The following is a 57,671-nucleotide window of genomic DNA, read 5'->3' on the forward strand; positions in this document are numbered from 1 at the left end:
GATCACCTCATGTGAAGCCTTGTCGGCAGCAGTTAAAGGCGACTGGTCGTCTTTCATTTCGACTTCGATTTCACCATCGTAAACGGACAAAATGGCCTTGCCAGCTTCTTTGGCGATTCTGCATACTTTTTTTATGTCGATTTTCATTTACATAACTCAGTTGTCAGTTGTCAGTTGTCAGTTGTCAGTTGTCAGTTGTCAGTTGTCAGTTGTCAGTTGTCAGTTGTCAGTTGTCAGTTGTCAGTTGTCAGGTGTCAGTTGTCAGTTGTCAGTTGTCAGTTGTCAGGTGTCAGGTGTCAGGTGTCAGGTGTCAGGTGTCAGGTGTCAGGTGTCAGGTGTCAGTATGATTTAAACTGAAGACTGAAAGCTGACAACTGATAGCTAACGCTTTCTCAGTTTCTAACTGAGAATAGCGTTAACAATTTCTTCTGCAATGTCATCAGCCGACCGTGTTCCGGCTTCGACCTCGATTTCCGGATTTTCCGGTGGCTCATAGTCGGAATCAATGCCGGTAAAGTTCGGCAACTCCCCTGCTCTGGCTTTTTTGTACAAGCCTTTAGGGTCGCGGACTTCGCAGATTTCAAGCGGGGTATTGACAAAAATTTCTACAAACTCACCTTCTTCCAGCAGTTCGCGGGCCAACCTACGTTCACTCTTGAAGGGAGAAATGAAAGACGTCAAAACAATCATCCCGGCGTCCACGAACAACCTGGCGGTTTCAGCGATACGCCGGATATTTTCAACACGATCAGCATCGGTGAAACCGAGGTCGCGATTGAGACCGTGACGGACATTGTCACCATCGAGGAGATAGGTACGCTTGCCGAGACTGTGCAATTTTTTTTCCACCAGGTTAGCGATGGTCGACTTGCCGGCCCCTGAAAGGCCGGTGAACCAGAGCACCTTGGGTTGCTGGTCGTTCATCTCGGCACGGCTCTGCTTGTTGATATCAATCGACTGCCAATGGATATTGGTGGCACGGCGCAGCGGGAAATCAATCATGCCGGCGCCGACCGTGGCATTGGTAAAACGATCGATAAGGATAAAGTTGCCGGTGGAGCGATTTTCCTGGTAGGGATCGCAGGAAATCGGCTTGGTCAGGCTGATATTGCAGACACCGACTTCGTTGAGTTCGAGGGTCTTGGCAGGCTCGTGCTGCAGGGTATTGACGTTGACCTTATGTTTAAGCGCGCTGATATGAGCCGGGACCGTCGCGGAACCGGCCTTGAGTAGGTAACTACGGCCCGGCAGCAGTGCGTCTTCGTGCATCCAGACCAGATGTGCCATGAACTGATCGGCGTATGAGGGGCGCTGTTCAGGGCAGCAGAGCATATCTCCGCGACTGATATCGATCTCGTCTTCCAGGGTGATGGTAACGGCCTGGCCTGCAACGGCCTCAGAGAGATCCCCATCCATGGTGACGATTCTCGCCACCTTGCTGACCTGCCCTGACGAAGGGACGACCAATTCATCGCCCGGTTTAACGATTCCCGAGGCGATGGTCCCAGAGAAACCACGGAAATCTAGATTGGGACGATTGACCCACTGTACCCGCATCCGAAACGACTTGTTCAGAGCGTTATCACTAATCTCGACATACTCCAGATGATGCATCAGTGTTGGGCCCTTATACCAAGGAGTACGCTCACTGGCATTGATGATATTGTCACCCTTAAGAGCCGAGATTGGAATACAACAGATTTCTTCGAAACCAAGGTCCGCGGCAAAAAGCTTGTATTCATCTATAATGGACTGATATTGGGCCTGCGAATAGTCAACCAGGTCCATCTTGTTGATCGCCAATACCACCTTGCGGATACCAACCAGAGACGTCAAAAAGCTGTGACGACGGGTCTGGATAAGGACACCTTTACGCGCATCTATCAGGATAATAGCTACCTCGGCGGTCGAAGCTCCGGTGACCATATTCCTGGTGTATTGCTCGTGTCCGGGGGTATCGGCGACGATGAACTTGCGCTTGTCGGTTGAGAAGAAACGGTAAGCTACGTCGATGGTGATACCCTGCTCACGTTCTGCCTGCAAGCCATCAAGGAGTAACGCGTAGTCTATTTCTTCGCCCTGAGTGCCGACCTTCTTGCTATCGACTTCGAGGGCAGCCAGCTGATCCTCAAAAACGAGTTTTGAGTCCCAAAGAAGACGTCCGATCAGGGTACTCTTGCCATCGTCAACACTCCCGCAGGTGATGAAGCGCAGCATCTGTTTCTGTTCCTGGGTTTTTAAATATGCGGCGATGTCTTCCGCTATCAGATCAGACTGGTGAGCCATGCGAAACTCCAGTTATCAGTTATCAGTTATCAGTTATCAGTTATCAGTTATCAGTTATCAGTTATCAGTTATCAGTTATCAGTTATCAGTTATCAGCTATCAGTTTTCTGACTATTGACAACTGCACACTAATAAACAAGAAGTATATTCCTGCTCTTTGATCAGAAATAGCCTTCTTGCTTCTTCTTCTCCATCGAACCAGCAGAATCATAGTCGATGAGACGCCCCTGCCGTTCCGAAGTCCGCGTCAAGAGCATCTCCTGGATAATCTCCGGCAAAGTGGCCGCCGTTGACTCAACTGCGCCAGTCAACGGATAACAGCCGAGGGTACGGAAACGTACTGATTTCATCTGCACTTCTTCACCAGGTTTAAGTTTGATGCGATCGTCATCGATCAGGATCAGCATTCCGTCACGTTCTACGACTGGCCGCACCTTTGAGTAATAGAGAGGAACAATGGGGATCTCTTCGAGGTAGATGTACTGCCAGATATCGAGCTCGGTCCAATTGGAAAGAGGAAAGGAGCGGATGCTCTCACCCGGTTTAACTTTGGCGTTGTAAAGGTTCCAGAGCTCAGGACGTTGGTTCTTCGGGTCCCAACGATGGTTTTCACTTCGGAATGAGAAAATACGTTCTTTAGCACGCGATTTCTCTTCGTCGCGACGTGCCCCTCCAAAAGCCGCATCGAACTTGTATTTGTCGAGACCTTGCTTTAGGCCCTCGGTCTTCATGATATCGGTGTATAGCGCACTTCCGTGTGTAAAGGGGTTGATTCCCTGGCGGGCGCCTTCTTCATTAGTATAAACCAGCAGGTCAAAATCGTATTCTTTACGCATCCGCTCACGAAATTCGATCATCTCGCGAAACTTCCAGGTCGTATCGACATGCATCAAAGGAAACGGAATCTTTGAGGGGAAAAAAGCCTTCTTGGCCAGATGAAGCATGACCGCAGAATCCTTGCCTATGGAGTAAAGCATGACCGGATTCTCAAATTCGGCCGCAACCTCGCGGATGATATGGATGCTTTCTGCCTCGAGTTGACGCAGATGGGTCATTTCGATTTTCATGGGAAGAACCTTTGGTTATCAGTAATCAGTAATCAGTAATCAGTAATCAGTAATCAGTAATCAGTAATCAGTAATCAGTAATCAGTAATCAGTAATCAGTAATCAGTGGTCAGTGGTCAGTGGTCAGTGGTCAATGGTCAGTGGTCAATGGTCAGTGGTCAATGGTCAGTGGTCAGTGGTCAGGAACACTTAAAACCGCAAACTGCAAACTGCAAACGGTAAGCTAAATTAGCTATTTTTCAAGAAATTATTCTGCAAATAATCAGTTATCTGTTTGACAGCATCTTCCGTCGAGACATGATCGACTTCAACTGTAATCTCAGCTTGTTCCGGCACATCATAGGCCGCATCCACCCCTGGAAAATGCTGATACTCACCTCTACGGGCCTTAGCGTAATGGCCTTTCTCATCGCGCTGCACGCATGCGTCGACGGTTGACTTCATATAAACTTCAACGAAATTTTTGGCAACACTGCGGGCAAAGTTCCGGCTTTGCGCGAAGGGAGAGACAAAAGAAGCGACCACGATAACACCATTTTTCTGGAGCATAGCACAGAGATGTCCAGCACGCTTAACGTGGAGGTTAACCTCCTCCGGTGCAAATCCGGTCTCAGGAAACAAAGGCCGAACATCATTACTGTCAAGACGCTCAACCTTTAGATGGTCCTTTAGTAACTCCTGATAGACCTTGTCTGCAACTGCTTTTTTCCCGGAACAAGGCAGGCCGGTGAACCAGAGAACAAAAGAAGGGACTTCTTTTTTGCCGAAGCGAATTTTTTGCCAGAGGCGTTCGTGGAAGAAGTAGAGACCCATCTTGGCAATGACTTCGAAAAGTCCCACGGTGATCGCCAGGGCGAATTCACCGGTGAAGATAAAAACGATCACCGCTGTGGTGATTGTCGCCCAGGTTCTCCAGGAAATGGCTTTGAGGATAGAGCGTTGTTTTGTTTCATACTGCAAATCAAAAATCCATTCTTGATATTTTGCAAAATGAGAAAGCAAGCATTACATAGAGGAGAGCATTCATTTGCATATTGTATTCTGCTACAATTATTCAGCAGAGGCTATCCAACAGATTTATTTGATTTATCACACAAATATCTCAATTAAAACTGTTTAAAACTTTAACATAATTACTATCTATCTTCACTGTGCTGCTGAAGAATTTTTTCAATGGTGCCAGTGATGGACTTTCAATCAACAAAATCAATCAACTCCACTCGGCCTCCATAGATTTCCACCAACTCTTTGTCAACCACACTGTCCAGAGTGTAGTCCCCACCCTTGACAAGGATATCTGGACGTATCGCAGCGACAACTTCCACGGGTGTATCCAAGCCAAACACAACCTCGAAAACAATTGTCTATTGGGGCAGTTGAGTCACTGGATTGGACTCTGAGCCATCAAAAAGACAGAATCGCTCAGGTTTGATAGCCAAAGAGCTTGAAATCATCTGCATATCGCCTGCAAATCAGTTCCCTCGTCTCGACGTTCATTTCGGGAAGAGCCTTCTTGCTGCTGACGTTGATTTGCGGTGGAGGCGCAAGTTTGAAACGCCTCTGCAGTTCCTGCCAATCTTCATTCAACTGCTCGAGTTTCCCAACGAAAGCGGGCAGAAGGCTGTTCTGCCATGTGAGGAACCAGGCTTGCGAGCGAAAGTGCCGATCTGATTTATCATCAGGCAGGGTTGCGACCAGGCGAACAAAATCTTCGAAGGACATATCGAGTGCAACACCATGTTTTTCAAATATATTGCGGCCGCCATAATTCCTGACATCTTCGATCTTGTTCTTGTAGCAAGAGTAAATCCTGTCATAAGGGTTACGGACAAAAGCGAAGAGAAAATATTGATCAGACAACTTTGCAATCTGCTCTTGTTGCAGGTGTCTTGCATAACGAGTCTCGTATTCTCTTACCAGCTTCTTGGCAAAATTCTGGTCGGGAATGGATCCGGAGACATGGGCGGTTACAGCGACACGGATCGAACGACTGGCCACCTTGGGGATCTGTATATAACCAAATTTATGCTCCGGGAAAAGATAGAGTTGTGGTTTTTCTCGTCCCAGTTTACGGCGTTTATTCCAGAGCCTCAGCTGATGTGAAATCTGCAAACTCACTCTCCTAGCTTATTATTCAAGCGGAACGATGTTCAGTCCTGGTATGACTCGAGGATCTTATTGATAATATTCGTTGTCGATTTACCATCAACAAAATTGATCAACTCGACCCGACCGCCATAGCTCTCAACGATTTCACGGCCGACGACACCTTCAGGGGTGTAGTCACCGCCCTTAACGAGGACATCCGGCCGCAAGGCTGTAATCAACTCCAGCGGAGTATCTTCATCAAAAACAACCACGTAGTCGATACAATCAAGCGCAGCGAGGATATGGGCTCTTTCAGACTCGCCAATCAAAGGTCTGTTGGGTCCTTTAAGGCGTTTGATCGAGTCGTCTGAGTTCAGTCCGAGCACCAGCAAGTCGCCGAGTTGCCGTGCTGCCTGCAGGTACTTGACGTGCCCGACGTGGAGCAGATCGAAACAGCCGTTAGTAAAAACGATGGTCTTGCCTCTCTGCCGATCGCCGGCAAGGATGTTCTGCAGAAGAGAGGAAGCGCAGATCTTCTGATCCGATTCATGCTGCTGTGCGCCGACCGTATCAAGTATCTCCTGAATGCTGACCGTTGAGGTCCCGACCTTGCCAACAGCAATCCCGGCAGCGAGGTTGGCCAGACCGGCAGAACAAGCCAAAGGCAACTTCTGCGCCATCCCTAGGCCAAACAAAGACAGGACAGTATCCCCGGCCCCGGAAACATCATAGACTTCACGAGCAACAGTCGGCAGATTGATTTCCCCATCAGAGGAGAAAACTGTCATCCCCTCTTCACTGCGCGTAAGGACCAATGCTTCCAATTCCAGTTCTGCTCGCAATTTTTGACCTGCTTTCAGCATACTGGCTTCATCGGTAATCAAGATTCCCGTAGCCTGTTGGGCCTCTTTACGGTTGGGCGTCAGTAATGTCGCGCCTTTATATTTACTGTAATCATCTCCTTTCGGATCGACAAGAACGGGAACATTTGCTTCCCGGCCTATGGCAATCACTTCCTTAAGAAGACGATCTGTCATGACTCCCTTTTGATAATCAGAGAGATAGATGACATCAAGAGAAGAAACAGAAGCCTGCAGATACTTAAGGATTCTATCCTCGCTCGCCGAAGAGATCTCCGCACGGGTTTCCTGATCGATCCTGACAATCTGCTGGTTGCTGGCCAGAACGCGTGTTTTGCGGCTGGTAACCCTCCCCGCTTGGCTAAACACACCATGTTTGTGGACACCCCGCTCGGCAAGTCTTCGCAGCAGGAACTGGCCATCATCGTCATCGCCTACGACACTGACGACATCAACCTGGCAGTTAAGGGTGAGCAGGTTATTGATGACATTTCCGGCGCCACCGAGGCGCAGTTCCTTGCGCTTGACTTCAACGATCTGAACCGGAGCCTCAGGGCTGATCCGATCCACAGTTCCCCATATATATTCATCAAGCATCAGGTCACCAAGGATCAGCGCTCTGGTCTTGGCGACACCTTCGAGAAACGATTCTATCAATACTCTATCCATGGACATAATTTCAGGCTCCCTTGCCAAGCTTGTCGAGAATGGCAGCAGCCAACAGAGGAATGTTGATTTCATGATGTCCGACAATCGAATAGCCCTTGCCGCTACCTGAGGTCGGCCGTTTGATGACATTCTGCATCGGACGATAGTGTTGGTTCATATCGAAGTTCGCCGTTGTGAAATTATCGACATGGTGGCCAAGATTCTGGGCGATAGACAACGCTTTCAGGAAAATTTCGGGCATGATGACAGCAGAACCGACATTCAGCCAGACGCCCCCGTCACCCAGATCGGCAACGACAGATGTGATCAGGCGAAAATCCCGAATACTCATTTCACCAGTCACAGCGCCATCCATTTCGGGATGCTGGTGAATGATGTCCGTCCCCATGGCGACATGGGCCGTTACGGGCAAACCTTTTTCCACACAGGATGCGATAAGGCTGTATTCTTTAAAGGGGTGCTCTTTCGCTATAATCCATTCGCCAACAGCCTGAGCAAAACCAATTCCTCTGTCCAGGCCGGCTTTGATTGCCCGGTTCATGCCAGCGCCCGTTTCATCGGAGAAGCCGAAGTCACCCGAGTGCAGGACATCGCCGACCTCTTCTGAAGTTGCGCCGACCAGGGACACTTCGAAATCATGGATTGACGCAGAACCGTTCATGGCCACTGCTGTAATGACATCGGCATCAATGAGGGCCTTGAGGGTCGGCTGCAAGCCGCACTTGATGACGTGTCCGCCCATCGCCAGAACAACAGGGCGATCTTTCCTGCGAGCCTCAACAATCTTTTCAGCAACGGCGCGCAATGAGTCAGCGCCGAGAAGTTTCGGCATGGCACCGAGCAAATCGAAGCAGGTCATGCCTGGTTTCACTGGCTGGCCGAAATGATCATCGACATTGACCTTGTTGTTGCGGGTCTCTATGGAATATGTTTTGACTTTTAATATGTCAATTGGAGCATATTTTTTCATAAAGACCTCTTTGCAAATACAGGGAAATAATCCTTGCTACAAGGTACCAAGGATAGCGCTTCTGCAATAAATCTTGATGGCAGAAAAAATCCGGGATATCTTTTTCCGGACGTCGTTTTTTTGCCAGCGTTTCTTTTAAACTTCATTTGTGCATGCCTGCCTGAGGTAAGACTTTACATTGACTGAGAAGTCTTGGCCATCAGATTAACATAGGACCTTCGTTTGCTTTAGCATCAACCTGGAAGGTGCTCATCAAACCAGCGCATCAATGTGGGTAGAGACTTCCAGTTCTGCAAAAAACGCTGTCGATCCCTCCGAAAAAACTTCTGCAAGCCTTCGGGAGAAGAATATTCGTGCATCGCATCAAGGTCGAGCACCCAAGGTTGGTTGTCCTTAATCAGGAAATTTGTTGCCTTGCAATCGCCATGGCGAATGTAGAGTTGATGGAATAACCGAAACAAGCTGACAAATCTTTCAGCCACCTCCTCTTTAACAGAAGCAGCCACTGAATCAGACTGAAAAAAAGCCTCAGCATTCACCCCGGAGATGAAATCGCAGACATAATACCCCTTGGAGCGAAAGGGGCCAATTCGTTTTTCTACCATGGCCACCGCCCTCGGTGTTGCAATACCAGAGATTTTCAACCGATGCGCGTTTCCCCACGACCGCCACGCACGCGTCGGGCGAAGACAGCGACTCAACGCATGACGCAGGTTCTTTATATTGTAACGTTTAACAACCCAGTCGCAGTCATCGACCTTCACCCGGACTACGGTCGAGGTGTTCCCCCCCTTTAAAAGCTCCCCTTTGCGCATGAAGGCATCCGGATCATCAAAAAACTGGCACAATACTTCCGTCTGCGCATCACGGCGAGCGACCGCAATTTGCCCGGCCTTTTTTGAACGGACAAACTCACTGCAAGAGCGATAGCTTTTTTTGACGTACTTAAGGCGTCTCCTGCGGCGGATTTTCGGCAAATCCAGCTTGACCTGCTCCAGGAGACGAATTCCGTCCAAGTTACGCTGATTAGCATAGACCGGAATCACGGTTTCCATCAAGGCATCGTGTTCAGGATTCAGTTGAGCAAAAAGTAGTGCGAGATTCTCGCTGCTGGCCTTATAAGCAAGGGGATCCCCACTGCTTCTGATACAGATCGCGTCACCATCGATAGCATACAGCTTTTGATCGGAAACTAGAAAATTGCCAAGGTGTAAATCCTCCTGGGCAAGTCCGGCCTCGTGAAGGGTGCCGAGAAGTTCCACAAGTTTCTGAAGAAACGCCAAGCGGCTGTTCTCGCTCCCCAGTGTATTCCAAATTTCCAGAGCGGTTTGCGCTTGAGGTAAAAAATCAAAAACAAGGGCAAAGTTACCGTCTGTCAACTGACCGCCGAAAAGAAGCTGCGGCACAGCTGCAGACGCCTTCTCCAAGGCCTCAACCCCTTCCTTTTCTCTTTTCCAGTGTCGACATGCACTCCGACTATCCAGAAACAATTTGACAAGGACCGGACGCTGCTGCCAAAGGCCTCTTAAGACAAGGCGCTTTCCCGGTAAATCACGCAATATCTGCTCACAGAGAAGAGCGCTGTCCTTGGTAGACTTGAGATGGATATAAAAGGGTAGAGTCCTGACGCAGAAAGTCATAGTGACAGAGATACCATCTTGAGTTTAGCAATCCGGTCAACCGTTCGTAATGATGAATTGGAGTGGAAAATCAGTTTATCATTCACAATAACCCTGTCACTCATATTTGGTCAGGCCATCGTCAACCATGGCAACGCCGAGATGTTGCAAAAGATTCTTAACACCATCGTTGCTAACAATCCTTTGTTTTTGATCCTTACTCAAAAATTCTTTCCAGCGACAATCAAAATGCTTTATTTTTTTCTGATTGACCCATTCGTATTCAGACTTTGTTGAACCATGGTGAATAAAATTCCAATAATCAGCTTGTCCTTCTTCGTAGCTGCAACCCATCCATTCCATGAGATTAGAGAGAGTCTGCTCTTCATGTTTAACCAAATCATGATACGTGACGTTATAGACATCGAGCTGATTCTTCGCAATAAAATCAATGATGGTCTGGTTTTGCTTGAGCCATTTGCCGACGTAAATATCGAGGCTGTCGCCCAATAAAGCCTTCTTTAAATTTCTTCCTGAGTGCTTTACAAGCTTGAAACGTTCCCTGAATATGGACCTGTTTTCATCGAGGAGCCAACGCCGCACAAGGGCACGTGGATCCCGAACCAGGTGGATAAATTTCTTTTCGTACCTTTGATCCGTGAGGAATTTTTCCGCCCAGAATATTTTCTTGGAGGTGTCGATCAAGCCATCAATATCAGGGCCGACGTTGGAGAAGATCAACTCATAAACATTCTCAACATTCTCGGGTGAAAGACCTGAAAGCACCGGACATCGCGCATGTCCCTGACAAAACCCGCACAAAGACCTGGCGCTGTCTGTGTTAATTTTTCTGAGCCATTTGATCTCACCAATATGCTGGAAACGAGAATGACTTCCCAACATTAAAGAAAGGAAGTGAGAGCCAGAAAAATTTGACGACATGATATAGATTATCTTCTTCATGCTAAACTTGCCCTCCCGCTCCGGTGAGACTTTTCAATAAAACAGTCAATTCATTCTTTTGTGCCACTGGCAAGTCGCTCTCACTAAAATATATGTCCATAAAATCTTCCAACCCAAAGTTTAAGAGTGCTTCCTGGTCCACTTTATACCGCGTTAGATGCCTGAAATTCCTCTTTCGCATCTGCAGGGAGAGTTGGCCCTGAACCACTTTCATGTCTGCCATATCAATCAAACCTAACGAATTTAAGTCATCTGACACAATCACATTGTTCAAATGAATTGACCGAAAAAAAACACCTTTGTTGTGAAGTTCCGCGAAGAAAGCGGCAAACCTTTTCAGAACATCGTCACAGCAGGTCTGATCCTGCAGGACAGTTCTCAGGGTCTGACCAGGAACAGGGGTGTAAAAGACCAGGGTCCGCTTAATTGGCTTACAATAGTACACATCTTCGACATCAACAGTTTTTATACCCAGACTCTTCAGGGTAAGAGCATTGTCTACAAAACGAGAGGAGTATGATTTCAAACGGGCAGACGAAATGAGCCTTTTCTGCCTGAAAAGCTTAACGATACAACCATCTGAGGTTTTAAGAACTTTGAGGCCGTGTCCATCCTGCTCCAACACCTCAGACTCAGCAACCAGGCGCTCATATTCATCGAGAGAAAAAGATTTCAAAGGTTTTTGCCCCCACGGTTCGATGGACTCATGATATTAATCGGACTCCAAACAGAAAAGGCCTTTTTCAACCAGATCGCAGATGATGTGAATAATGACAAGATGCGCTTCCTGAATCCGTGGCGTTTCAGAGCTCGGGACCGTAAGATGAAGATCGACTACAGAAGCAATGTCGCCGCCATCGCAACCAAGCAAGCCCAGAGTTTTGGCACCTATATCCTTGCCGGCGTCAATAGCCCGCTTGACGTTAACGGACTTGCCGCTAGTGGAAATACCAAACACGACATCTCCGGGTTCTGCTAGAGCCTCAACCTGTCTTTTAAAAATTTCATTAAAGCCGTAATCGTTTCCTACAGCGGTAAGGATCGAGGTATCAGTCGTTAATGCGATTGCCGGGAGAGCTTTGCGCTCCATGAGAAAACGGCCGACCATCTCAGCTGCAAAATGTTGCGCATCAGCTGCAGAACCGCCGTTACCCATGAGCAGGACTTTTTTACCATTGCGCAGAGCATCAACCAACATCTCTACAGAAGCAGTAATAGCTTCAGCCAGCTGCTCTTCGACACTCCTGACAACTTCAATATGCGCCTTCATCTGACGGCTTATTTCGTTAACCATCATTTTTCCTTTCGTAAATCATTACTGTCTTTTTACGCCCGGGGAAAGACTTAATGAGTTCATAGTTTTTGGAATCGGAATCTTTGTCCACCTGTTTATTGTCAAGATAAACAACTACGATTTTTTGTCCTCCCGTTAATGCTATTTTATCGAGTTCTTGCAGTTGATTATGTTGTTTAATTTGTATTCGTTTTTTTTGGGGAAAGAGATCGTATTCCCCGAGGAAAAGGCCAGAATGATACGCAATACTTTCTTCGTTGAATATTATTTTTGTCTGTGAAATATCACGATTATCAGACAACCAAACACCAGCCATCTTGATTTCTTCTTTCTCGCCAGAGCTTTTGCTTAGCACCTTATTCGCAGGCAATGCAACGCACAGGATAGCCAGAATGAAGACGACTGTCGTGCGTAAACGGGCCCTATTCGAATGGGCCACCATGCGATCCAGACCATGCCCTACCAGAATAAATGAGAGAACAAGTGGAACAAACATGTAACGGCTGGTTATAAAATTTCGCGTTATAAGAAAAAAATAATCCATCATAAAGAAGCTAAACAGGACCACCATCAATAAGGCAACTCTTCTATTCCACTGTTCTTTCAAATTCAATCCATAGACCAACGGGATAATAAAAAGCGGGAACAGATCTTTGACAAACGTCTGTATCATACCTATTAGATAAACCAGATAAATATTATATCGAGCGTATTCAAAAAAATCATTGGGGATTCGCCCTCCAGGGAAATCAAGCTCAACCCCTTTGAGGTGAGTATAAATACTCTTGTAAATCTTCAGATGATCCATCCTAAGGAAGTTTAAATATTTAGATAAAAACTTTTGTATAAGTTCTTGCGGGATTTCACCGCCAGCAACCAGAACAGCTATCAAAAGCAAACCACAAAAAGGCAAAAAGCAAAAAGCAGCCAAGCATTTAGCATTGAAGCTTCGGCCTTCAGATATAAAAATTGCTGAAGCGACCAGAAAAAACAAAATGGCTAAAAAGAGAATAACCCCTTCACTACGAACCAGCACAGAAAAGCAGCACAACAGGCTCGAAGTCAAAAAAAAGCCATAGCGTGATTCTCGAATGGCATAAAGTACAAGCCACAAAGAGAGAGTAATCAGCAACATAAAAAAGGGGTCTCTTATAACCGCCGTACACTTTCCATTAACAGAGGGGGCAATGGTGAACACCAGAGCGGTAAAGAAAGCCGCTTGTTTATTGAACAAATCAGAGGTAATAAGATACAGAGGTATAGTTGCCAGCAGCAAAGAGAGACAGGAAAGGATTTTCCCGGCAAGGAACCAGTCGTGTACAACCAATTGAACAAGACCGAGGGCGAAAGAGTAACCGATCACTGGATAGCTGTTAAAAGAGGCAACAATATCCCCCCGGACCAGCTCACGTGCTGCTGAAGTGAAAACTATACCATCGGAATTAATGATATCCGCCTGATAAATCAGAACGGCCTTGATTAGTAATGAGAAACCAAGCAGTGCCATCAGAGAAACAATGGGACGTTTTTCTAATTCACTTAAAATATTCATTGTTCTCTCAAAAAACACAGCACTGTAACCTTGACTATCTTTCATTCCATAAATTCTTAATTGTATCGTTTATTAAATTTCTTATAAAGATTGATCGATTTTCTATCGACTTTTGACCAAAACCCTTTGAGCTCACCTATGACCTGATTGACGGGTAAACCTTTATAACATGAGATAAAGCGCAAGCGGTCGCGACTCGTCATACCAGCATCCATACTTGAGAAATGAAGTCCCGCCAAATCTTTTTCAACCCATCTTGTTGGAACCACGGAACGAACCTGAGTACGATGCAGGTCAATTACATACAAGGGTGGATCAAAGTCACTCTGCTCTTGTTGCAGCCATTTTGCCGGTAGCAGGAAATGACAAAGGTAGAAATCTCTATGGTTAACACCGTTTTGATGCATAATCCTGGCAATCTCAGCAACCTTCATTATAAGTGCTCGTTTCCTTTTCGGGCTCAGGGTCTGGTACTTACCATCAATAACGAGATCTTCCAGACTAATGGAATCTTCAATCTCTTCCGTAATGAGGAATGACTGCTTGGTGGCTGGGTTACTACCACGGGCTCCATACCCTGCGATGGTCATGGTCTGAACACCAAGCCGCTCGAGAGCAAGGATGGCGTCACGTTCGTCCTTGGCGCCAAGAACCGGGGATTTAAGACTGAGGAGGGACTTGATGATTTCACCCCAGCCAACACCCGGATGAATTTTCAGGAAATAACCTTTGCCGTCGTGTTCGAAACGCAAAGTCTTACGCCCTTTGAAATTTCGATAGATCTTACCCTCTGTTGCAAAAACTTGGTCAAAAGCGTTCTCTCCGGAAAACTTCTCCTGCAATTCCGGGCAAAGAGTCATCATGAGCGACTTCTCCTGCGGGCAACGTCTTCGATGACGTCGACAGCTTTCTCATGCAATCCGGTGACATCAACTCTGGCCGTATATTTGACGCCATTTTCAGCAAAACGACTCAAGTCTGATGAAGAGAGAACGTCAGAAAGAGCTTTGTCCAATGCTTTCTGTTCAAAAGGCATGGGAACGATACGGCCCGAGTCTGCCTCTTGAACATGGAAAGCATATCCACAATTTTCAGTGACAACAACAGGTAATCCTGCAGCCATGGCCTCGATAAGGACAGTGCCGGTATTCTCAGTTCGAGCCGGATGGACGAGTAGGTCCGCAGCAAGAAGGAAGTCAGGAACATCTTCTCTTCCACCCAAAAAATTCACCTGTTCAACGAGATTGTTCTTTTCTGCAATCTTGCTGAAGAGTTCAATTTTCCCCCGGCCCAGCACATATAGTTTTACCCGCTTGCGCAAATCTTGCGGTAATGAAGCAATTGCATTGATTGCTCGATCGACGCCCTTGGTGTGAAAAGCGGAACCGACCATGAGCAACATGAGTTGATCTTCCAAAAGGCCCAGATCACCCCGTATCCTGGAGCGAACTTCAGCGGCGTTTGCCGGCCGGAAACGATCTTCGTAAATGCCCGGCGGCAGGAGATGGAAGCGTTCCTCCGGGGTGCCATAGCATTCTATAAATTTACGTTGCTCCTGCGGAGAGATCGATAAAATTTCCGTTTTTGACTCAGGAGAAAAAATTGCCTTTTCAAATCCAACATAGGTACTGTACCGCCCCATGACAAAAGAGGCAAGAGCACCCAGTTTCCTGGTTCTGGCCTGGTAACAGGAATCTGCCGCATAATAGACATCAAGGCCCTGCATCTTGTTGAAGCCTACGACGGCGTCATAAGACAACTTCGGCAAAAGGTTGACAACGGTTCGGGCAAACTTCAGACATCGCCTGTGGTTTGAAAAAGCAGAATGCGGCAGAATCTGCACGTCAAGGCCATCAGGAATGTCTCCATGCCAGCCCATCGTCAGAATTTTAACCGAATGGCCTCTCGACACGGCGATGGCTGTGATCTTCATCAAATCACGCTGCAAACCGCCGTATGGGAAGTATTCGTAAAGGCAAAAGATCAACTTCAATGGAGACCACCAATGGACTTAGATCCAGAGATTAACTTCATCAGCATCTCGTCAAGATCTTTCGTTTCGGAAAAAGTCATCTCAACCCCAACCTGGTAACAAGGAATCGGCAGGCTGACCCCGGCAAGTTTTACAGCGTCCTTCTCGGTCGTGATCAAGGCGTCAGCCCCCTGACAACTTTTTGATAAACGTGCGATCAGGGAGTCATCATACACCTGATGATCCGCAAGAGAAATCACTTCCTTGAGGGTCAGGTGATGATTTCTCAGTCCGGCAAAAAAATCCTTAGGGCGTGCGATACCGGCGAAAGCGACGCAAGATTTCCCAACCAGCTCCGACAGGAGAAGATGATCGCCCGACAAACTAGCCAGCTGTTGCGAAAGAGTATGGCAGCTGAAAAGGGTTGGTTTAGCCGCTATTGCAAGATTCGTCTTGCCGGGAAAAGAACGTGTCATAACAAGAAGGTGGCTCCGATTCAGTGCAGTCGTCGGCTCCCGAAGTGGCCCGACTGGGAGCATCCGGCCGTTGCCAAAGGGTTTTTCACTATCCAGCAGGACGATATCGAGATCTCTATACACAGCGCGATGCTGGAAGCCGTCATCAAGGATGATCAGATCAGCCCCGGCCTCTTCCGCCGCTTTAACGCCGAGTGCTCTGCGCCTTGCCACGAAAACAGGGACAGAGGGGTTTTTACGGGCGAGAAGAAAAGGTTCGTCACCACAACTCGCGGGCTTCGTCGCCTTTGCCCCTTCCAGAACCACCCTCAAAACCGGATCGGTATAATCGCCACCGTACCCACGACTGACAATAGTGGCCTTTACGTCATGTTTCTGCATCCACTTGGCCAGGAAATCTGTCATCGGCGTCTTCCCGGTGCCACCAACCGTCAGATTTCCAACGGAGACAACAGGGACTTTGGCACGATAAATCTTTTTAAAACCGGCAGAGTAAGCGTACAGCCTTAGCCTGACAATGGCTCCATACAAACAACTAAGGGGCCAAAGCCCCAGGAAAGCAACATAGCCACAGAGGCTTGTTGGTCCATTTTTTAGCAGTTTCAGATAAAAGGTACGCAAAAAGGCCATCAGTCGTCTATATATCGTGAGATGATTGACACGGTCCGTTCGGTCGCCCCCTGGTTCTCCTGCAGCAGGTGACGGCCATTATCGCCAATGCGCTCAGCTTCACTCGGGTTTTCCAGCAGAATCTTCATCTGACGGTAGAGGTCATCAGAGTCCATGACCTGAAGACCGCCATGTGCCGCTCGTAACAGGCGGGCAATCTCTTTGAAGTTCTGCATGTAAGGCCCAAACAAAACAGGCTTTTTCACCAGAGAAGCTTCCAGAACATTGTGACCGCCGGTCGGCACCAGGCTGCCACCGACGAATACCAGATCCGCCAGAGTGTAGAGCTTTAACATTTCTCCAAGGGTATCAACAACCATGACCTCGCCGGGCAAGAAATGTTTAGCCATGGTTGAAACAGTACTTCGTAAGGTCGCATCAACATCTTTTTTTGCCAGATCATCAATAACCTGTCGGCATCTTTCCGGGTGCCTGGGAACCAGAACCAGAAAAAGCTCGGGACAAATTTTTCGTAAGCTCTGATAGACATCAATCAACAGCTTCTCTTCACCATCATGAGTGCTGCCTGCGACCCAGATTCTGCTGTTTGCGGGCAACTTCAATTCTTGCTTTAAAGCCTCCAGGTCTGTCATATCAATCGCTGGAGGTTGCATATCAAATTTGAGATTTCCGGTGACCTGAACACGACCGGAAGCAGCACCAAGATGCCTGATACGTCGCGAATCCTGCTCCGACTGCATGCAAAAATCTGAGAAACTGTCGAGAATCGGCACGAGAAGCTTGCCTGCCATACGATAGCGCGGAAAGGACCTGTCCGAGATGCGGCCGTTCACCAGAACCATCGGGATGTTACGGCTTTTTGCTTCAAGAACAAAGTTCGGCCAGATCTCGGTTTCCACCAGGATAATGACATCCGGTTGAATAATATTGAGGGTTTTGCGAACAACCCATCGTAAATCGAAAGGGAAAAAGATGTAGTGATCAATTTCAGAAAGCTTTGTAGCGATCTTGCGGCCGGTTTCGGTGACATTGGACAAGACCAGCAAAGCGTCCGGATGTTTTTTCTTTAACGCTTTCAAAAGAGGAATGGCGGCACGGGTTTCTCCAACAGAAACCGCATGCACCCAAATGATTTTTCGCCCCTCGAGGAGTTGTCGAAAATCCTGCGCGTAAATTCCCAAACGCTCACGCACTCCATGTCTTGCTTTACCATAACGCAAGCCACGGAACAGGTAATAGGGCACAAGAAAAAGGGCCGAGAGATAGAGGATCAGATCATACAGCAGAAAGATCATATTGGTTCAAATACTCTCCGGCGTGACGCGTGTTGGCATCCATGGCTTCTTGTACCCTGGACTGGAAATCTTCAATGGACTCATTTTCATCATAATAGAGAGGTTCACCAACTGCATAAACAGCCTTTCCCCAGGGGTACGGCAGAAGAAACCGGTCCCATGACTGAAACCTATGGCCATGGCTGCAAGCAAAGGCAAGTGGCACAATCGGCCGTCCAGACAATCGCGCCAACTGAACAACCCCCTCTTTAAGCCGATGACGTGGTCCGGTTGGCCCGTCCGGAGTAATACCCAAAGTACAGGGCTCTTTCGAGAGTCGTACCAATTCCCGGAAAGCAGCTCGCCCGCCTCTGTTTGAGGAGCCACGGACAGTCTCTAAACCAAAATAACTGATGACCCTTGTAATCAGCTCACCATCCTTGGACTTGCTGATTAAGACTTTCGCAGCGCCACCTTCGTAGCGCGGAGAAATCAGCAGGAGCTGGTCATGCCAGGTGGCGATAATAACATGTTGCCCCTCAGACCAGATCAGTTTCAACCGCTCTTCGCCAACCGTCTCAGGTTTCAGAAGAAGATAAATAAGTTTAATCAACTTGGCCGCTAGCCAGGGTGTCGTACTGAGTAGAATTCTGTCCCCGAAAGACGGCATCAGACAGTCTCAAATTGCATATCGTAAAGATTGCGATAAAGGCCGCCCTGGGCAAGCAACTCCTGATGATTGCCAACCTGAACAACCCTGCCCTGCTCCATAACCACAATCCTGTCTGCATGCATGATGGTTGACAAACGATGCGCAATAACCAGGGTCGTACGATTTTTCATCAGGTTGCCGAGCGCCTTTTGCACCATAGCTTCGCTTTCAGTATCCAGGGCGCTGGTCGCTTCATCGAGGATCAGAACAGGGGCATCTTTAAGCAAGGCCCGCGCAACACAAAGACGTTGCCGCTGACCTCCTGAAAGACGAACACCACGATCACCGATTAAGGTGTCATATCCTTCAGGCAGCTTGTTGATGAAATCGGTGGCATAAGCCTGCTCTGCCGCGTCGGCCACGGCTTGTGCGTCGGCATCCTGCTTGCCGTAGCGAATATTGTCGAGAACCGAGCCACTGAAAAGAAATGTTTCCTGATCGACAAAAGCAAGGTTCTTCTTAAGGCTCTCCAGTGAAATATCACGGATATCGTAACCATCAATTTTGACGGAGCCCTGCTGCGGATCGTAGAAACGCGCCATCAAGCCTGCCACAGTTGATTTACCAGCGCCACTGGGACCGACCAGGGCAATCACTTCACCCGGGTTCGCATGAAGGCTGAAATCCGTCAGAACGGCTTCATCGCCGTAGCTGAAAGTAACATTATCAAAAACAATTTCACCACGTGCGCGTTCGATTTCTATCGCTTCCGGCTTGTCCACGACATCACGAGGCTCATCCAGCAGAGTAAATACACCCTCGGCAGCACCAATCGATTTCTGGATAATATTACTGACCCGGGTCAGACGCTTAACAGGGGTAAACATCATCAAAATTGCGGCAACAATTGAGAAGAGCTGACCCTGGCTTAAGTCGCCAGAAAGGACCCTATGGACACCGTACCAGATCACACCACTACCACCAAGGGCAGCCAAAATTTCTACTGCAGGCGCAGTCAAAGAGTTGTACTTGATCGCTTTGCGCAAGTATTTATAATATTGCTTATTCTCTGTTTTAAATTCCTGGATCTGGGTTTCTTCCTGGCCGAAAGCTTTGATAACTTTTATGCCGCTGAAAGACTCCTGCAAGGTGCCGGTCAGGAAACCCATGCGTTTAAGGCCACTTTTCGTATTATTTCTGATTCGCCGACCAAGTTGTGTCGCCGGAATCACACAGAAGGGCATGACCGAAAAAGCGACTGAAGCCAGTCTCCAGTCTTTATAAAAAGCCAGCGTGATTAATCCGATCAGGGTGAAGCTCTCACGGACACCATCCACCAGAATATCAGCGGCCGATCTTTGCAATATGCCAACATCATTGAGAACTCTCGAGGTAATAACTCCCGGGGGCTGATTGACATGGAACCCCATCGACAGATGCATCGATTGGCTGAAGAGGTCATTACGAATATCCTGGACCGCCAGTTGGCCGGCCGTTTTGATATAATACTCCTGATAAAAACGTCCAACGCCCTTGGAAACAGCCAGGCCGATAATCACAACAGGAACGAGGTAGGCCAAATCAGTGTTTTTGGCGGTAATGATCTTGTCTACCAAGGGTTCAATCAGGTTGATATAAGCCACGTCGGAACCGGCGACAACCAGAGAAAAGATCAGGGAGAGCACAATACGCCACATATAGGGTCTGGAATACTGGACGACTCTTAGGTAAATCTGTTTTTTGGTCATTTGACTCTTCATCTATATCAATACCTGGTTATCACTGAAGTCAAACATTACAGTAGCTGTAACAACATTTCTGCTACCCGCGCTGAACACCCTGGCTCACCAAGTTTTGTATGAACCTGCTCGAGGGCTGAGCGCATGTCATTCGCGTACCGGCTATCGTTCAGAACCCGGAGGGCTTCATCGGCCAAGTTCTGTGGCGTTGCCATATCCTGGATAAACTCGGGCACAATCCGGTCCTCTGCAACAATGTTGGCCAAACCAGCATGATCAACCTTTATGAGGCGTTTGCCAATAGAGTAAGTAAGCGGCGACACCTTGTAAAAAATCGCCATGGGCGTACCGACCAGCGCAATCTGCAAAGTCACCGTCCCTGAAACCGTTAAAATCGTGTCACAACTACTTGCGACATCATAGATTGTTGCGTCATCAGACTCTATGAATGAAACCGGTAGTTCCGTGGGGAAACGAGACTGAATATCATCACGTGACAGGGTGTTGGCAACCGGCACCAGGAAATGTGCCTCCGGTTCCTTATCGAAAATCAGTTGCGCCGACTCTACGAGTGTATCAAGCATATAGCGTAACTCGTTATGTCGACTGCCCGGGAAAAGGCCAACCACCTTCTTGCCCTGAGCAATCTGCAGGCGGGGACGAAGGTTCTGACAGTTACCGGCCTCTTCGAATTCGTCCAGCAAGGGATGACCAACGTATTTGACCAGGATATCCTGACCGGCATAAAAAGCAGGCTCAAACGGGAATATGGCGGCAAGGGAGTCAACAACAGCAGCGATTTTCTTGACCCTGCCACGACGCCAGGCCCAGACTTGCGGACTGACGTAGTAAAGAACCGGGATACCGGCTTTTTTAGCCTGGCGAGCCAATCTCAAATTAAATTCGGGGAAATCTATCAGGACAAGAGCATCAGGCTTGTTGCTGCCGTAGAACTCTCTCTTAAGCTTATTGAAAGCTTTCAATATCACAGGAAGATGACCAACTATTTCGACGATGCCCATGACTGCAAGTTCTTCACCTGGAATCAGGATTTCGCAACCCTTCGCTGCCATATTCTTGCCGCCGACGCCAAAAAACTTTGTATCAGGCAGCTGAGCAGTAATAGCACTCATCAATTTTGCACCATGTAAGTCTCCGGAGGCCTCTCCGGTGACAATCATGATACGCTTACTTGAGTCTCCCACTATTTACTTTCCTATGAGTGCCTTGGCAATAAATCGGTGAAGGCAAAAATAAAATTAACGTTTCTATAGCCTAAAAAACTATTTAACACAAAGACGCAAAGGGGTAGAGAAAGCTCGCAAAGAAAACAACTTCAAAAAGCGAGAGTGGTTTCCCTTTGCGCCTTTCTTGGCTTTTCTTAGCGTCTTTGCGTTGGCCTTTTGATTTTAACTCTTACTGTTTTGGTGTAAAGACGTATTCCCTTTGTTTGGGTTATAGGTCCATAAATTAACCAAGACAGACGAATCACCTTGCGATGCCACGTTGGCTCTCTTTGATAAACTTGACGAAATGATCTAACTCCGGAGTCGACTCAACTTCATCAGCAATTTTCTCCAGGGCTTCTTCCAGTCGCAGACCAGAACGAAAAATCAAACGGTAGGACTTCTTGATCCCCTTGATCGATTCCTCTGTGAACCCTCTTCTCTTAAGTCCGATCAGATTCAAACCAACGGTTTTTGCCCTGTCACCCTGCGCGATAGTATAGGGAGGCACATCCTGCGCGACCATTGCTCCACCACTGATCATGGTATGACAACCAATACGGCAAAACTGATGAACAGCGGAGAGCCCACCGAGGATCGCGTTTGATTCAACCTCGATGTGACCTGCCAGGGTGGCACCATTGGCCAGGATGACGTGATCGTTAACGATACAGTCATGAGCAACGTGAGAGTAGGCCATAAACAGATTGTCGTGACCGATCTTTGTAATGCCGCCACCCTCTTCCGTGCCACGGTTCAAAGTCGTAAATTCGCGGATCCGGTTACGGTCACCGATCTTCAGGTAAGTTTCCTGACCGGCATACTTGAGATCCTGCGGGTCTGCGCCGACAGAAGAGAACTGGAAGATCTTGTTGTCTGCCCCCAGTTCAGTCCAACCTTCAACAACCACATGGCTGGCAATCGTGGTCCCCGCACCAATAACGACATGTTCACCAATCGTGCTGTAGGCGCCAATACTGACATTGTCGGCCAGTTGTGCGCCGGGATGAATTATTGCAGTCGGGTGAATCATAAATTCCCTTTATTTATCAGCGAAAGTTGCTTTAAGTTCAGCCTCGGCAACCAGTTTGCCGTCAACCATAGCAGTTCCTTTGAAGTTATAGATGCCTCGGCGGACCTTGAGCAATTCCAGCTCCAGAATCAGGACATCGCCGGGCAGAACCGGTTTACGAAACTTGGCTTTATCAATCCCGACAAAATACGGCACCTGGTTCTCACCGACTTCTTTGGCAAGAATCGCATAGACGCCGCCGACCTGGGCCATAGCTTCGAGAATAAGCACTCCCGGCATAATGGGATGATCCGGGAAATGGCCCAGAAAACAGGGTTCATTGATGGTAACATTCTTCTTGCCAATGATGCGCTTGCCTGCCTCAAATTCAGTGATCCGGTCCACGAGCAGGAAAGGGTAGCGGTGAGGCAGAATCTTCATAATGTCAAGTGTGTTCAGTTCCATAATCAACTATCTTCCTTTGCTAACTTGCTCTTCAGTTCAGCCATCTCTTTTTTGAGTTGTCTCAGCTCTTTGCGCATTTCTGGCAAATGTGGCATGGTCATGGTCGCTTTAAGCCAATCACGATGAGGCATTGCCGGAACTCCGGCAAGCGTCTGGTCGCTGTCTTCATTATTAGAAATTCCACCCCGACCGGCCAAGGTCACATTATCACCCACCTTGACATGCCCAACAACACCGGACTGGCCGCCAAAGGTACAATGTTTACCAATGGTCGTGCTTCCAGCGATTCCTACCTGAGAGACGATAATGGTGTCTTCACCGATCTGTACATTGTGAGCGATCTGTACAAGGTTATCAATCTTTACACCACGCGCGATTCGGGTAACACCCAAGGTCCCGCGATCGACGCAGGAGCAAGAGCCGATTTCAACATCATCTTCGATGACAACATACCCGGCCTGGGGGATTTTGAAGTAACTTGAGCCGTCAGGGGCAAAACCGAAACCATCGGAGCCGACCACGGCTCCCGGTTGGAGGATGACGCGATCACCAAGAATACATTTCTCGCGCACCGTCACATTAGCGTGCAGAAGACAATCCTCACCAACAACCGTATCTTCACCTATCACAACACCTGAAAGCAGTTGAGTCCCCTTACCTATTCTTGCGCCGGCAGAAACGACGGCACCGGGATAAATCGTGACGTTCTCGCCAAGGCTGGCATCGGAATGGACATGAGCGCCGGTCATCACCCCCTGCCCCACATGAGTCGACACCTCAAAGAAGCTCAGGATCTTGGCAAAAGCAAGATAAGGGTTCTCGACCAGGATCAGCGGTGTCGCCACGCTACCTCTCAAAGAAGGATGGGCAATGACCGCCGCTGCGTTGCAGTCGGCCAGCTTTTCCTTGTATTTTGGGTTCGCCAGAAAAGAAACCTGGTCTGGCCCGGCAAGATCAAGAGGAGCAACCCCGGAAACAGAAGTAGAGGGGTCGCCAGAGACGCACCCCCCTACCAGATCTGCCAGAACAGCCAGGGAGGTCGGTTCCCCGTGTTCAGCGTGCATAATAATTAGTTCCCTTGTTTATCAAAAGCCTTGATCACAGAGTCAGTAATATCGATACTTTCATCGGCATAGACAATGGAGCTCTCGGTTTTTTCAAGGACCATCAGGTAGCCATCGCTCTTACCGACCTCCTGGACAACCTTGAGGAGTTTCTCAAGGATTTTCCTGGTCAGATCGGCGTCCGTCTGTTGCAGTGTCTCCTGGATATCCTTGGTGAAGCGTTGGTAATCCTTGACCTTCTGCTGGTAATCACGTTCTTTGGCGTTGCGGGCTTCTTCTGAAAGGAGCATCGCCTGCTTTTCCAGCTCTTCCTTAAGCTTTTTCAGTTCTTCCTGACGTTGCTGTACTTCAGCATCATAGCCCTGCACCTCGGTTTTGATTTTCTCTTTAGCTTCTTTACCTGCAGAGGAAAGGTTCAAAGCCTTCTGCAGATCCACATAAGCTATCTTCTGGGCCTGTGCCATCACAGGGGAAGCAACCAGACCGAAACAAAACAACATCAAAACGACAAACTGCTTCATGCATAATCTCCTTGAAAAAATATCTACTGTAAGTTTTAGAAAAAGCGGCCAATCATAAAATCAAATTTGCCCTTGGACTCATAATCCCTGGCGTCGAGGTTATAGCCGTACTCGAAACGCATCGGGCCCATAGGGCTCAGCCAACGAATTCCAGCACCAGCACTATAACGCCAGGAAGAGAAAGCCTCGTCATCTTCACCCCAGAAATCCTCGGAATTCCAGGTATTGCCGACGTCAAAGAAGGTCACACCCTTGAGGCCGAGGTCTTTAACCAACGGGAAGATATACTCGAAATTAAAGTAAGCTTCCGTATCACCACCGATAAAATCACCAAATTCATCACGCGGCCCAACTTCACGGGATTCAAAACCGCGAAGGGAGTAAATCCCGCCGAGGAAGAATCTTTCATCAATCGGCACTTCCTCACTATCGCCGTTTAAGGCATGAACATAACCAAGCTGTCCATGGGCCGAGAAGACCGTATCCCACCTCCATGGCCAGAAATGACGGCTGTCCAGAATATACTTACTGAACTTTTCCGTACCGCCAACGCCGGCAAACTCCCAGGTCGCGCTCAAGTCCGTACCAGAGGACGGATCCAGACGATTATCCGTTGTATTGTAGGTATACGTCGTTGTAACAGAACTGAGAGTGGAGGTCCCTTCCTGGTCCTTAATTGTTTGTGATGCGAAAAAATCCACATCATAAATTTCTTTGTTTTCAAAACGATAGGTGACCAGGACCCTGGAATACTCGCCAACCGGGTGACCCGCTTTAATCGCAAAGCCCGTGGCATCACGGCTGAAATCCGACCATTCTCGCTCAGTCTGATAAATTTCACCACCAAGCGTCCAACGGGTATCTAGAAAATAGGGATCCGTAAGGCCGAGCTGATAAGTCGTGCTTTCGCTACCAAGAGACGCCGCAAGGTTCAACCTCCAGCCCCGCCCAAGGAAGTTTTCCTGGGTTATGGAACCCTGGCCGACAAGACCATCGACCGACGAATAACCGGCACCGACACTGAAGGTTCCGGTTGAGCGCTCCTCAACCTTGACATCAACGTTCATCAGGCTGTCGTCGGAACCGGCGCTGGTGCCAACATCCACGGCCTCGAAAAAACCGAGGTTATTGATTCGAGCCTTGCTGCGTTTCAGGTTGGTTGCGTTGAACAGATCACCCTCAACAATTTTCATTTCGCGACGGATAACCTTGTCGCGCGTCTTGGTGTTACCGGTAATGTTGATACGTTCAACCGAGACTTGCGGGCCCTGCTCGATATCAAGCATCATGTCGATCAGCTTGCTTTCATCATTGGCGCGCGTTAAAGGCGACACGTTCGCATAGGCGTAGCCCTGGTCCGCATAGACATCAGTGACAACCTCAACCCCCTTGCGCAATTGACCTCGAGAGAAAACATCGCCAGGATTCAACCCTACCAGAGCCAGGAGATCCTCCTTGTCCCGCGTCAAATCGCCCTGAGCGTCAACAGTGCCCATCCGGTACTGAGGTCCTTCATCAATATTAATAAGCAGCAGCATGTGTTTATCATTATCGACCAGAGAGATAACCGGTTCGCGAACCTTCACACGGACGTAACCTTCATCAAAATAAAGGTCAGCAATTCTTTCAAGGTCCTGCTTCAACATAAGTTCGTTGTAATTGCCGCGATCCGTTATCCAGGAAAAGATCCATTTCTCCTTGGTATCCATCGCAGCCCTGATATCGCCTTCATCAAAGACCGTATTTCCATCGAAACGAATATCCTTGATGCGAACGATATCCCCCTCCTTGATGCGGAAGGTAACCAGCGTTTCATTCTTCTCATTAACATGGCTATCGGCAGTGATTTCCGCTGCGTAATAGCCTTCCATGATATAGGCGACTTTAATCTGTTCGACACTGTTGTTAACTTCAAACGGATCGTAGATATCAGGGACCTTAACAGTGATGACTTCACGTAATTTTTCCGTGGTGAGTTTTTCATTGCCTTCGAAACGTACATTACGCACCAGGGGACGCTCTTGCACAAGGAATGTCAACACGGATGAGCCAGCCTCTCCAGAAACATCAGAAGTGATATCAGAGAAGCGTTCCATCTTGTAAATATCGCCCATAGCGGCGTCGATATCAGCAGGAGTGACTTTTTGGCCCGGCTTGATGCTCACTGCATTCAAGATATCATCAGTCTTCACGCGCTGATTCCCTTTAACCTGAACATCTGCGAGAAAAAACTCCTCTGCAGCCCAGGCAGGAAAAGCCAGTGAAAGGCAGACCAGTAATGCAAGAGCCCTCTTCATCATATCAATTTTACTCCAAATCATGCTAACAGGTTAAAAATCGCGTCATTATAAGGAATTGCCGGAAGAAGGTAAACCATAAAGTCGCCTTGATCGCCCTGCAAAAGAAGCCTTTTGTCACTGGCTTCAGGTCTTCAAGCAGCCATCTTCCATATGCACGACCCGATCCATATGTCCCGCAACTTTTTCGCTATGGGTCACAACCACGATCGTCAGATCGCGTTCGTCGTGCAAACGGTCAAGCAGAGCCAGGATCTCATCAGAGGTCGCGCTGTCGAGATTGCCCGTCGGTTCATCCGCCAAAAGCAATTTTGGCGACATGATCAGAGAGCGTGCAATAGCAACCCGCTGCTGCTCTCCACCCGAGAGTTGTCCCGGCTTATGGTCAAGGCGATGATCAAGACCAACAGCCTTAAGAATTTCAATCGCACGTAACTCGGCGTCCTTCACCGAGGAGCGTCCGATCAAGGCGGGCATCATGACATTTTCCAGGGCATTGAACTCGGGCAACAGTTGATGAAACTGGAAAACAAAGCCTATGGAACGGTTTCTAAAGTCATCCAGTTCATGGGCTGTGTAACGAAAAATATCCTTCTCGGCAAAGCAAACAGAGCCGCTGGTTGGACGATCCAGCCCCCCGAGCAGATGCATCAGAGTGGTTTTGCCCGCGCCGGAGGCTCCAACGACAGCGATGCGTTCGCCCACACGTATATCGAGGTCAACGTTCTTCAGAACATCGATTCTGCCACGATCCGTAAGAAAGCTTTTTGAAAGTTCACGAACAGCAATCATGACATCAACCTATTCATAGCGCAGAGCTTCGGCAGGATCCATCTTGGCCGCCCGCCAAGCGGGATAGATGGTCGCAATCAGAGAGATAGACATGGCCACGACAACGACGGCAACAACATCGCCCGTGTTAACAACCGAGGGGAAATGGTCCATGCCGTACACACTCTGATCAAAGATTTTAACATTAAGCAGGTTTTCCAGGCCCTTGATGAGAGGGTCGGCGTTCTTGGCCAGCAACAGTCCGAGGCCGGTACCGAGGAGGGTGCCCAAAGTACCGATGATCAAGCCCTCGAAAACAAAAATCTGCATGATGCTGCGAGACGTTGCGCCCATGGAGCGCAGAATGGCAATATCACGATGCTTTTCCATCACCACCATGATCAGCGTCGTCGCGATGTTAAAAGCGGCAACCAATACGATGATGCCAAGCACGATGAACAGACCAAGCTTCTCCAGTTTGAGTGCGGAGAGGAAGGAGCCGAACATGTCCTCCCATGAACGGACAGAGTGCGGGAACCCGAATTCCTGACGAAGGCTGCTGGCAACAGGAGCCGCCTGGTCAAAGCTGTCGACCTCCACTTCAACGCCGGTCACACCTTCGTTGAGATCGAAGAAGTGCTGTGCTTCTGTGAGATCGATGTAGGCGAAATAGGCATCAATAAAGCCCCCACGCTGCTTAAAGATACCGACTATTTTGAACGGCTTCATCTTCGGGATCATTCCAAAAGGCGTAATCGTGAACATCGGCGGGATAACATTAATGGAGTCACCAACGGCAACCCCCAATGTCGTAGCGGTATCCAGGCCAATCAAAATCCCCGGCTGCGCTTCCTCAGAATCGTACAGAAGGGTCTCAATTTCACCGCCAGATTCAGTCAAAAAACTCTGACGAAAGATTTTATTCTGTCGTTCAACGCCTTTAACATTGACAGCAGCAACATTCCGCCGCGAAAGCAGCATGGCTTCCTTGCTGACAAAAGGAGACGCATTCAAAACATGAGGAGAGGCAGCCTTCGCCGCCGCGACAACCGCATCAGAATCGGTCAGGCTCTCTCCATGCTTCTGCACCAAAACATGCGGTATATTACCGAGAATCTGCTGCCTGACACCATCGTGGAAGCCTGTCATAACAGCAAGGACCACGATCAGCGCAGCAACGCCAAGCGTAATGCCGATAATCGAGATAAACGAGATCACCGAGATAAACGTCTGTTTACGTTTGGCGCGCAGGTAACGCAGGCTGACAAAGAGTTCGTAGTTCATTTAAAATCAGGAACGAGGTACGAGGCCCGAGGTTTGGGGAGATCAAAAGCTGGCTCTTCCCCATTCTTCGCGACCCGCGCCTGGGTCCTATCCTTTCGACTCCGGTCGCATCTGTGGAAAGAGGATAACATCTCGAATTGACTGGGAATTTGTCAACAACATCACCAGGCGATCAATGCCGATCCCCTCACCTGCGGTTGGCGGCAAACCGTACTCAAGCGCGCGGATGTAATCTTCATCCATGGCGTGAGCTTCTTCATCACCGGCTTCTTTCTCAACCAACTGCTTAACAAAACGTTCACGCTGGTCGTCAGGGTCATTTAACTCGGAGAACGCGTTTGCAAGCTCACGGCCGACGACAAAGAGTTCAAAGCGATCGACCACGTTCTCATCCTGATCGTTCTTGCGTGAAAGGGGAGACACCTCCGTGGGATACTGGGTAATAAAGGTTGGTTGCCAGAGTTCGGGTTCGGCAACAGCATCAAAGACCTCTGTCAACAGCTTGCCGTAGCCGATTTTCTTGTCGAGTTCCAGTCCCAGTTTATCTGCATAAGACAGCAGTTTGTCACGATCGTCAACATCAGCCTCACTGATATCACCGTATTTGACGACTGATTCGCGTACGGTCAGGCGCTGCCAGGGACGGCTCAAATCGACCTCACGTTCGCCATACATGAATTTCAGGCGACCGACCACCTGTTCCGCAACATGGCAGATCAACTCTTCGGTCAGCTCCATGAGGTCTTCGTAGGTCGCATAGGCCTGGTAGAACTCCATCATGGTAAATTCAGGATTGTGCTGGATAGAGATCCCCTCGTTACGGAAGTTACGGTTGATCTCAAAGACACGCTCGAAACCGCCAACGACCAGGCGTTTGAGGTAAAGCTCTGGAGCAATGCGCAGGAAAAGATCCATCTTTAAAGTGTTATGATGAGTAATAAACGGCTTGGCCGTTGCTCCGCCGGCGATCGGCTGCATCATCGGCGTTTCAACTTCGAGGTAATCGTTGTTGACCATGTAATCACGGATCAAGGAGATGATCTGGCTGCGCTTGCGAAAAACCTCTCGCACATCAGGGTTCACCATCAGGTCAAGATAGCGTTGGCGATAGCGGGTTTCCACGTCGGTCAGGCCATGCCATTTTTCCGGTAGGGGTAACAACGACTTGGTCAAAAGCAGAATCGACTCGGCACGCAAAGAAAGTTCATCGGTTTTAGTTCGAAACGGGCGCCCTTTAATGCCAACGATGTCACCAAGATCGAACTTGCGAAAAAGCTCAAAGCTCTCTTCACCGACGAGGCTTTTAGCAACATAAACCTGAAGTCGACCAGTGCGGTCCTGAATCTGAATAAATGCGGCTTTGCCAAAATCACGCTTCGCCATAATTCGACCGGCGATCTGATAGGTTGCTTCAAGCCCCTCCAGGGCCGCAGCATCATGCTCTGCATGAGCCGTGCGCACCTCGCCTGCCGTGGTATCGGTCACAAAACCATTGGCAAACGGATTGTGCCCCTGTTCGCGAAGGTCCTTGAGTTTCGTGCGCCGTTGGGCAATAACTTCGTTGCTACCTACTTCTTCCTCTACCGCCATAATGTCTTTCCTTAGCTTATATATTTAATCAGTAATCAGTAATCAGTAATCAGTAATCAGTAATCAGTAATCAGTAATCAGTAATCAGTAATCAGTAATCAGTAATCAGTGGTCAGTGGTCAGTTATTCCTGGTCGTTCTTTTCTCTTAAATATGGGACAGTCCCTTTAACTGCAGGGTCAGTCCCTGAGCTATCATTACTGCATCAGATATGCCTCAATGAAACCGTCCAGGTTGCCGTCAAGGACAGCATCGGTATTGCCGCTCTCAAAATCAGTGCGATGGTCTTTAACCATACGATAAGGGTGCAACACGTAGGAACGGATCTGGCTACCCCAGGCAATATCCTTCTTTTCGCCACCCAACTCTTCGGCTTCACTCTCTTTCTTTTCCATCTCCATTTCATAGAGCCGTGCTTTCAGCTGCTTCATTGCCGTAGAGCGGTTTTTATGCTGAGAGCGCTGGCTCTGGCAGCTGACAACGATACCGGAGGGGAGATGCGTTATTCTGATCGCCGAGTCCGTTTTATTAACATGCTGACCACCGGCTCCACTGGCACGATAAGTATCTACCTTCAGATCCTTATCCAGGACCTCAATATCGACATCATCGGAGAGTTCAGGGAAAACGAAAACCGAACAGAAGGACGTATGGCGACGAGCATTGGAATCAAAAGGAGAGATTCTGACCAAGCGATGAATCCCCTTCTCCGCTTTCAGGTAACCAAAAGCGTAATCCCCGGTAACGGTGATTGTGACGCCCTTGGTACCGGCCTCATCTCCGGGTTGATATTCCGTAATCTCGGCCTTGAAACCTTTGCGCTCACAATAACGCAGATACATACGCAAGAGGATTTCGGCCCAATCCTGGGCTTCCGTACCACCGGCACCGGCGTTAATACTGACGATTGCGTTGTTGGCATCATGTTCGCCGGAAAGCATGCGGGCAAACTCCATCCTGCCGATCGACTTTTCCAACGCTGGCAACATCTCACGAACTTCCGCAAGAGCCTCTTCGTCTTCACTCTCCTCGCCGAGCTCGATCATAACCTGGACATCCTCCAGGCCATGGGCTGCCGACTCCCAATCTTCAACGAGCTTTTGCAGTAAGGTTCTTTCCTTCAGAACCTCCTGAGCCTTCTCGTTATCATTCCAGAATTCCGGCCTGGCAACGTCCGCTTCCAGCTCCGAGACGCGCTCACGCTTGCTATCAATGTCAAAGATACCTCCTCAGCTCAGAGAGCTTGTCCTGGAGGCTTTTCAACAATTCAATTTCTTCACGAAACATTATAAACTCCCAACGCTAAAGTCGAACAGCGGATTATACCTGTAGTCAACGAACGGAACAAGGAAACTTCATGGATTTAGGGTTTTTCTTGGTAATCATTGCAAGCAATCTGAATAATGAACCGAAAAAGCTTGCCTGGTTATCTACATCGCTCCATTTAATCCATTGGAAAAAAGTAAAACCCGAAGAGCACAAAACGATTCACGCCCGTTCGCTCTGCTCACTCAAGACGCAGAGATCGCAGAGCAGGGCAAAACCTAAAAAAACATGAGCTGGTCTGTTTTTCTCTGCGATCTCTGCGCCTCCGCGTGAGTTACGGTTTTGCGTTAAAAAAAGCGACGGCGGGTCTGAATCAACCATATCAAACAGATCAGCAGGAAAGCCCCTGGAATCAGATCGCCCATATGCGAGTAAAGCTTTGGTTGTGCACCCAGGCCAACCTCAGACGACAGGAAAGCTGTCTCAAAAAGGCCGGCTTGCTTTACAACCCTCCCCGACGGGGATATAAAGGCGGAGATGCCGGTATTGGCGGCACGTGCCACCCAGACGCGATTCTCTATCGCCCGGAAACGGGCCATCGCCAGATGTTGCCAGGGGGCCGAGGACTTACCGAACCAGGCATCGTTCGTGATATTCACTAACAAATCACTGCCCTGCCGGACATATTCCCGCGCCAACTCAGGAAAGATCACCTCGTAACAGATCAGAACGCCAAGCTTGTGCGCTCCAATCGGCAAGGGGTTGATCTCGCCGGGAGAATAATCACCGATGCCGGCGACGAGCTTGTTAACAAAGGGCAGGAACTTGCCAAGGGGTACATATTCGCCGAAGGGAACAAGGTGAATTTTATCACTCCGTCCTTGTACTTCAGACGTCGGCGAAAGCAGAAAAGCGCTGTTCAGATAACGTAAGGCTCCTGAGTCTCGACGGTAGGCAGGGCTACCAAAGAGGAGAGCGATTTTTGCCTCAGCAGCGAGGTCTGCAACAGAATCAGCCAGAGGCCCTCCATCCTGGAAATAAAACGGCATGGCGGCTTCAGGCCAGACAATCAGATCCTTCGCTCCCTCTTGCTCAGCCCGCAACGACAGGTCACGATAGGTTTTCACTGTGCTGATCTGATTCTCGGGCCTCCACTTGAGCCCTTGTGGAATATTGCCCTGCACAACAGCCACCGCCAGGGATTCGGCACGGGCATCAGGGCCCTGTTGCAGACACCAGGCTCCGTAAGCATAGTTTCCCAGCAGGAGGACGATTGCTACGGCAAGGGCTTTCCCCGGCCGCCCTTGCGAAGGGCTGCGACTCTTGAGCAGAAAGCTCTCGGCAAGAGCGGCATTACATAAGACAATCAGGTAGCTCAAGCCATAGACGCCGACAAGGTCCGCAGACTGAACCATCGGCAACCAGTCGTGCTGGGAGTAACCGAGGGTTGCCCAGGGGAAGCCGGTCAGCAAGAACTCCCGCAGGAACTCCAGGGCAACCCAGAAAACCGGCAAGGTTAAAGCAAAAGAGTAACCTCTGAATTCCCTGAGACGACAGGCCGCCCAGGAGGCAATCGCCCAGTAAAGGGCCAGATAGCCTGCAAGCAACAGATAGAGCAGAAAGGAGAGCAGGACAGGCAGATGACCATAGGTGGTCATCACGATATTGAGCCAATAGAGGGTCACCGCAAAGAAGACCACCCCGGCGACGAAGCCACTCTTGAAAGGCCGCTTCGGCATGACCATGATCAGGGGGATCAGTCCGAGCCACGCAAGCAGGTGATAATCAGGGAGAGGGAAAGAACATGCCAGCAAGAAGCCGGACAAAGCGCTGCAGCAGGTTATTTTGTCAGGCAGGAATCGGCGTATCATCACTCTGTTCCAGAAGCTTCAGCGTCACGCCAGACACGGACCTTCTCAATTTTACGTGCATCAGAGTCTTCAACCATCAGTACCAGGCCGTTATCACTGACCTTCTCACCCTTTTGGGGCACGTTGCCTAACAGGTGGAACAGATAGCCGCCAACCGTATCGAACTTTTCGCGGGGGATTTCGATATCGTAGTATTCTTCCAATTCTTCAACATTGGCCCGGGCATCCACCAGAAGTGTACCGTCTTCCTGTGGTTGCAACCATGGCACTTCCAGATCGTATTCATCCTGAATATCGCCAACGATTTCTTCGAGCAGGTCTTCTATCGTGATCAGACCGGAAGTACCACCATACTCATCAACGGCAATCGCCATATGCACCCGGCGTGTCCGAAAATCCTTCAAAAGATCATCTATACGCTTGGTTTCGGGAATGAAATAAGGCGTCCGCATAACTTCTGTCAGAGTCAGAGTCTCATCGTTTGCGCCCCAGTGGCGCAACAGGTCTTTTGCGTAAACAACGCCAACGATTTTGTCCGTAGAGCCTTCAAAGAGAGGGACACGGGAGTGCCCGGAGCGAATAATCAATTCGAGAAATCCACCTAGAGTCGCATCGGCAGGACAACAGACCATGTCAGTACGAGGGACCATCACTTCACGAACAATGGTGTCCCCGAACTCAAAGATCGACTGCAACATGTCACCTTCTGACTCGTTGAGGATCCCCTCTTCTTCGGAACTGTTGATCGCGTCCTGCAGCTCTTTTTCTGTTAAAGCCCGTGAACGTCCCCGAAAAAAACGACTGAAGGTTGAGCTGAATGAGTTGCGTTGCGGGTTTTGATCGTCTTCCACGAGAAGGACACTCCTGTTCGGTTAGTGAAAAGCCAGTTGCAGGGCCAGGGTCGTCGCTATGCCAACCACGCCACCTGTAACAATTTCTTTTAGGTTATGAATGCCAAGAAGGACCCTGCTTTGAGCGACCAACGCCGCAAGAAACCAGGCCAGCAGGATCATCAGCAGACCGACGTCAGAAAAGGCCACTGAGGTGGCAATGGAAAAAGCCACTCCGGCATGACCGCTTGGCATACCACCGTGCAACGGCGTGCCCTTGCCCACCCGGGCCTTGGCCAGAATCACCAGCAGCACGACCACGACAACGGAGATAATCGCGACATTACCAGTAGAACGCATGAACTCCTGGCTGGCACTCGCTCCGGCCGTGTAGAAAAACCTCGACACCGCCAGGTAACCAAGCACCAATGCGCCGACACTGGCAAGAAGCACAGCACCGGCGGCAACATCTTTGGCGCGTTGGGCGAGGGGATGAAAATCGGGGGAAACCAAGTCGACCACCACTTCGATTGCCGTGTTCACCAGTTCGGCAAACAAAACCAGGGTGATGGCCAGGGCCAGCAGGGCAAACTCGTACAGAGTGAGGTGCAAGACCGGGGCACCGATAAGAACCAGTATGGCCATGACCAGGTGGAAAAGCATATGACGCTGTGTTTTAGCCGCCCAGAGGATACCCTCGATCGCGCAATTAACGCTACCGATAAATCCCTTGGGCTTGGTAGGCTCAGCCTTCATTCAGCAAGAAACTCCTCACGGATCAAAGTAAAGACTTCTCGTTCTCTGACTTCCATAAGTTTCGCATCTTCTTCGGTTCCACGCTCGTGGTCATAACCGAGCAAATGCAGGATACCATGGAGCAGCAGGAAATACAGTTCACTTTCAAACGAATTCTGCGCCTCACAGGCGTCACGCGCGGCGGTCTCTGCAGAGATCACCACATCACCGAGCAGATCGGGTTGGACGCCGCTCCCCTCACCTTCCTGCATGGCAAACGAAATAACGTTGGTGGGTCGATCCTTGTTCAGGTAGTCGCGATTAATCCCCTGGATAGTAGCATCATCAACAATCAGTATCGAAAGATGAGCCTCAGGACATGCCGAGGCGCTTAAGATCCTCTGTGCTACCTTTCGCAGTTGAATTTTGCTGATCTTCTGGTTCTTCTGTTGATTTTCTATCGCGATCTTCATTTAAACTCCCGGTAGGTTTCTCCATGCTACGTTCCTTGCTGACAGGCTCCGGATAATCGACTCGATAGTGGAAGATGCCACCGAGGACCAACTTGAAGCTTTTGGCAATATTGTTAATATCCTTCAGGGTCAATTCGCATTCATCGAGCTGCCCGTCGATAAAGATATTGTTGATAATTTTCTGCACCATCCCCTGGATACGTGCCGGAGTCGGATCGGTCAGGGTTCGACTGGCAGCCTCGATCGCATCAGCCAGCATGATCAAAGCGGCCTCCCGGGTCTGTGGCTTGGGCCCATGATAGCGATAATCGCGCTCGTCAATCTGCTCAACCTCGGGGTCAGCCTTGCTCTTTGCCCGATCGTAAAAGAACTTCATCAGGCTGGTACCGTGATGCTGACGAATAATATCCGTCAGGGCCTGCCCCAGGCGACTTTCCCGGGCCATCTCGACGCCATCTTTAACGTGGGCCATCAAGATCAGCGCGCTCATGGAGGGCGCCAGTTTATCGTGTCGATTCTCCTGACCGCCAATATTCTCAATAAAATACTGAGGCTTTCTGATTTTGCCAATATCGTGATAGTAAGCCGCGACCCTGACCATCAGGGGGTTGACGCCAATGTTTTCCGCGGCCGCTTCGGCAAGGTTACCGACGATAATGGAATGATGGTAGGTCCCCGGAGCCTGCACCATCAGATCCCTTAAGAGCGGGTTATTCATATTGGCCAGTTCAAGCAGCTTGATATTGGTCGTATAGCGAAACAGTGATTCAACCAAAGGCACAATCCCGGTCACAATCACCGCAGCAGCCAGGCCACCTGTAAAGCCGAACCCCAGCTTGTAAAGTAATTGCAGATCGAAGGGCCTGCTCGTGGTCAAATGCAGTGCAAAAAGCAGCACAGAGTTAAAGAGCCCCAGGCGCAGTCCGGCCCGGAACAGAGAAGAGCGTTCGGTGACATGACGAACCCAGTGCGCGCCTGAAAGACTGGTCAGAAAAGCAAAGATCAAAACAGCGAAGCTGTTGCCGAAAAGAACCGCGGTGAGGATCGAAGAGAGGATAGCAAAAACCAGAGAGACCTCTGAATTCAGGACCACGCGCACCAACATGGTACCGACGGCAAAGGGGAAGAGGTAATAGTAGGCGTTCTGTTCCACGTAGGGGAAAGCACTTCCCAATGCGGTTGCGATAAAAATCGAAACCTTCAAGGCCAGAATCTGGACGACAAAGATTGTCGCCAAAAAGAGCAAATCCCGATTTTCCGGTTGATATTTTCGAATATTCCGACGGGCAAAGGTATGGACAAAGTAGATGAGGATAAAGCAGCTGAGTAGAATGCCAGAGGCCTTGCGCCAGAGAGTAGCGGCGCTGTTTTCATCCTGCAGCGCGCCAAGCCGTTTCAGCTGATCCGGTGTAATACGATCACCTTCACGGACAATCATCTCCCCTTTCTTAACCTGGATCAGGACGGGTTTAACGTCTTCCCGGGCCAACGCCCTGCGCGCTTCGGTTTCATTCTGGTTAAAGGAGATGTTAGGCCGCAGCAGCGGCACGATCAATTCTCGCAAAGCCACTTGCTGTTTGCCTGTAAACTCTGTCGTGCCGAGTGCTTTTTTCAGGGAATCCTGGAGTTCACCAAGACCAATAATTTTTTCAACACCCTGGTCAACAAACTCAGGCTGATCATTGGGCCCACGAAAGATCACACCCTTGGAACGATCAGCCTCAAAGAGTTTGAGGTTGCCGGCAACCTTTTGCTGATAAAGCGGAAGAATCACCTGGGCAATACGGGGATAGATATCCTCCAGAGTCAATAGTTCCTTCAGTGCAGCAAGCGATTTACTGCTCGGCTTGATGCCAAAGTTTGCTTCAAGCTCGGCAAGCTGCTGTTCAACTGCAACCTGCTGCTCTTGCTCTCTTTGCAAAGAAGATATGACCTGAACGACCTGTCCTGTGACTGCTGTTCCGGTTGCCGGATCGAAGTCGTAAAGATGAGCAACAGCTTTCTCCGCTTCAACCCTCTTCTGCTGCGACAAATCGTCATCGGGAATCAACAGATCGTAAGGAGCCTTGATGTCGCGAGGGGCAATATCACCGGGGCTAAACTCAGTCGGCGTTAAAACACCCTTGGGAACGATAATAAGGGTCAGCAACGCCACCAGGGCCAGTAACAGAAGGGTTCGCTGGAATCTCTCGTCATTCTCGCGCTGTTCCTGCTTCGCCACCCGAGAGAGCGGCTTCTGGGTTGATACAGCGTCTGATTTTCGTTCATTTTTGGTCATGCAATTCCTGTGAAGCCTTATTTATGCAGGCGTATGAGCATCGTAGGCTCTGACTATAGCCTGAACAATCGGATGTCGAACAACATCGATGTCAGTAAAACGGACAAAGTTAACACCCTCGACATTTTTCAGAACATCCCTGGCCTGGACCAACCCTGAGATGCGATCGTTTGGCAAATCGATTTGTGTCACGTCACCTGTAATCACAGCACGGCTGCCAAAACCCAGCCGCGTCAAAAACATCTTCATCTGTTCCTTGGTGGTGTTTTGCGCTTCATCGAGAATAACGAAAGCATCATTAAGGGTCCGGCCGCGCATAAACGCCAGAGGAGCCACTTCAATCACACCATGATCGATCAAGGCCTGTCCGCGATCAAAATCCATCAGATCGTAAAGCGCATCATAGAGCGGACGCAGATAAGGATTCACCTTTTCAGTGAGATCCCCCGGCAGAAAGCCCAGCTTTTCCCCAGCCTCTACCGCCGGCCGCACCAAAACGATACGACTGATCTCTTTCTTTTTCAAAAGCGCTACAGCCATTGCCATAGCCAGATAGGTTTTGCCGGTGCCAGCGGGACCGATGCCGAAGACCACATCATTGCTGCGCATGGCGTCCAGATAGGCCTTTTGGGCGAGCGTTTTCGGGGAGATGGCCTTGTTACGGGCAGAAACGGTGACGGTATCCAGAAAGATTTCCGTCAACTTCGCCGATTCATCCATGCGCAGGATACGTTCGGCGTATTCGATGTCGGTCGGGCGCAGATCATAGCCTTTTTCCAGCAGCCCGGACAACTCTTCCAGCATACGGGTTGCGCGCGTCACCATTTCAGCCGCACCTTCAAGAACAGCAGTCGTCCCCTTGGAGCTGACTCGAACACCGGTGAGACGTTCTATCTGTTTCAGATGGCGGTTCTGTTGCCCGAACAGTGCATGCGCCAACCTGGGGTCGGCAGGTTCAAAGCTTTGCTGTTTTATTTGATCGTTCAAAAAGTAGCCTTTAAAGTTTTCCGATTATCGACTTTACTCAAGTAAGAGCAAAATCAAAAGATCTAACGCAAAGACGCCATGAAAAGCCAAGAGAGGCGCAAAAGATTGCTATTCTTGCTTGTTGAAATAGTTTTCTTTGCGGTCTTTCTCTACCCCTTCGCGCCTTTGCGCTAAACTTTTTTTTGGGGTTATACAACTGAATCGAAATAGATAGCCAATTATAATTTATGTTGCGTGAACTTGCTAAAATACCACCTTGGTTTGCGCAAATCAATTGCGTCGCATTGACATTAGTTAAATCACAGGGAAAATGGATGAACTATTTGTTGTCAACACAATTGGAATCTATTTTTAGCCGCGATCAAAATCTATGAAAATCTGTACAATCAAGAATACATTATTCACAGGGATGAAGGGGGTTAAGAGGATAGAGAAAAATCAAGCAAAGCTTTGGCCTTTCTGTTTCGGCTCTATAACCCAAAAAAAGTTTTAACGCGGAGACGCTGAGGTCGCAGAGTAAAAAAACTTTGAGGGTAAAAGGACGGACACCTTGGTCAATCTTCTCAGCGTCTCCGAGTCTCTGCGTTAATTTTTGTACTGACCTTATGTTTGAAGACTTACATCCCTTTCATCCCTTTCATCCCCTTCATCCCTGTGAAATTGCTTTGACATTAATGGTTTTCTTAGTGTCTTAGTGGTAAATCGCGTTTACATGAGCTCTTGGTTTTGCTCTAACCATAGATCTTGATAGATTTTCACCGCGGCGAAACAAAGGTTGTCTCTTTAATGTTAAACAACGCAGCAAGCTGCGGGAAATAAGACCCAAGTTATTTGATTTAAATTTTATCATGATGTGCTATAAAAAAACCTTCAAACAACCAATCAAAGCAGACATAAAAGACCAAAAACATTCTTCAAAAGCAAGGGGACAGAAATCATGAGTGAGATCGTCGACATTTATGCCCGTGAAATTCTTGATTCGCGTGGCAATCCAACTGTTGAAGTCGAAGTTTACCTCGAAAGCGGCGTTATGGGTCGTGCCGCAGTACCGAGTGGCGCCTCTACAGGCGAACGCGAAGCTCTCGAGTTTCGTGATGGCGACAAAAGCCGTTACCTCGGCAAAGGCGTTTTGAAGGCCGTCACTCACGTTAACGAAGTAATCACCGATGCACTGCTCGGCTGGGAAGCGTCCGACCAATCAGGCATTGACCGCAAGCTTCTGGACATGGACGGCACAGACTTTAAAAGCAACCTCGGCGCCAACGCCCTGCTCGGCGTTTCCCTCGCGGTCGCGAAAGCCGCAGCCGAAGAAGCCGGCCTGCCTCTCTATCAATATCTTGGCGGAACCAACGCCAAGGAGCTGCCACTGCCCATGATGAACATCATCAACGGTGGCGAGCATGCCGACAACAACGTCGACATCCAGGAATTCATGATCATGCCTGCCGGCGCAGAGTCCTTCAAGGAAGCGCTGCGGATGGGGGCTGAGATCTTCCATGCTCTGAAAAAGGTCCTCAAAGACAAAGGCTACAATACGGCTGTCGGTGATGAGGGTGGTTTCGCTCCCGACCTGAAGAGCAACGAAGAAGCCCTCGAAGTGATCATGGAAGCTATAAAAGCTGCAGGCTACAAGCCGGGCGTAGATATCCTGCTGGCTCTCGACGTGGCCGCCAGTGAGCTCTACAAGGATGGTACCTACATCCTTGAGAACGAAAAACAGAAAGAGAAGTCAGCCGCAGACATGGTTGAGTTCTACGCTGACCTGGTCGAACGCTACCCGATCATCTCCATCGAAGACGGCATGGCCGAGAACGATTGGGACGGCTGGAAGCTGCTCACAGACCGCCTCGGTGACCGGATCCAGATCGTCGGCGACGACCTCTTCGTCACCAACACCAAGATCCTCAAGGAAGGCATCGATAAAGGCATCGCCAACTCGATCCTGATCAAGGTCAACCAGATCGGCACCTTGACCGAAACCCTCGAAGCCATCGAGATGGCCAAACGTGCCGGCTACACCGCGGTTGTTTCGCATCGCAGCGGCGAAACCGAAGATACTTTCATCGCCGACCTCGCTGTGGCTACCAACGCCGGCCAGATCAAAACCGGCTCACTCTGCCGCACCGACCGCATCTGCAAATACAACCAGCTACTGCGCATCGAAGATGAGCTTGAGGATGTCGCTGTTTTTGCCGGAGCCGACGTTTTCTACAATATTAAGTAACTCTGCACAGAACTAATTCTTAAGAACCAAAGGCCTCCCGATTCTTTTCGGGAGGCCTTTTTGTCTTTCGCTCGACAGATACGGTTCATTCACAGAAATTCAACGCAAAGGCGCGAAGCTGTAACTTAAACAAACTGCCTTTTTAATTTTTTTATCTACTTCGCTCCACCAGTAACCATAGGGTCTTAAACTTTTTTTGAACAGGGATATACAGGAGGTACAGGATAAAACCATAAGAACCAAATATTAGTGATTTATCCAAGTCTCGAAGATTTCACTTTATCCTGCCTATCCCTGTTACTAATATTTATTTTGACCTTAAAGCCTCTTTATTTGTAAGGGTAAAATGGTTTTCTGCTAACTTCGATAAGTTAGTTGAGTGTAGTAGATAACCACATTTTTTTATTTACTATGCGTCTTTGCGTTCCGAGGTTTACCAAATTGATCTCTTCAACAACGACGGCAACTATGCTAATCTTCAGTCAATCTTATGATGTACATTTGAATAAAAGAGGCCAGCTATGGGCAAATACCTGAACGTTATAATCGCCATCGTCATACTCGCAATAGTAACCGCTGTCTGCTCTAACTTCTTTTACAGGAAGGGGCAGGAAGACACGTGGGCTGCAGCACAACAGCTTGTCCCCTTACAAAAAGGTGAAATTTATCTCTGCGTGGAACGAACCGGCGCACAAGGAGTCAGCTACCTGACTGTAGAGGAAATCAGCAAAGCATCCAAGTCAACAGAACATGACCTGCGTGACTTACGCTTCCGCTTAAATCTGGCTCTAATAGGAATGAGCCGCAAAGAGTACTACGAAAAATACAAGAAGGGAGAAAAGCCGGACTAAGCAGGAAGTAATTAAATTACAGCCGTTCACAATAACTGAGAATAAAAGGACGACCTGAAAAGGTCGTCCTTTTATTCTTTCTAGTCGATAAAGGATCAGTCTTTTTCGTCTTGTCGTTCCACAACCCTTTATTGCGGAGCACCGAGTGTCAGGTTATATTCCTGAGCGCCTTCAGCCCCTTCCGGGTCAGTCACTATGATGGCTATTTTATATTCGCCCGGTTCAACATCAGAGAGAGACCAGCTCACCAGGCCACTCGCGGGATCAATCTCCATTCCTTCAGGGCCCTCATCCAATCGATAGGTAAACTGGCTATCATCAGGGTCACTCACCTCGACCTGGTAAAGATAATCGAGTGATGAGATCTCAATGGGCGGCTCTGAGATTATGCGCGGGGGGGCATTTGGTACATGTGTCGCGTAACTTTCGTAGACAGGACCATCCACGTAGAAATCATTCGGCGTAACCAGAACCTGCAGTTCATCACCTTTGATGAAGGCGTTCCCGGGCAAGGTGGCTTCGGTGTAATTTGGGTTCTCTTCACCGTTAATCAACCATTGAAAGCTAAAAGTCACGTCATCATCATCCGCATCTTCTGCGATAGGTTCAACATGAATATCTGTTCCGGCAAAAATCTCATCCGGGGAAGAAGAGATATCAACAATGCGAGGCGGAGAGTTGCCGATAGTAACCGATGCCTTTGCACCCTGATCCTTTGTACCGACCTCAACTGTGACTATATCATCACGGCGATAGTGCTCCGGACAAATACCAGTATCTGATCCTGTGGATACGATAGAGCCATTTACCGACCAGGCCACAGCGCTGCGCCCAGGAGACCCTTGAATGACAACACGCAGACAATCACTTGCAGTCGGGTTTGCAGGAATTATTGACACTGAAACACCACCTGCACTTTTAACTTCATTAGATTTTTTTGTTGCTTGTGCTGTTTGTTTTGCTTCGGGTTTTACAGCAGGTGTTGTCTCCCCTGGGGTATCATCGCCACACGCAGACAGTAAAACTGTAACTGCCAGGAAAAATGTAAGTCTTTTCAGGGTCATTGAGCCTCCATAAATCGTAAAAAGATTGCAGAATTGCGGTCATTCTAACGTAAAAACACCAAGACGCCAAGAAAAGTCACAGACACAAAAAGAGGCCGCACCAAAAGATGCGGCCTCTTGAAACAACACACTATGTCATATAGCTACCATTGCATCCAGTAGACAGGCGCAATCAGTTTTATATCCGGTGCGTTGTAGGTATCAACGCGGTTGCTCGAACTGATCATCATAGTGACCCGTCCGCTGGCATCGATCAGGGTCACGATACCGGACGGAATACCTTTACCAAGATAACGGGTTCTGTCAGAACGCGTCAATATCCCGCCTGCTCCTTTAGCCCGGTTATCATCGAGCATATCACTATAACTGGTACCATCAAGAGAGTCGTCATTATATATGTCATAGTTAAAAATCGCCTCACCTGTCATTGATTTTAAATGATACAGGCGAGAACTACCCAGGTTACCAACTGCGCAGGGGTCACTCGCATTCGGATCTTCTAACGGCGCGTAAGTTGTAAAGTACGCCTCGTTGTTGAACATCACCGGCGCCGCAAGCATCTTCTCACCCACAACAAACGACTCAGAACCTTCTCCGGCTGAGAGCAACGCCTTTTCAGCATCTGTAAGCTCTTCATAATCTTCCGGGATCTCCGGGTAGGCCCAATTCATCTTGATCATCCAGCCATGATAGTAGTTAGGTGTATTGTCCGGTCCGTTAACGCGGTTGTAAAGCTTATCAAGTGTTTCAGACACCGTGTCGGAGTCGCCTGTCTGTAATGGATCTTCCGTCATATCGACGAGGTTTTTCTCATCAATATAGTCACCGGTCAACTGACCGCGGTCGACAATCTCGTAGAGACGGTCAACAACCGCATGGTTCAACGGGTGAGCACGATCGCCGGTCCCAAACCAGAGGTGCGTCAGACCATTGATCACGGACACCGCAGGACGATAGAAGAACTTGCGACCCACATCCGATTCTCCAGAGGGCAGGACTGCTTGAACCCCGCTAGGACCATCATTATTAGCATCGAAAATAATATTACCCTGCCATGCACTGACTGTTTCATTCTTACTGGGTGTATTAACAGTCGAAGGATGAGCAAAGCGCCACATCCGTCCACCCGTATCTCCAATATATATGGTATCGATGTAGCCATCGGCATCCAAGTCACCCGCCGTCATGTCGCTGGCTATCGGATAATCCAAGGCTGTGTTGTCATCAAGATCATAATCCCAGGCGATACTTCCCGCACCATTGAAATCAGGTTCGCACCCAGTGTCGCAGTCCACCAGGCTCGCAATCTTAACCGCATACATGCCACGCCCGCGCATCTCGTGCGCAGAGCCATCCCAAGAATCAGGTGAGCTACTGGCTGGGGAGGTCGTCATTCCGAAGCCAAAATCATCCAGCCCACCGTCCTCTGTAATCCCTGGGACAACGGAACTTGTTGAGACGTCCGGGAAATCCTGGGTGTTACCGAAACGCAGGTCCTCATGCTTCGAATAACCGCCCGGCACAAATGCCACAACCATGGGGTTGCCAGAGTCATCACGCACCTTGGCCAGACGCGGCTGACCCCAGGACTGCCCCATATTGTCGTAATCACTATGCGTGCTGCTGTCGACACTGAATACCATCTGCGGGCCATAGGACATTGACGAAGGCGCCCCTGAGCTGTGTGGGGTCGTATTAAGATATGGGCGGCTGACATCTATACCGAAATACCCGCCCCATGTTCCTGAAGAAATATCATCTGAGGAGCCACCACGGCGCAAGCCAAATACCAGGAGGACTCTATCGCCATCGCCATGTTCGATGACTCCATCATTATCCTTGTCATGCACATAGGCTACGGGCGGCGCATCAACGAAGTATTGATGACTGCCATCAAGAGAATCCTTCAGGTACGGTAGGATCTGTTGAGGGACAAACGACCACAATTCGCGGCCATCGCAATCACGGAAGGCATGCAGCATGCCATCATTTGCGCCGACGTAGATGACTGAAGAGTTGAACTCTCCGCCATCTGCATCTTCGAAACATGTATCTTCAGCAAGAGTAGAATAAGAGGAATAGTTAAAGACCACGGGCCGCGAGTGGAGGATATCTCCAAGTGGCCAACGCCTTTCTTGAAGTGTATCAAGGTCTGCTACGTCGGGATCATACTCGAGGCCCTGAACATACTTGATGATTCTTTTTTCCTCTTTTATCGAGTCAGTATAAAGTCCTTCATAAACGTCAAGAGGACCGGGCTGGCCGGCAGAAGTGCCATCATCAACCCTATGCAATTTGTCGTTATCGACCTCAAAGGCGTTGTCAGCATGATGGCTCAGATCCAGAGATGCTGAACCGGAAGGATAGGTGAATATACTACGCTCACCAGTATAGGGATCCCTGCCGGAGGTGTCGTCTGTAATATCTCTCAAAGAGAGTTCCCCACCAAGGCCACCGCACTGAGCTGCTCCGCCGTCACCGTCCACCAACCCCCCAATGGTGTCATAATCTCCATTCGCATCTTTATTAAACAGCTCCCTGTCGCCGTCAGCACACCTTAACAGGTCATCGACTTCATCATTATCTGTATCACTAGCCCCCCACCATGATAAGGAACGAGGTTGGAAATCACCATCAGCTTGCGTCGCATCGTTTTCATAACGATCAAGCAGGGTTTCACCTTCACCAACACGATACTTCTTGATATTGCCGTACCAAGCATTATCCGTCTGGGGCTTAAAGAGTCCCAGGTAGACCCGGTCACTACTGATCGTACGGTTGGTTGTACTCGCAGGAACAACCGGCGCAACGAAGGCAGTATCGGCTTTCAGTACGATATTGATCAGCAGATCTTTCAGAACATCGGCCAACTCCTGGGCGTTGTATGCCGTATTGTACGCGCCACCTCCGTTAACAGCGGCACGACGAATCAGCTCGTCTTCCTGGAAAAAGGCCAGCACAGTGTGAACCGTGATATCGCCGTACTCACCATCACTATTGACATCTTCCTCCCATTGTAAGCGGTAGGCGATGTCGTCTATATAGTGGTCTCCAGAAGCGTAAGAACCCTCATCCGCAGTATCGGGATCACCATGTGGATAGTTATCACCGTCGGCATCGCCAATTGTAGTAGCAACGACAGAGCCAGCGCCCGTGATAGCAGCATCAGCGAAAGGCTGTCCGATCGTCAACACAACGATGTGGTCGTAACCGCAATTCCCTTCTCCTGGAGTGTACTGCTTCCCGTTAGACACGGCGGGTTGTTGGTATTGAGCCGTCGAATTGTAATCCGCGCCAAAATAGTACCCAGCGTCATAAAGTGCCGAAGACAGAGGGCGCGGAGCACCCGAAAGTGGCATCGCATTGTCAGGCCCGATATTCACTCCATTTTCGCTGACCCCTGGTAAAGAAGCAATAAAAGCGTCTCGAGCGTCGTCGTTGCGAAGGTCCGCGACATCATGGAGCAAAGCCCCACCTACTTTTGCAGGACCGAACGCCATAGCTCCGAAATCCACCGAAGGTCGAGCCCCATCAACGACCTGGGTCAAGGCATCGAACATAACCTTACGGATAGTCGTTTGAGGGTTCTGTGGCGTTGGATCCGGTTTCCCAGTGACTGGAGGTTTCGCTGCCTCGGCTTCTCCTCCGGTCGTGGAGAAAAAGGTCATGACTGAAGCCACAGCGACCGAGAGGGTCGGCATGGCGCTACCAAGAGCAAGAATGACAGAAGGAACATCATTATTTTCAAGGTTGGCTATTGGTGGAGACAGGCTCAGTCGATAAGAACCAGTATTACTCTTAAAACCGCCTGCAGAGATGAAATAGGTTCCTGTAGAAGGGGCAGTAAAGATCAACTGTGTATTGGGATTACCAGCATCCTGCCCTCTAAGCACTTGTCCTGAATCGTAGATTCTAAGATGTGTGCTCGACAGCGGTGTAAGTAAGCCTGGTCTAAGATCAATTTGGTAGGTTCTCCCAACATCCAGAGCAACCCTATACAAGACTTGATCTCCTGCCGCACCAATGGTGCCATTAACTGTCGAACCCTCGGTTAGCGTGATCAAAATCGTTTGGTTAGGATCACAAGCATCACCGATTCCGTCAAAATCGGAATCAGACTGATCGTTCGTTTTAGTCGGACAGTTGTCATTGGCACCTGACAGTCCTAACGAGGCTTGGTACTCACTACCGTTGCACCATCCATCAAAATCAGAGTCATTGTCCGGATCGTTCGGGCAGGGGTCACAGTAGCTAGGGAATGAGTCCACATCTGGATCCACGTTGTCGTCACCGCCTTGGCAGATGTCACAATCAAAGGGGACACCGTCACCATCGCCATCAATAGTATCGTCACCGCCAGGGCATATGTCACTGGCATCGCAGATGCTGTCCACGTCCGCATCAGGACCGTCGTTCGATGGATCGAACGTGCCGTTAAAACAATCGTTGCAAGTGTCACCGTCGGTGTCCGCACAGAGATTTGGATTTAGAGGGTCGGAGTCCTCAAAGTCATCGCGGCCGTCGTTGTCGTCGTCCGGGTCGCCGGCATCGCAGAGACCGTCAGAGTCGTTGTTGTCGCCGTCGTTCGATGGATCGAACGTGCCGTTGAAACAATCGTCGCAAGTGTCACCGTCGGTGTCCGCACAGAGATTCGGATTTAGAGGATCGGAGTCCTCAAAGTCATCGCGGCCGTCGTTGTCGTCGTCCGGGTCGCCGGCATCGCAGAGACCATCAGAGTCGTTGTCGTCGCCGTCGTTATTGACGTAGTTGTCGGGCGCCACATCGAAGCCATCCAGACCCCTGGTGCAGTCATCGCAGCCATCGTTATCGGCGTCTTCGCAGACATTCGGGTTCAGTGGATCGGCATCCGAACCGTCGAGGATGCCGTCGTTGTCGTCGTCCGTGTCACCGTCATCACACGAACCGTCAGAGTCGGTGTCGGTCCCGTCATTAGCAATGTTAAACATGCCATTGGAACAATCGTCGCAGGTGTCACCGTCGCTGTCCGCACAGAGATTCGGATTTAGAGGGTCGGAGTCCTCAAAGTCATCGCGGCCGTCGTTGTCGTCGTCCGGGTCGCCGGCATCGCAAAGACCGTCAGCATCGAACGAGTCCGTGCCGTCGTTCGATGGATCGAAAGTACCGTTGGAACAATCGTCGCAGGTGTCACCGTCAGTGTCAGAGCAGATATTCGGATTTGACGGATCGGTGTCGTTCTCGTTCAGCACGCCGTCACCGTCGATATCCGGGTCACTGCCATCGCACACCCCGTCAGAGTCGTTGTCGTCGCTGTCGTTGCTAGGATCGTTGTCTGGGTCCGGTCCGAAGTCATCAGTACCCACGGAGCAGTCATCACAGCCATCATTATCTGCGTCTTCGCAGACATCCGGGTTGAGCGGATCGTCGTCCAAATCGTCGTCGATGCCGTCGTTGTCATCGTCAGGGTCGCTTAAGTCGCACTGTTCGTCACCGTCGGTGTCGTCACCGTCGTTAGCGATGTCATACGTGCCATTGGTACAATCGTCGCATGTATCACTGTCGGTGTCAGAACAGACATTGGCATTTAACGGATCGGAGTCCGAACCGTCGGGGACATTATCGTTGTCATCGTCAGGGTCACAGGCGTCACCTATGCCATCTTCATCAAAATCAAGCTGATCTGCATTTGCTAAGTTTACGCAGTTATCGCAGCTATCCCCGACACCATCAGCGTCAGTGTCAACCTGTAAGTCATTATCTGCGGTTAGACAGTTATCACAGGCATCACCTAATGCATCACCATCGCTGTTGGTCTGGTCGGCATTGCTATCATACTGACAGTTATCTAAGGGATCCCCAAACTCATCATAATCATCGATACCATCTTCATCGTCGTCAGGATCGCAGTAGTCCGGGATCTCGTCATAATCGGAGTCCTCGTGATCTCGACCATTGGGATCACTATCTGCGAGGTCAGCGATACCGCCAAGACAGATGTCACAGCCGCCTTCCCACGGAGTGCCTGGCAAACCATTGGGAACACCGTCATTATCAAGGTCATAGAGTTGGTAGGTGGTGACACCATCATTCTCAAACCAGTATTCCACCCCGGCACCGTCTACGGCAGGGTTGAAACTGTCAGGAGCAGTCATGCCAAGTTCGGTATAGAGAGCTGTTATCTGGGCGGAGTTATACATCCCAGTGATGTCGTCATTGAAACCGCGACAGATATCGTCGGTGTCACAGATGCCATCGTAATCATCGTCGTTAATAATATCCTCGTTAGCTGCAAGTTCCGCCGAATTGTATATTGCAGAGTCACTAAGACTGCAAGTTCCAGCCGAAACTAAATTGTCATTCCAATTTATAGGGTCATATGCGAGATAGTTGAGATAGTTACCCATGGCGTAGACAGCGCCAGAGGGATTGAGGGAACAATCGTCATTCCTGATATTGGGCGAGGTTTCAGAACCATTTGATGAGTAGGTTCCCACATGAACGAAGCGATCGTAGATTTCTTTCCTGACGCCCGCGGCACAGCTATCGGGAGCCGACGGATCATACCACGACTCCAGGAACTCGTAGCCGTCATTGTCGAGGGTTGCACCAGTCTCAAAATCACCAGTTGTTTTCGCAGCGAATACGTCCCAAGATTCTCGACCGGTGACCGTATTGTACGCGATACTGGGGTAGTATCTCGAACCGGAGGCAAGGTTTTCAGTAGCAGCGCTGTTATCAATCAGGAAAAGGACCTTGGGGCGGGCCCTTTCTTGGGGAGCACCAATGTAGATCGCCGAGTCACCAACATAAGTATCCGGTTCAGCAAAAGCAGCAAAGGGGAACCCCGGGCCGAAAAACATGGTAAAAACAAGCATGGCACTGACGATACGCCTGATCATCCACTCCTCACTACCATACCAACGTTTTTTAATTGTCCAACGGCTCATAATCAACCTCCTCCCGAGGTACGGAATATCTGGTCATCGTCCATTTTGAAAAGACGGATGATGCTGGCATCTACATGGGTATTCTTTTTGAAAAGCCCGCTGCCGGCTTCTGTTTTAACACTGACATGATACATATTGGCGCCGAACTCACTGCCGTGCTTTGAGGCCATTGCTGGTGGCATACTGCGAGGGCCAACGTCTGTTACCCTCCCGGCAACTAGACTGCCAGGTCCAGTGCTGTCAATGACCTCATGATGCAGAACACCCAGTTCAGTTCCATTACCCAACCTGACTTTATCGGCCATAAGGTTGACCGCATTGTACTGTGCCAAGTTGATAACAAGGTCACGATTCATCCCATATTCAACAGCTCGATCGGCCGTGTAAAGAGCCGCCTGATCGGCCTGCGTGTATGAACGCGTATACTGTTTCTCATCCAGGTCACGCAACGAGACGTTAAGAACAGTCGCCCCAAGAATGCTGAGGATTGCCAGGAACCCGATTGCCAGGATCAAGGCCATACCTTTCTGGCTGTTATCTCTTCTTAGAGTTTTAAATATCATGACAGACCCTTTACTCACCGATATCATCAAAACACATTACGAAGCTTGACGGATGTCCGTACTGAACGCTCTTTAACTCCAGCGATGGCGTCGTTCGGCTTGAGCCCCTTGGTAACACCCCGCAGCTCAATATCGACCCAATTAACCCGCCCTTCATCCGTTTTTGCATAAGTAAAATTGGCAAAGTTTACATTGCGGGCAATGACCTGAGTATTGCCATTGACAACTCTCTCTAGAGCCTGGTCGGCACTGTTTAAACGAAACCGTATCGTTGACAAAGCTGGCTGACTATTATCGCGCACACGCATGACAACGGTCTCAGCGGGAACGTCACCCGCATTAAGTATCCCATTTCCAGAAATCACGATGGTATCTGATCCTGTTGACTCAACGTTGTAGGCCCTATCGCTGCTTGATCCTGTACCATTGATCAATTCTTGTGCCGTTATTGGTTCGTACAATCGAACTTTTGTATCATCCGGAAAGTTGGCAACCATATCCGGGTCTGAGACAGCTAATGTAATATTCGTAACTCCTGCAGCTCCCGTCACCCGAGCGAAATCATTACCAACAGCACGGGTACGAATCGTAAAATCTGTGGGATCAGGGTTCTCAGCCGTGGCCGGCGTGGCACTTGCTTCAAAAATGATTGGATTCTCTGGCACCATGAAACCGGCATGCAACAAGTCGCGGGTCATGGCCTTCATTGCCAGTCGCAGATTGGCCTGCACATCAGAGACCTGTGTCGATGTCGATGTCGATTGCACCGCAGGGATGAAGAGGCTCATTACCGCCATCATGACAACTGACAGAATCGCCATAACAACGAGAAGCTCAACCAGACTCATCCCTCGGCTGCCACACAGTTTACTTAACAGAGACCTGAACATAGGTGACGCTCCCTAAATAGCCCTCTTAACTATAGAACCCACAACCGTGCGTACTTTGTTCCCAAGTACATGACTCAGCTCACCAGTACTACTAACCGTAACAGTGACTTTGTAGAGATTAGTAATGTCATTATTGGTAGATGGGTCATTATCAGAATCAACAGGTTCAACAACATATGTAATGTTATAAGTCCCCCCTCCAGACAAGGTGACAGGACTTGTAATCGGAGCCCTTGACCAAGTACCGTTACTAGGACCATTGAATAAGACATCGTCTGGAGGTATTGACGAGACCTGCTCTAAAACACGCTGAGTCAATACAGAGGCCGCGGTCGAAGTAAAACTCTGGGAATTAGTTTTGATTGCCGTAATCTGTAATTGAGCAAGCCCCAATAAGCCAACCGCCAGGATGACAATAGCAACCAACATTTCAATCATAGAGAAGCCGGATTGGGAATTTTTCAAAGCGGGCATCATGTCCTCCTGAGATCACGACTAACCTGAGACTAGTTACGAGCAAAAGGCGTACCAACAAGAGAAGACAGAGAAATAGCCTTAACCTGCTGATTTTGTTGTTATTAGGGATTTGTTGCAATCTTCCTATTGTGACATCCTATGCAACATTTGCATGGCTTTAGGCGGTGTCTGGAGATTGGGGGCTGGGGACTAGGGGCTGGTAAGAGATTGTCCCTTTGTTGGTCAAAAGGTTTTGCCAGCCTCCAACCTCCGCTCTCCAGCCCCCAAATCAAAGGCCGTAGTCTTTGATTTTATAAATCAACGAACGCAAACTGATCTCAAGTATCTTCGCAGCCTGAGTCCGATTGCCATCAGTCGCAATCAGAGCTTTCTCGATATAATCCTTTTCCAGTGCAGCAGTCGCTTTCTTCAGAGAAAGGTTAGCCGGATCAATCGGCGCGACAGGATGATCATGCAAAGCCAGGTCGCCTTCTCCTATGATCTCTTCGCGACAGAACACTAGGGTCTTTTCAAGCACATTCAAAAGTTCACGGATATTCCCTGGCCAAGGCTGTTGAGTCAATTTATTCAAGGCCTCGGGGCTCATAGTCGGGACAGGGCGCTTCAGTCTGGCAGAAATCCTTGGCAGATAGCTTTCAACCAGCGCGGCAACATCTTCGGAGCGTTGTTCAAGTGCCGGAAGGTCAACTGAGATTACGGCCAGTCGATAAAAAAGATCTTCCCGGAAGGAGCCATCTGCGACCGCCTCTTTGAGGTCTTTGGACGTGGCCGCAAGCACACGCACATCGACCGGTGTGGGCTTACTCTCGCCAATACGGCGCACCTCTCGCTCCTGCAGAACCCGCAACAATTTCGGCTGTAGGGCAAGCGGGAAATCACCAATCTCATCGAGTAGAAGAGTTCCTCCATCGGCGGCCCCGAACAAACCATTCCGGCTTCGATCCGCGCCGGTAAAAGCACCCTTGGCGTGCCCGAACAGTTCGCTCTCAAGCAAACCGGCAGGGATGGCGCTGCAGTTAACCGCGAGAAAAGGCTTGTCGCTACGCGGGCTTTCTGCATGTAACGCCCGGGCAATCAACTCCTTGCCCGTTCCGGTCGGGCCGGTGATCAGAACCGGAGCATTGACTGCCGCCGCTTTTTCGACGGTTACCAACAAATTCTTCATAACAGCGCTGCGATGAATAATAGCAGCCACGCCTTGTGGCCGACTCCCACGTCGCATGCTTGTCTTGAGCTGGACATTTTCCTGGCGCAGGTGCAGTCGCTCTTCTGCTTTACGTACGGTCAGAAGGATTTCATCGGGCCGGAAAGGTTTGGAGATATAGTCGTAGGCGCCCTGTTTCATGCATTCTACGGCAGTGTCAACACTGCCGTAGGCACTCATCATGATCACTGTACCACCGAATTGCTGGGCCTGCTTCTCTTTGAGAAACGACAAGCCATCCATCTCCGGCATGCGGATGTCACACAAAACCAGTGAGTAGTGTCCCGACTGCAGACGATCCAGTCCCTGTCTGCCGCTGGTCGCCTCTGAAACCGTATAACCATCTCGTTCAAGGACCATGCGCAGCATATGACGCATCGGCGCTTCGTCATCGATGATCAGGATATGACGCTCTACTGCTGTCATGATTGAACCTCTGTTGAGCAGGGTAAAGTCACTGTAAAACGCGCCCCTTTCGCAGAACCCTGGCTTAGCTTTAAGCTACCGCCGTTCTCGTCAATAATCCGCTGACAGACAGCAAGGCCCAGACCATAGCCACTGCCCGGGGCCTTCGTCGTGTAGAAAGGTTCAAAAATCCTGGTCGCAACATCAGCTGCGATACCAGGGCCTTCATCCTGAATCGCAACAGAAACAACCCGGCCATCACTCTCGGAGGACAAAACGATCTGACCCTCACCCTGCTTGGCATCCTGTGCATTAAGGAGCAGATTGATCCAGACCTGAACCAGGCGCCCCCGGTCCATGTTGACCCGGCAAAACGTATCGGAGCAGCGATCATCGATCCGAATGGACTCAAGTTGCCCCTGATGACGTAACAGTTCAATAGTTTCACGCAAGGATTTAATCGGATCAAACGACTCAACCTGATGGGCGAGAGGCGCAGAATAATCTAGTAACTCACGGATGAGTTTGTCAATCCGGGCCGTTTCAGCAAGCGATCTTGCGACCAGGTCCTGCGACTCACCGGACAGGTCTGCCTGAAGGATATTCAGGTAACCGACCACAGCACCGAGGGGGTTGCCGATTTCATGGGCCATTCCGGCGGCAAGGTGGCCAACGGTCGCCAACTTCTCCGAGCGGACAAGATCATCACGCGCCTGGGCCAGCGCCTGGTTGGTCTCTTCGAGAGAGGCGATATGTTCTTCTGTCTCCGCGCGACTGGCTGACAGGGCCGTAATCATCTTGTTAAAACTGTCGGCCAACTCGTGGATTTCGCCGGGCCCCGAAAGCACTTCAACAGGAGCAAGAGTTCCCCCGGCAACCGTGGTCGTTGCCTGATGCAGCTGCCGAACCGGCTTAACGACGTTGCGATTGAGCAGGTAAACGCCGAATACGGCCAGGATCAGACCGTAGATGACGACATAGCCGAGAATCAGTTTTTGGGCTCCAAGCACCCTGGCCCGCAATTCTTGCAGGTCAAAACGAACTTGCAGCAAACCGTACGGTTGATCGCTCTGCCATAGAGTGGTCGATAAATCCAGATAACTCTGCTGCGCTTCAGAATTAAAAAACCGGAAGGCTTCGTAATTTAAAGATTCATGCAGCTCACCAACCTCGAGAACAGAGGGGGAAATCGCGGTAAATTCCTGTGTCAATTCGTAGGCAGTGCTGGACAGAATCTGCAACCGGGCATCGAGCAGACGCCAGGCCAGAATACCAGGTTGCCGACTTAAGAGCGTTTGCAACCGGTTCAGGCTGGACAAAGCCCTTTCGCTTTGAGTGCCTGCAAGGTTCGCAGGCTCATCGACACCGGCCGCAACAAGCCTGACGATACTTGCCGCATGAACACGCTGTTGCTCGAGGAGATTATGTTCGGTCAATTTGACCATGAGGAAACCGGCAAAGAGCAATGCTGCTGCCAGCAGCAAAGAGATACTCAGGATGATTTCAGTACGCAGGCCGGTTCGCATAAGGGTACGGAATCTGTCGGTAAGGGTCTAAATGGAAAAATTTGGGTAAGTATACGTTTTCACGATCGTTCAGGCAATTGAAAGATATACAAATAATTATGCCGGGCTACGCTTGCCGGTCATCGATTCAATCCGAATCGCCACAGCCGCAGTCTCACCATCAAGTTTCTCAATATATCGCCGCCCCTCCTCCACAAACTCAGGGCAATATTTTTCGATCAAGCTGACCAGCGCCTCATACTTTTCTTCGGCATAGATCACTTCGGCAGTACCGGTCACAATCACACTTGAAAATTCCGAAGTAAAATCAGCAGGGACAACTTTGCTATGGCCAACCACACAGAAGGAGACCTTCTCGTTCGCAAGCAGATTATCGAGTTTGTGACCTTCCAGGGCGCAATGGAAATACAGACTATTGTTCCTGAAGGAATAATTCAGAGGGACACCGTAAGGCTGTCCGTCAACAGACACGGTTGACAGGACACCATATTCTCCATCCTGCAGGATTTTCACTAAAGCATCATTCGGCAACGCTTTATCGCTTCTTCTCATTGAATAGTTCCTTTCATATACGTCTTGCAAAGCTGAGGCATTAAGGGTGGGACAAAGCAAAATCTTTCACCACAGAGTCACAGAGGACACAGAGACAACAATAATTCTCTTAGCTTTTCTCTGTGTTCTCCGTGGCTCTAGAGAGCAAAGCGAACGGGTGGCAAATGCCTTGACGCTCCCTATATCAATCTTCACGCAAACTCTGGTAAGGCGTGAAATACGCACGATAACCAAGTTTCAAAATAAAAAACGTCGTCAGCGATACACTCCCGGTTATCACGCACATGATGGCGATCTGGTATTTGACTGCGATCAGTGGCTCAGTTCCGGAAAGGATCTGCCCTGTCATCATACCGGGAAGGAAAACCAGCCCCATGGCGGCCATGGCATTGACCGAAGGGATCAGGGCCGCTCGGAAAGCGCTGCTGATCGCCGTTTCAGAAACAGCCTGGATGCTGCCGCCTAAACAAAGCCCGGTCTCAATCTCATCACGCCGTTCACTAAATTCAGCGGCCAAACGTTCTACCGCAAGGCTTGCGCCGGTCATTGAGTTGCCGATGATCATACCGGCCAAAGGAATCAGGTAACGCGGATCATACCAAGGCTCCAGGCCGATCACCAGGGAGCAGAAGAAAAAGGTCATGCCGCCGCAACCAAAGAGGATGGCCGTACCGACCACCCGGTAGAAATGCGGCATCTTCGTCTTCACTCTGGCACCGATGGTCTGCACCGCAAAACCGATCATGACGATCAGGATCAGCAGCACCGGCAGAGGTGTTTCCAGGGCAAAGATCAGATGCAACACATAGCCAACCACAAGCAGCTGGACGAACATCCGCAATCCGGACCAGAAGAGATCTTTGCTCTGCCCCGCCTTGAGTAGATGTGCCAGGCCGATGCTCATCAACAACAAGCTGTAAACGGTCACCAGGTCCCACAAGCTGAGGTCGATGATTGATGCCGTCATGGCGACACCTCCCTATCATCTTCTGAACCTGAGGCGAGAAAGGCACGCACTTCTGGCGTTTCCGGGTGGTTAAGGAGCCGGCTTGCCGGACCTTCTTCAACAACAGCGCCATTATCCATAAAAATGACATGATCAGCACAACGAGCCGTCAGGCGCAGATCATGGGTGACAAAGATAATGGCCAGATTCTTCTCACGGGCAAGTTGACGGAAGGTCGAGGCCATCTGGTCAGCGGTGGGGCGATCAAGAGCGCTGGTCGGCTCGTCAAGAAGTAAAACCTGGCAAGGGCCGACCATGGCACGGGCCAGGCAAACCCTCTGCTGCTGACCAACCGAGAGTTTGCGGGCGTCACGATCAAGCCAGGCCGGATCGACATGGCAGAGCTCAAGCAGTTCCTGTAGAGAGGGATCACTGCAATCGGGCAACTCAGCCCGGCGCAAGCGAGCAGGAGCCTGCAGGTTCTCCCTGACGGTCCCGGGGAAAAGGAAAGGTTTCTGACTCACCAGAGGGATAGATGCGCGAAGCTCAGGCGGAGGGAAGTTCCTGATGCTCACTCCCGAGAGGAGAATATCACCACTCTCGGCTTCGAGCAGACGATTGAGCAATCTGAGAAGTGTACTTTTACCACTCCCGGAAGGACCGACGACAGCAAGAATTTCACCTGCGTCAACCCTGAAAGTCGTCTTTTGCAGGACTCTCTGTAACGCTCCCGACTCTCCCGGGCGACTGGCAGAAGCCTGTCGAACCTGAAGTAAGGGCGCAGCATTATTCATAAACCCTCGCCATCGGTTTGCAACCGACGCAAGACTTGCTTCATATCATCCCAGACGTCCCGTTTAGCTTCCGGGTTACTTAACAGGTAGGCCGGGTGGTAAGTCGGCATCAGGTGGATTCCCTGGTAGCTTTGCCATTCTCCACGCAACTTGCTGATGGGTGCGTTGGTTTTCAGCAGACTGTGCACTGCGAAACTACCGAGACCAATGATGACCTGGGGACGAATGGCTGCAAGCTGTCGCGCCAGAAAAGCTTCGCAGGTTGCCACCTCGTCCGGTTGTGGATCGCGATTATTGGGCGGACGACATTTTAGGACGTTACAGAGGTAGACGTCGTCACGATGCAGGCCCATCGCCTGCAGAATCCGGTCGAGCAATTGCCCCGCTTCGCCAACAAAAGGTTCGCCCTGAAGATCTTCCTCGCGACCGGGAGCCTCTCCGACAAGAACCAGCCGTGCGTTGGGATTTC

General features: G+C 49.7%; 48 protein-coding genes (2 of these 48 running past the window's edge). 2 read left to right on the forward strand and 46 right to left on the reverse strand.

Annotated features, from left to right (window positions below; translation table 11 throughout):
* The 35 genes from cysQ to P9J64_05255 form a co-directional block, all read right to left on the reverse strand.
* Window positions 1-147: the 5' portion of a 3'(2'),5'-bisphosphate nucleotidase CysQ gene (gene cysQ / locus P9J64_05085; GenBank protein ID MDG5467695.1), read on the reverse strand. 618 nt of this gene lie to the left of the window's left edge; the window shows 147 of its 765 coding nt (coding positions 1-147); its start codon is at window positions 145-147; its stop codon lies beyond the left edge, outside the window.
* A 252-nt stretch (window positions 148-399) separates the two neighbouring features.
* On the reverse strand, window positions 400-2,286 hold the full coding sequence (cysN, locus tag P9J64_05090; protein MDG5467696.1) for a sulfate adenylyltransferase subunit CysN: 1,887 nt from the start codon (window positions 2,284-2,286) through the stop codon (window positions 400-402).
* Between the two features lie 161 nt (window positions 2,287-2,447).
* Complete coding sequence (gene cysD / locus P9J64_05095) at window positions 2,448-3,353, reverse strand: sulfate adenylyltransferase subunit CysD (protein ID MDG5467697.1); 906 nt, start codon at window positions 3,351-3,353, stop codon at window positions 2,448-2,450.
* A 228-nt stretch (window positions 3,354-3,581) separates the two neighbouring features.
* Window positions 3,582-4,313 (reverse strand): adenylyl-sulfate kinase, encoded by a 732-nt coding sequence (cysC, locus tag P9J64_05100; GenBank protein MDG5467698.1) that lies wholly within the window; start codon window positions 4,311-4,313, stop codon window positions 3,582-3,584.
* Window positions 4,314-4,546: 233 nt separating this feature from the next.
* Window positions 4,547-4,678, reverse strand: a complete 132-nt coding sequence (locus P9J64_05105) for a hypothetical protein (GenBank protein MDG5467699.1) — start codon at window positions 4,676-4,678, stop codon at window positions 4,547-4,549.
* A 97-nt stretch (window positions 4,679-4,775) separates the two neighbouring features.
* The gene (locus P9J64_05110) at window positions 4,776-5,465 is read right to left on the reverse strand and encodes a sulfotransferase family protein (protein ID MDG5467700.1); all 690 of its coding nucleotides are present in this window, start codon (window positions 5,463-5,465) and stop codon (window positions 4,776-4,778) included.
* Between the two features lie 38 nt (window positions 5,466-5,503).
* Window positions 5,504-6,970: a D-glycero-beta-D-manno-heptose-7-phosphate kinase gene (gene rfaE1 / locus P9J64_05115; GenBank protein ID MDG5467701.1), complete on the reverse strand. Its 1,467-nt coding sequence runs from the start codon at window positions 6,968-6,970 to the stop codon at window positions 5,504-5,506.
* A gap of 10 nt (window positions 6,971-6,980) precedes the next feature.
* On the reverse strand, window positions 6,981-7,940 hold the full coding sequence (locus tag P9J64_05120; GenBank protein ID MDG5467702.1) for a hypothetical protein: 960 nt from the start codon (window positions 7,938-7,940) through the stop codon (window positions 6,981-6,983).
* A 233-nt stretch (window positions 7,941-8,173) separates the two neighbouring features.
* Window positions 8,174-9,580: a lipopolysaccharide kinase InaA family protein gene (locus tag P9J64_05125; protein ID MDG5467703.1), complete on the reverse strand. Its 1,407-nt coding sequence runs from the start codon at window positions 9,578-9,580 to the stop codon at window positions 8,174-8,176.
* A 96-nt stretch (window positions 9,581-9,676) separates the two neighbouring features.
* Window positions 9,677-10,522 (reverse strand): sulfotransferase, encoded by an 846-nt coding sequence (locus tag P9J64_05130; protein MDG5467704.1) that lies wholly within the window; start codon window positions 10,520-10,522, stop codon window positions 9,677-9,679.
* Between the two features lies 1 nt (window position 10,523).
* Window positions 10,524-11,198 carry a toluene tolerance protein gene (locus P9J64_05135; GenBank protein ID MDG5467705.1) on the reverse strand — a complete coding sequence of 225 codons (675 nt, stop codon included), beginning with the start codon at window positions 11,196-11,198 and terminating at the stop codon, window positions 10,524-10,526.
* Between the two features lie 36 nt (window positions 11,199-11,234).
* A complete protein-coding gene (gene gmhA, locus P9J64_05140; protein MDG5467706.1) occupies window positions 11,235-11,816 on the reverse strand; it encodes a D-sedoheptulose 7-phosphate isomerase in 582 nt (193 codons plus the stop codon).
* On the reverse strand, window positions 11,809-13,413 hold the full coding sequence (locus tag P9J64_05145) for a glycosyltransferase family 39 protein (GenBank protein MDG5467707.1): 1,605 nt from the start codon (window positions 13,411-13,413) through the stop codon (window positions 11,809-11,811). The genes gmhA and P9J64_05145 overlap by 8 nt, the downstream gene beginning before the upstream one ends.
* Before the next feature lie 11 nt (window positions 13,414-13,424).
* The gene (gene rfaP / locus P9J64_05150; protein ID MDG5467708.1) at window positions 13,425-14,231 is read right to left on the reverse strand and encodes a lipopolysaccharide core heptose(I) kinase RfaP; all 807 of its coding nucleotides are present in this window, start codon (window positions 14,229-14,231) and stop codon (window positions 13,425-13,427) included.
* Window positions 14,228-15,361, reverse strand: a complete 1,134-nt coding sequence (locus P9J64_05155) for a glycosyltransferase family 4 protein (protein MDG5467709.1) — start codon at window positions 15,359-15,361, stop codon at window positions 14,228-14,230. Before P9J64_05155 ends, rfaP begins: the two co-directional genes overlap by 4 nt.
* Entirely contained in the window at window positions 15,358-16,446 is a 1,089-nt protein-coding gene (lpxK, locus tag P9J64_05160) for a tetraacyldisaccharide 4'-kinase (GenBank protein MDG5467710.1), read from the reverse strand. The genes P9J64_05155 and lpxK overlap by 4 nt, the downstream gene beginning before the upstream one ends.
* Window positions 16,446-17,741, reverse strand: a complete 1,296-nt coding sequence (locus tag P9J64_05165) for a 3-deoxy-D-manno-octulosonic acid transferase (protein ID MDG5467711.1) — start codon at window positions 17,739-17,741, stop codon at window positions 16,446-16,448. Before P9J64_05165 ends, lpxK begins: the two co-directional genes overlap by 1 nt.
* Complete coding sequence (locus P9J64_05170) at window positions 17,722-18,333, reverse strand: lysophospholipid acyltransferase family protein (GenBank protein MDG5467712.1); 612 nt, start codon at window positions 18,331-18,333, stop codon at window positions 17,722-17,724. The genes P9J64_05165 and P9J64_05170 overlap by 20 nt, the downstream gene beginning before the upstream one ends.
* Window positions 18,334-18,389: 56 nt before the next feature.
* On the reverse strand, window positions 18,390-20,120 hold the full coding sequence (locus P9J64_05175; GenBank protein ID MDG5467713.1) for an ABC transporter ATP-binding protein: 1,731 nt from the start codon (window positions 20,118-20,120) through the stop codon (window positions 18,390-18,392).
* A 47-nt stretch (window positions 20,121-20,167) separates the two neighbouring features.
* A complete protein-coding gene (lpxB, locus tag P9J64_05180) occupies window positions 20,168-21,316 on the reverse strand; it encodes a lipid-A-disaccharide synthase (protein MDG5467714.1) in 1,149 nt (382 codons plus the stop codon).
* A 283-nt stretch (window positions 21,317-21,599) separates the two neighbouring features.
* Entirely contained in the window at window positions 21,600-22,370 is a 771-nt protein-coding gene (lpxA, locus tag P9J64_05185) for an acyl-ACP--UDP-N-acetylglucosamine O-acyltransferase (GenBank protein ID MDG5467715.1), read from the reverse strand.
* A 9-nt stretch (window positions 22,371-22,379) separates the two neighbouring features.
* Window positions 22,380-22,814, reverse strand: coding sequence for a 3-hydroxyacyl-ACP dehydratase FabZ (gene fabZ, locus P9J64_05190; protein MDG5467716.1), 435 nt, complete (start codon window positions 22,812-22,814; stop codon window positions 22,380-22,382).
* Between the two features lie 2 nt (window positions 22,815-22,816).
* Window positions 22,817-23,878, reverse strand: a complete 1,062-nt coding sequence (gene lpxD / locus P9J64_05195) for a UDP-3-O-(3-hydroxymyristoyl)glucosamine N-acyltransferase (GenBank protein ID MDG5467717.1) — start codon at window positions 23,876-23,878, stop codon at window positions 22,817-22,819.
* Window positions 23,879-23,883: 5 nt separating this feature from the next.
* Window positions 23,884-24,399 (reverse strand): OmpH family outer membrane protein, encoded by a 516-nt coding sequence (locus tag P9J64_05200; GenBank protein MDG5467718.1) that lies wholly within the window; start codon window positions 24,397-24,399, stop codon window positions 23,884-23,886.
* 35 nt (window positions 24,400-24,434) lie between these two features.
* Window positions 24,435-26,699 carry an outer membrane protein assembly factor BamA gene (gene bamA, locus P9J64_05205; protein ID MDG5467719.1) on the reverse strand — a complete coding sequence of 755 codons (2,265 nt, stop codon included), beginning with the start codon at window positions 26,697-26,699 and terminating at the stop codon, window positions 24,435-24,437.
* Window positions 26,700-26,822: 123 nt separating this feature from the next.
* Window positions 26,823-27,488 (reverse strand): ABC transporter ATP-binding protein, encoded by a 666-nt coding sequence (locus P9J64_05210; GenBank protein MDG5467720.1) that lies wholly within the window; start codon window positions 27,486-27,488, stop codon window positions 26,823-26,825.
* Window positions 27,489-27,497: 9 nt separating this feature from the next.
* Entirely contained in the window at window positions 27,498-28,751 is a 1,254-nt protein-coding gene (locus P9J64_05215) for a lipoprotein-releasing ABC transporter permease subunit (GenBank protein ID MDG5467721.1), read from the reverse strand.
* 87 nt (window positions 28,752-28,838) lie between these two features.
* On the reverse strand, window positions 28,839-30,341 hold the full coding sequence (lysS, locus tag P9J64_05220) for a lysine--tRNA ligase (GenBank protein MDG5467722.1): 1,503 nt from the start codon (window positions 30,339-30,341) through the stop codon (window positions 28,839-28,841).
* Between the two features lie 196 nt (window positions 30,342-30,537).
* Window positions 30,538-31,627 (reverse strand): peptide chain release factor 2 gene (gene prfB / locus P9J64_05225; GenBank protein ID MDG5467723.1). Its coding sequence is split into 2 segments (ribosomal slippage): window positions 30,538-31,557 and window positions 31,559-31,627, totalling 1,089 coding nucleotides; the frame shifts between segments, so codons are not numbered across the junction.
* 326 nt (window positions 31,628-31,953) lie between these two features.
* Window positions 31,954-33,477, reverse strand: coding sequence for an apolipoprotein N-acyltransferase (gene lnt, locus P9J64_05230; GenBank protein MDG5467724.1), 1,524 nt, complete (start codon window positions 33,475-33,477; stop codon window positions 31,954-31,956).
* Window positions 33,477-34,328 (reverse strand): hemolysin family protein, encoded by an 852-nt coding sequence (locus P9J64_05235; protein MDG5467725.1) that lies wholly within the window; start codon window positions 34,326-34,328, stop codon window positions 33,477-33,479. The genes lnt and P9J64_05235 overlap by 1 nt, the downstream gene beginning before the upstream one ends.
* A 21-nt stretch (window positions 34,329-34,349) precedes the next feature.
* Window positions 34,350-35,063, reverse strand: a complete 714-nt coding sequence (locus tag P9J64_05240; GenBank protein MDG5467726.1) for a diacylglycerol kinase — start codon at window positions 35,061-35,063, stop codon at window positions 34,350-34,352.
* Window positions 35,060-35,515, reverse strand: a complete 456-nt coding sequence (gene ybeY / locus P9J64_05245) for an rRNA maturation RNase YbeY (GenBank protein MDG5467727.1) — start codon at window positions 35,513-35,515, stop codon at window positions 35,060-35,062. Before ybeY ends, P9J64_05240 begins: the two co-directional genes overlap by 4 nt.
* Window positions 35,415-37,793, reverse strand: a complete 2,379-nt coding sequence (locus P9J64_05250) for an HDIG domain-containing protein (GenBank protein MDG5467728.1) — start codon at window positions 37,791-37,793, stop codon at window positions 35,415-35,417. Before P9J64_05250 ends, ybeY begins: the two co-directional genes overlap by 101 nt.
* Before the next feature lie 21 nt (window positions 37,794-37,814).
* Complete coding sequence (locus P9J64_05255; protein MDG5467729.1) at window positions 37,815-38,780, reverse strand: PhoH family protein; 966 nt, start codon at window positions 38,778-38,780, stop codon at window positions 37,815-37,817.
* A gap of 937 nt (window positions 38,781-39,717) precedes the next feature.
* On the opposite strand from P9J64_05255, the gene eno reads away from it, so the two are divergent.
* Window positions 39,718-41,004 carry a phosphopyruvate hydratase gene (gene eno / locus P9J64_05260; GenBank protein ID MDG5467730.1) on the forward strand — a complete coding sequence of 429 codons (1,287 nt, stop codon included), beginning with the start codon at window positions 39,718-39,720 and terminating at the stop codon, window positions 41,002-41,004.
* A gap of 521 nt (window positions 41,005-41,525) precedes the next feature.
* Window positions 41,526-41,855 (forward strand): hypothetical protein, encoded by a 330-nt coding sequence (locus P9J64_05265; protein ID MDG5467731.1) that lies wholly within the window; start codon window positions 41,526-41,528, stop codon window positions 41,853-41,855.
* 128 nt (window positions 41,856-41,983) lie between these two features.
* On the opposite strand, the gene P9J64_05270 is transcribed toward P9J64_05265, so the two are convergent.
* The 11 genes from P9J64_05270 to P9J64_05320 all read right to left on the reverse strand — a co-directional run.
* On the reverse strand, window positions 41,984-42,754 hold the full coding sequence (locus P9J64_05270; protein ID MDG5467732.1) for an Ig domain-containing protein: 771 nt from the start codon (window positions 42,752-42,754) through the stop codon (window positions 41,984-41,986).
* A gap of 308 nt (window positions 42,755-43,062) precedes the next feature.
* On the reverse strand, window positions 43,063-49,845 hold the full coding sequence (locus P9J64_05275; protein MDG5467733.1) for a PilC/PilY family type IV pilus protein: 6,783 nt from the start codon (window positions 49,843-49,845) through the stop codon (window positions 43,063-43,065).
* Between the two features lie 2 nt (window positions 49,846-49,847).
* Window positions 49,848-50,408: a pilus assembly PilX N-terminal domain-containing protein gene (locus P9J64_05280; GenBank protein MDG5467734.1), complete on the reverse strand. Its 561-nt coding sequence runs from the start codon at window positions 50,406-50,408 to the stop codon at window positions 49,848-49,850.
* A gap of 26 nt (window positions 50,409-50,434) precedes the next feature.
* Complete coding sequence (locus P9J64_05285) at window positions 50,435-51,298, reverse strand: prepilin-type N-terminal cleavage/methylation domain-containing protein (protein ID MDG5467735.1); 864 nt, start codon at window positions 51,296-51,298, stop codon at window positions 50,435-50,437.
* A gap of 12 nt (window positions 51,299-51,310) precedes the next feature.
* Window positions 51,311-51,775 carry a type IV pilus modification protein PilV gene (gene pilV, locus P9J64_05290; GenBank protein ID MDG5467736.1) on the reverse strand — a complete coding sequence of 155 codons (465 nt, stop codon included), beginning with the start codon at window positions 51,773-51,775 and terminating at the stop codon, window positions 51,311-51,313.
* Window positions 51,776-52,043: 268 nt separating this feature from the next.
* Window positions 52,044-53,405, reverse strand: coding sequence for a sigma-54 dependent transcriptional regulator (locus P9J64_05295; GenBank protein MDG5467737.1), 1,362 nt, complete (start codon window positions 53,403-53,405; stop codon window positions 52,044-52,046).
* Window positions 53,402-54,910, reverse strand: coding sequence for a HAMP domain-containing sensor histidine kinase (locus P9J64_05300; GenBank protein ID MDG5467738.1), 1,509 nt, complete (start codon window positions 54,908-54,910; stop codon window positions 53,402-53,404). The genes P9J64_05295 and P9J64_05300 overlap by 4 nt, the downstream gene beginning before the upstream one ends.
* A 96-nt stretch (window positions 54,911-55,006) precedes the next feature.
* On the reverse strand, window positions 55,007-55,462 hold the full coding sequence (locus tag P9J64_05305; GenBank protein ID MDG5467739.1) for a pyridoxamine 5'-phosphate oxidase family protein: 456 nt from the start codon (window positions 55,460-55,462) through the stop codon (window positions 55,007-55,009).
* A gap of 184 nt (window positions 55,463-55,646) precedes the next feature.
* Window positions 55,647-56,429, reverse strand: coding sequence for an iron export ABC transporter permease subunit FetB (gene fetB, locus P9J64_05310; GenBank protein ID MDG5467740.1), 783 nt, complete (start codon window positions 56,427-56,429; stop codon window positions 55,647-55,649).
* Window positions 56,426-57,202 (reverse strand): ATP-binding cassette domain-containing protein, encoded by a 777-nt coding sequence (locus P9J64_05315; protein ID MDG5467741.1) that lies wholly within the window; start codon window positions 57,200-57,202, stop codon window positions 56,426-56,428. Before P9J64_05315 ends, fetB begins: the two co-directional genes overlap by 4 nt.
* Window positions 57,199-57,671, reverse strand: partial view of a uracil-DNA glycosylase gene (locus P9J64_05320; protein ID MDG5467742.1) — the 3' portion only. Its footprint extends 241 nt past the window's final position; the window shows 473 of its 714 coding nt (coding positions 242-714); its start codon lies beyond the right edge, outside the window — the gene reads right to left on this strand; its stop codon occupies window positions 57,199-57,201. The genes P9J64_05315 and P9J64_05320 overlap by 4 nt, the downstream gene beginning before the upstream one ends.

The organism is Deltaproteobacteria bacterium IMCC39524 (assembly GCA_029667085.1).
In the GTDB taxonomy this organism is placed as follows: Bacteria; Desulfobacterota; Desulfuromonadia; order Desulfuromonadales; family BM103; genus M0040.

Bases quoted from the DNA above. Each gene is read 5' to 3' on its own strand.
- cysN (MDG5467696.1), bottom strand. From the start codon at position 2,286: ATGGCTCACCAGTCTGATCTGATAGCGGAAGACATCGCCGCATATTTA.
- cysD (MDG5467697.1), bottom strand. From the start codon at position 3,353: ATGAAAATCGAAATGACCCATCTGCGTCAACTCGAGGCAGAAAGCATC.
- rfaE1 (MDG5467701.1), bottom strand. From the start codon at position 6,970: ATGGATAGAGTATTGATAGAATCGTTTCTCGAAGGTGTCGCCAAGACC.
- P9J64_05120 (MDG5467702.1), bottom strand. From the start codon at position 7,940: ATGAAAAAATATGCTCCAATTGACATATTAAAAGTCAAAACATATTCC.
- P9J64_05125 (MDG5467703.1), bottom strand. From the start codon at position 9,580: ATGACTTTCTGCGTCAGGACTCTACCCTTTTATATCCATCTCAAGTCT.
- P9J64_05130 (MDG5467704.1), bottom strand. From the start codon at position 10,522: ATGAAGAAGATAATCTATATCATGTCGTCAAATTTTTCTGGCTCTCAC.
- gmhA (MDG5467706.1), bottom strand. From the start codon at position 11,816: ATGGTTAACGAAATAAGCCGTCAGATGAAGGCGCATATTGAAGTTGTC.
- P9J64_05145 (MDG5467707.1), bottom strand. From the start codon at position 13,413: ATGAAAGATAGTCAAGGTTACAGTGCTGTGTTTTTTGAGAGAACAATG.
- rfaP (MDG5467708.1), bottom strand. From the start codon at position 14,231: ATGATGACTCTTTGCCCGGAATTGCAGGAGAAGTTTTCCGGAGAGAAC.
- lpxK (MDG5467710.1), bottom strand. From the start codon at position 16,446: ATGGCCTTTTTGCGTACCTTTTATCTGAAACTGCTAAAAAATGGACCA.
- P9J64_05165 (MDG5467711.1), bottom strand. From the start codon at position 17,741: ATGATCTTTCTGCTGTATGATCTGATCCTCTATCTCTCGGCCCTTTTT.
- P9J64_05175 (MDG5467713.1), bottom strand. From the start codon at position 20,120: ATGACCAAAAAACAGATTTACCTAAGAGTCGTCCAGTATTCCAGACCC.
- lpxA (MDG5467715.1), bottom strand. From the start codon at position 22,370: ATGATTCACCCGACTGCAATAATTCATCCCGGCGCACAACTGGCCGAC.
- fabZ (MDG5467716.1), bottom strand. From the start codon at position 22,814: ATGGAACTGAACACACTTGACATTATGAAGATTCTGCCTCACCGCTAC.
- lpxD (MDG5467717.1), bottom strand. From the start codon at position 23,878: ATGCACGCTGAACACGGGGAACCGACCTCCCTGGCTGTTCTGGCAGAT.
- P9J64_05200 (MDG5467718.1), bottom strand. From the start codon at position 24,399: ATGAAGCAGTTTGTCGTTTTGATGTTGTTTTGTTTCGGTCTGGTTGCT.
- bamA (MDG5467719.1), bottom strand. From the start codon at position 26,699: ATGATGAAGAGGGCTCTTGCATTACTGGTCTGCCTTTCACTGGCTTTT.
- P9J64_05210 (MDG5467720.1), bottom strand. From the start codon at position 27,488: ATGATTGCTGTTCGTGAACTTTCAAAAAGCTTTCTTACGGATCGTGGC.
- P9J64_05215 (MDG5467721.1), bottom strand. From the start codon at position 28,751: ATGAACTACGAACTCTTTGTCAGCCTGCGTTACCTGCGCGCCAAACGT.
- lysS (MDG5467722.1), bottom strand. From the start codon at position 30,341: ATGGCGGTAGAGGAAGAAGTAGGTAGCAACGAAGTTATTGCCCAACGG.
- lnt (MDG5467724.1), bottom strand. From the start codon at position 33,477: ATGATACGCCGATTCCTGCCTGACAAAATAACCTGCTGCAGCGCTTTG.
- P9J64_05240 (MDG5467726.1), bottom strand. From the start codon at position 35,063: ATGAAGGCTGAGCCTACCAAGCCCAAGGGATTTATCGGTAGCGTTAAT.
- ybeY (MDG5467727.1), bottom strand. From the start codon at position 35,515: ATGAAGATCGCGATAGAAAATCAACAGAAGAACCAGAAGATCAGCAAA.
- P9J64_05250 (MDG5467728.1), bottom strand. From the start codon at position 37,793: ATGACCAAAAATGAACGAAAATCAGACGCTGTATCAACCCAGAAGCCG.
- eno (MDG5467730.1), top strand. From the start codon at position 39,718: ATGAGTGAGATCGTCGACATTTATGCCCGTGAAATTCTTGATTCGCGT.
- P9J64_05265 (MDG5467731.1), top strand. From the start codon at position 41,526: ATGGGCAAATACCTGAACGTTATAATCGCCATCGTCATACTCGCAATA.
- P9J64_05275 (MDG5467733.1), bottom strand. From the start codon at position 49,845: ATGAGCCGTTGGACAATTAAAAAACGTTGGTATGGTAGTGAGGAGTGG.
- P9J64_05280 (MDG5467734.1), bottom strand. From the start codon at position 50,408: ATGATATTTAAAACTCTAAGAAGAGATAACAGCCAGAAAGGTATGGCC.
- P9J64_05285 (MDG5467735.1), bottom strand. From the start codon at position 51,298: ATGTTCAGGTCTCTGTTAAGTAAACTGTGTGGCAGCCGAGGGATGAGT.
- pilV (MDG5467736.1), bottom strand. From the start codon at position 51,775: ATGATGCCCGCTTTGAAAAATTCCCAATCCGGCTTCTCTATGATTGAA.
- P9J64_05295 (MDG5467737.1), bottom strand. From the start codon at position 53,405: ATGACAGCAGTAGAGCGTCATATCCTGATCATCGATGACGAAGCGCCG.
- P9J64_05300 (MDG5467738.1), bottom strand. From the start codon at position 54,910: ATGCGAACCGGCCTGCGTACTGAAATCATCCTGAGTATCTCTTTGCTG.
- P9J64_05305 (MDG5467739.1), bottom strand. From the start codon at position 55,462: ATGAGAAGAAGCGATAAAGCGTTGCCGAATGATGCTTTAGTGAAAATC.
- fetB (MDG5467740.1), bottom strand. From the start codon at position 56,429: ATGACGGCATCAATCATCGACCTCAGCTTGTGGGACCTGGTGACCGTT.
- P9J64_05315 (MDG5467741.1), bottom strand. From the start codon at position 57,202: ATGAATAATGCTGCGCCCTTACTTCAGGTTCGACAGGCTTCTGCCAGT.